Source organism: Arthrobacter sp. Soil_C_49 (assembly GCF_057656635.1).
In genome coordinates, this window is sequence record NZ_JBDGJZ010000010.1 from 56,269 (window position 1) to 113,018 (window position 56,750).

Sequence of the window (56,750 nt, forward strand, 5' to 3'; positions counted from 1 at the left end):
TCGGCGGCGCGGGAACCAAAGGTTCCGGTCTTGTGCAGCTCAGGCAGCGAGCCATCCTCGATCATGGTGCCGAAGGGCTGGTCGCAGGTGAAGAGCGGGACGTCCACGCCGGCGCGTTTTGCAACGTCCACCAGGTGCTGGAGGTACGCCTTGTCCTTGCCGTACGCGCCGTACTCGTTCTCGACCTGGAACAGGATGACTGGTCCGCCCCGGGTGATTTGGCGTTCGACGACGATGGGCAGCAGGCTGCCGAGGAAGGAGTCGACGGCGGCAAGGTAGGCAGGTTCGCTGCTGCGCACACCCACTGTGGGATCACTGAACAGCCATGCGGGTAATCCGCCGTTGTCCCACTCGGCGCAGATGTAGGGGCCCGGCCGGACGATGGCCCGCATTCCTTCGGCTGCCACCAGATCAAGGAATCGGCCGAGGTCAAGGTTGCCGTCAGTACGAAAAGCCCCTGGGGTGGGGGAGTGTTCGTTCCATGGAACGTACGTCTCGATGGTGTTCAGCCCCATAAGCCGGGCCTTGTGGATCCGGTCCGCCCACTGGTCCGGGTGGACCCGGAAGTAGTGGATGGCGCCGGAGAGAATACGGAAGGGCTCCCCGTCCAGCAGGAAGTCGTGGTCGCCAATGGCGAAGGTGTTCAAGGAGATTCCTCCGTGGTTGTGTGACGTCTGCCCAGCACCGTGTGGAAGGCGTAGGCGGCGTTGCTCCAAACCACAAACAGAAGGGGCGCCGGCGCCAGGGCAACGCCCAGGACCGGCTGGAGGAGCGCGGCCGAGGCGATAATGCCGAGCAGCACCAGCATGGCAAGGCTGAGGTACCAGCGCTGGACGCAGAGGTAAAGGGACGCCTTCACCAAACTCTTGAGCCGGGCGTTCGGGAGCAGCACGGCCCCGGCGACGGACAGCACCGCCACACTCACCACCACAGCCGCCGCCACCACAATGACGGGAACCAGCACCGCCCCGGCGGGCAGCGACTGGACAATTGCGAGGTCCACGCCGAGGAACAGCAGCGCCGCGACGGCGGCCAGGCCCATCGGTGCCGTCCGCCGGAAACCGCGCCGGTAGCCCCGCAGGAAGGAGGCAACCGGCTTAACCGCAGTGCCGTCGTCGTTCAATGCCTGGAAGGCGGCGAACAGGCCCGCGAGCGACGGCGGGACTGTCACCGAGAGTGCGAGGAAAAACGGCCAGGCAGCGATGGGGTCTGCCACCAGGGCAAGGCACAGCACCAGGGGAGCGTTGGCCAGTGCCGTCAGCACGTTCCCGGCCAGGAAGGTGTAGACGAAGCCGAAGATGCCGCCGAACGTTTCGAACCCCGGGCTGGGGATGCGCCCGGCAAGGCCGCGCCGCCGCGAAGGGTGCTGTGCCACGGAGCTCATCCTTTCATGCCGCTCGTGGCGATGCCCTGGATGAAGTAGCGCTGGCCCAGCAGGAAGATGACCAGGATGGGGATCACCGAGATGACTGAGCCGGTCATGATCATGGCGTACTCGGCGTCGAACTGGCCCACAAAGGAGCGCAGGCCCAGCTGGACGGTCCACAGGCGGTTGGACGTGAGGTAGATGAACGGGCCCATGTAATCGTTCCAGGTGTTAACGAACGTCAGCAGTGCCAGGCTGGCCAGGGCCGGCTTGGACAGCGGCAGAATGACCCGGGCCCAGATGCCGTACTCGCTCAGGCCGTCGATGCGGGCCGCCTCGCACAGTTCGTCCGGGATGGTCATGTAGTACTGGCGCATCAGGAACACGCCGAACGCGCCGAACGCCTGCAGCAGGATCAGGGCGTTGAAGCTGTTGGTCAGGCCCAGGTTCTGCATCATGATGTACTGCGGCACCATGTAGGCCTGCCACGGCACGGCGATGGTGCCGATATAGGCCAGAAAGAGGACGTCGCGGCCGGGGAAACGGACCTTTGCGAACCCGTAGGCGGCCAGCGAGCCGGTAAGCACCTGCAGGCAGGTGATGATGACGGCAAGGTAGAGCGAGTTCTGCAGGTACCCCATCATGGGAATGCGGGTCCAGATGTCCGTGTAGTTGCTCCACACAAACTCGGTGGGGATCCACTGGATGGGAACCGTGAGCACCTGGTTGTTCTCCTTCAGGGAGGAGGACACCATCCAGATGAACGGCACCATCAGCGCCACCACCAGCACGGCCAGCACGGCGTAGATCACGGTGTCAGTGGTGCGCGCCTTGCGTTCGCGTGTGGAGCGTTTGCGCTCTGAACGACGGCGGTCGTCCGGAGCGGATGCCAGGCTGGTTCCGGCAAAGGGTGCCTCAGCCTTAAGGTCTTCGGCCATGTTGGTCATCAGCGTTCCCTCCGCTGTTGGATCTTGAACTGCAGGACGGTGACCGTCAGTACGATAAGGAACAGCACCAGCGAGATGGCCGACGAGTAGCCGAACTTACCTTCGCCGATGCCCTCCTGGTAGATGAGCTGGGACAGCACCGTGGTGGAGCGGCCCGGGCCGCCGTTGGTCATCACCACGATGAGGTCGAAGACCTTGAAGCTTGAGACTGTCAGCATCACCACAACGAAGAAGGTGGTGGGCCGCAGTGACGGGATGGTCACGTTCCAGAAGCGCTGCCAGGCGCTGGCGCCGTCCACTTCGGCCGCTTCGTAGAGCTCGTTGGGGATGGCCTGCAGGCCGGCCAGGTAGAGGACCATGTAGTAGCCCATGTCCCGCCAGACGCTGGTAATGATGACGGCCGGCATGGCCCAGTCGGAACTGGACGTCCAGCCGGGAGCTTCGGCGATGCCGATGGAGTGCAGGAACTGGTTGATGGGGCCGCTGTCCGGGCTGAAGAGCATGTTCCAGACGACGGCGACAGCCACCAGTGAGGTGATGTAGGGGAAGAAGATGGCCACCCGGAAGAAGCCGATGCCCTTGAGCTTGCGGTTCAGCAGCATGGCCAGGAGCAGTGCCAGCGCCATGGTGAGGGGGACGTGCCCCAGGGCGTAGGCCATCGTGTTGCGCAGCGCCACCCAGAAGGTGTCGCTGGCCAGCATGCGCTGGAAGTTGGCCAGGCCCACCCACTTCGGTGCCGTGAACGAGGTCCACTCCATAAAGGAGAGGGCGAATGCGGCCAGGACGGGGATGAGCGTGAAGGCCAGGAAGCCCAGGAAGTTCGGCAGGATGAACGTCCAGCCAATCAGGGTGTTCCGCCGGGCCTGCTTCCGGTTGCCCCGGCTGGCAGCCGGGGCAACGGGAGGAAGGGTTTTTGTTGTCATGATGGCTGTTACTGTCCGAGGACTTCGCTCTTGACGCGCTTGCCCATCTCGGCGATACCGTCCGCGACGGAGCGCTCGCCCACCATGATCAGGTCGTGCTCCTGGTTCAGGACCTTGTCCGTTGCGGCGGACTTGTCGCTGACCGGCATTTCCAGGGCGGTGTCGTCCGGGGTAAAGGCCTTCTTGGACAGCTCGTCTGTGGGCATGCCGTCCAGCTTGAAGTACTCGGCGGTGATGGCATCGTTCTGCAGGGCCGGGACAACACCGATCTTGGAGATGGCCTTGGCGCCCTCCTCGCCGGCGGCCCATTCAATGAACTTCTTGGCTTCGTCGGAGTGGGATGCGTTCTTGTTCACGGCGAAGGCGGTGGGGGAGCCGAACGTGGTGACCTTACCGTTGGAGTCCTTCTGCGGCAGGGGAGCCAGGCCCCAGTTGACGTTGGTCTTGCCATCCTTTTTAGCCTGGAGGATGCCGGCGATGTACCAGGTGCCCATCGGCATCATGGCAGCCTGACCGGATTCGAACATGGTGCGGTAGCTGGTTTTCTGGCTCTTGGCAGTGCCGAAATCCAGCGTGGAGCCGCTCTTCTGCAGGTCCAGCGCGGTGTTGTACTGGTCCGCCATGAAGCTGTAGTCGCCGCTGTTCTGGTCCGCGTCATTCTGTGCGGCGGCGATGGCCTGGACCACCGAGCGCCAGATGTGGTGGTAGGTGCCGTAAACCTTCTTGCCCTCGGCTTCTGTGGTGAGCTTCCGGGCCAGGGCGGTGTATTCGTCCCAGGTCAGGTCCTTGGGGTCCTCGATTCCGGCGGCCTTGAACAGGTCCTTGTTGTAGTACAACAGCCAGAAGTCCTGCCGGTACGGGGCGGCGAAGTACTTGCCGTCCATGTCGAAGGCGTCGATGCCGGCGAGGTTGTCCTTGCCCACCGAATCCACCACGCTGTTGATCTCCTGCAGCTGGCCGTTGTTCGCATAACGTGCGTAGTCGATGACGTTCTTCATGGTGAGGACGTCCGTGGTGTCGCCGCCTGCCAGCATGGTGGTGACTTTCTGCGGGTAGTCATCGGCGAGGATGTCCACCGGCTCGATGTCGACCTTGGGGTTGGCGGCCTCATAGGCATCAAAGAGTGCCTTGAACTCCGGGGTGCCTTCGTAGTTCCAGACGGACACCGTCAGGCGGGTTTTGCCGTCCTGGCTTTGGGGTTCGGCGGGGCCTGCGGCACCTGCGCAACCGGTCAGGCCAAGCCCGGCGGTCACTGCCAGGGCGATGGCGGCGAGGGTTGTGCGCTTCATTGCGATCTCCTTTGTAGGGTTTCAATTTTGCCGTAGCGGCGGCGGTGTTCTTTGGTCAGGCGCTGAGGGAGAGGTCCTCGTGGAGGACCTGGGCGAGGAGGTCCCGGCCGGTGAGGTACCGTTCCAGGTCGTCCAGCGCGGCGTCGGACATCCTCCGGGTTTCGGTGCCCAGTGATCCCGCGATGTGGGGGGTGATGATGACGTTGGGAAGGTCGTAGAGCTTCGAGTCCGCGGGCAATGGCTCCGGTTCGGTGACGTCCAGCAGGGCCACGATGCGGCCGGTGGCGCATTCTGCTTCCAAAGCCCTGGTGTCCACGAGCGAACCCCGGGCGGTGTTGATCAAGGTGGCATGGTCCTTCATGGCCTGCAGTTCCCGTGCCCCGATCATGTGCCGGGTTTCGGGCAGGGCGGGCGCGTGGACCGTGACGATGTCCGAGGCCGGCAGCAGCTCCGCCAGCGGAACAAGGCGTCCGCCGGCCGCAGCTACCGTTCGTGGATCGGCATGCGGATCGCTGACCAGGCACGTCACGTCCTGCAGCTGTTGTACGAGCTGCACCACCCGGCGTCCAATGCGGGAGAACCCGATGACGCCCACCACCCGGCCGATGTTGCCCAGCTCGCCACGCTGGGTGGTGTAGCTCCAGTCCTCGCGGAAGATACGGGCATCGTTGGACAGTACGTGCGCCTTCTTCCCTGCCAGGACGATGGAGGCGAAAGTGAACTCGGCCACCGGGATGGCGTTCGCGTCCGCACCGTTGGTTACCAGGATGCCCCGTTCCCACAGCTCCTCGCTGACGAAGCTGCGGACGGTGCCCGCGCAGTGGAACACTGCCCGAAGCTTGGGCATCCGCTCCAGGCGGGCGGCGTCAAGGCGGGGTACGCCCCAGCTGGTCAGGAGGATTTCGACGTCGGAAAGCCGCTCCGCGAGCTCCGCGCCATCCAGCGCATCGGTCCAGGGGTCCGCACCGAGGTCAACGACTTTTCCCAGCCGTTCCAGCCGGGTGGAATCAAATTGATCGGCAAAGGTTCCACTGTTCATGACCAGCAGCGCCTTGGGCTTTTGTGACATCAGGGATCCTCCTTTCGCATTCTGTGGTGCAACCCGTCGGGGCTGAATCATGTCTTGCATCACATTGAACATTCAGTAGATACTCATAAACAAGGCGGTTCATTCAAGCTGTTCTTACTCGTTCTAAAACGTTCAAACACGAACAAATGGAAGAAGTCCATGGGCTCCAACATCCTCACCGCGGCCACCCTGGAAACGCCCTTGGCCTCTGCCTGGAGCAGCAGGGCCGCGGCGCCTGAACTGGCGGAATTGCTTCGTGGTGCCAGCGAGCGCATGCGCGTGCGCCCGGCAGGGGAGAGGGCATGGGAAGCAGTTCCCGCTGATGCGCTTTCGGCACTGCGCCGGCAGGCAGGCGAGGAACGGGGCACTCCCTGGCCGCAGCCCCTCGTCTCGCACTACGCCCGCTACTTCCGGGACGGGAACCGCACCGCTTACGAGGGACTGGTGGCGGCACGTCAGCAGCGGCTCACCCGGGCAGTAGTGATGTGTTTGCTCCCGGACACGGACCCCACCCCGGCGGCGGATGCGGACCGGGAGGCCCCCGACTGGCTCGACGAAGTGATCGACGGCGCGTACCTCCTGTGCGAGCAAAGTTCCTGGAGCTGGGGCGCGCATGATGACGTCTTTTCACGCTCGGGAGAGGTGGTGCCGCGCAAGTCCCGGCCGTACCTGGACTTGGGTGCCGGGGAGGTTGCAGCCCAGCTTGCCTGGCTGGACCACGTCCTGGGCGACCGCCTGGACAACAGGGCTCCCGGCCTGCGGCGCCGCATCCGCGAGGAAACGGCAGAACGGGTCATCCGCCCCTTCCTGGAACGCGTCGACTGGCACTGGCTGGGGCTGGACGGCAACGTCCACAACTGGAATCCCTGGATCCACTCCAACCTCCTCGCGGCCGCGATTTTCCTGCTCGACGATCCAAACGAACAGGCTCGAACAGTGACCCGCTGCATCGAGGGGCTGGACCGCTTCCTGGGCTCCCTGCCGGCGGACGGTGCCATCGACGAGGGCTTCGCCTACTGGTGGAACGGCGCGGGGAGAATGCTGGAAGGCCTTGCCCTGCTGGCGGAAGCCACCGGCGGTGCGCTCGACGCCGACCTTCCGGTGATCCGCGAACTGGTGGCCTTCCCGCACCGGATGCACATCGGCGGGGACTGGTTCCTGAACGTCGCCGACGGTCCGGCGCGCGCAACGAAGGCCCTGCCGTGGGACATGCTGCACCGCTGGGCAGTGCGCCTGGATGACCAGGACACCGAACGCCATGCCGCAGCTTGTGCGTCGGCCCGGCCGGACGCGTCGGCGGGGCTGGGCCGGGTCCTCCACGCGCTCCTGAACGCCGCCGATGCCCCGAAGCCCGCGCACCTGCCGCTGGTTCCCTTCACCTACCTGCCGTCCGTGCAGATCATGGCGGCGCGCGAGCAGGGCGGCACGGAACAGGGCCTGTTCCTGGCGGCCAAGGGCGGACACAACGGCGAACACCATAACCACCGCGATGTGGGCTCGGTGGTGGTTGCGGTTGACGGAGTTCCGCTGCTGGTTGACGCCGGCCAGCCGACGTACACGGCGAAGACTTTCGGCCCGGACCGTTACGACATCCGGGCCATGCAGAGTGCCTGGCACAGCGTTCCGGCACCTTTTGGCCTGGAGCAGGGCGCCGGCGCAGAGTTTGCGGCCGAGGTGCTGCAGGCGCCCGAGTCCACGTCCCCCACGCTGCAGCTTGCGCTCGGGGCCGCCTATGGTTTTCGTCCAGACCAGTGGGTCCGCACAGCATCACTCGACCGGAAAGCCCGTGCAGTAATTGTCGAGGACCGCTGGGACCTTGGCCGTCCGCCGGAAAGCGGGAGGTCCGACGTCGATATCACCTACCTTGCTGCCGGCACCGTCACCGTGGGGCATGGCACAGCCACGGTTCGGCCCGCTGGCATCCCGGCCGCCGGGACCACCCGCGGGGCCGTCCTGCGCTGGGAGCCGGCCGCCGCCGTCGTCCTCGTTGACGAGTGGCTGCTGGACGATCCCCTTCTCGCGGACAGCTGGGGTGCGAAGCTCACCCGGCTGCGCTTCCGCCTGCCCGCCGCGGACCTGCCCGCGCACTCGACAAACGCCGACCATCCAAGCGCCGCCGGCGCATTCACCCTCACCGTGGAGGCTACGCCATGAGTCCTGAACAACCGCACGAAACCGCCGGCAAGGCGCTCTTTTCGCTTCAGCGGAGGGAACGGCTGATGGAGGAACTGCGGGCCCACGGCGCCATCACGGTCCGGGAGATTGCCGCGAAACTGGGAGTCAGCGAGCTGACCATCCGGCGCGACGTCAACCTCCTGGCCGACGAAGGACTTGTCTCCCGAGTCCACGGCGGAGCGACCCTGCCCAGCCGGCTGGACCGCTCAGCGGCGGCGGGCCGGCCCCAGCCGCACAGCTATGCCATCGGCATGGTGGTGCCGTCGCTGGACTACTACTGGCCGCAGGTCATCAGCGGGGCGCGCGCCGAGGCGGAGGAACAGAACCTGCGGATCATGGTGCGCGGTTCCGCCTATGACGCCGCGGACAACCGCCGGCAGGTGCAGGCGCTGCTGGACAACCAGAATGTAGACGGGCTGATCGTGGCGCCGGACATGACCGGGGACCAGGGCCAGGAGTTGCTGCGCTGGCTCAACGCGCTGCCCATTCCCGTGGTGCTGGCAGAACGCCGGTCGCCGATCGAAATCCCCGCCCACCGGCTGGAATGGGTGGCCACGGACCATGCGTTCGGCGCCGGCATGGCCGTCAGGCACCTGTGGCAGGAGGGGCACCGGCGGATCGGCTGCCTCACCGACTCCGCCAGCCCTACCAGTCCGCATGTGGTGCGCGGCTGGCGGCAGGCGCTCGCTGCCCTGAAGATTCCGCTGGAGGGATCCGTGCACGAGGACTCTGCCAAACAGGAGAACGGGGAACGCGCCCAACACTTCGACCACGTCCTGGAGTTGTGCGAAAAAACCGGGACCACCGCCATGCTGGTCCATTCCGACACCCAGGCGGTGGCGTTTGTGCAGCACTGCGTGGACCGGGGACGCTCGGTGCCGGGGGACATGGCCATCGTGGGGTACGACGACGAGGTGGCCTACCTCGCCGAGCCCGCCATCTCCGCCGTGCGGCCGCCGAAACAGTACGTGGGGAAAGTGGCAGTGCAGCTGATGGCGGCCCGCCTGGCCGAGGGCAGGATGCGGCCGGTGCACCGGATCGAGCTGAACCCGGAGCTGATCCTGCGCGAATCTTCCGTTGGCGCGCCGCGCGTGCCCAACGCCGACGTACTGCAGGAATCCCCGTGACGGCGGGACAGGCGCCGGAATCCGCTTCACCCGGTGCTGCCCTGCAGCCCAAAGCGCTGCTGCTCAGCGGCGTCGGCCGCTATGCCGACCCCTGGCATCCCTTCGCTGAGACGTCCGCGGCTTTGGCGGGCCTGCTCACAGAGGCGGGTTACGACGTCGACATTCCCGCTGACGTGGACACCGCCCTGGCCGGCCTCGCTGCCGATGACCCCGCCCTGCCCGACCTCCTGGTGATCAACGTGGGCCTGCCCCGTGACGGGCAACCGTCCCCCGGTACTCCTGACGCCGCGGCCGGGCTGACCCGCTGGCTCAGCTCAACCCGTCCTTTGCTGGCCAGCCACGTCAGCTCCACCAGTTTTGTGGACCTGCCGGAGTGGGAATCCGGGTTGGGCGGCCGCTGGGTGCGCGGCCAGTCCATGCATCCCGAGTACGGACCGGCCGCCATCCACGTCCTGCCCGGTTCCGGACCGCTCGTTGCCGGGATCGGCGACTTCAAGCTGCCGGATGAGCGGTACAGCTGGCTGCGGACCGCTCCGGGCATCACCGTCCATGCGACCCACACCCATGAGGGCGTGGAGCACCCGGTGATGTGGTCGTTCGAGCGGGGCAGTCAGCGCGGTACGTCCGGCCAGGAGACAGCCGGCCGGACCTTCTACGATGCCCTGGGCCATGACGCCGCCTCCTACGGATCGGCCGAACACCTCGAACTGCTCCGCCGCGCCCTTGCCTGGCTCACAGCCTGAATCCGCAAAAGCCCCTCTGCCCCTGACTATTGAGGAATCCATGCCAACCACCGCTCCTCCCGTTTCCCTGGTGCTGCCACCGCTGGACCGCCGGCTCTCGCCCTACACCGGCCTGACCCGGGAGCACTGGTCCGCCTACGCCGACTACCTGTTGCGCTCGGCCCACCGCCATGCCACCGATGACCACGCCAACATCCACCTGCCCGGAGCCAACAGCGCCTACGGCCCGGCCAGCGACTCGCTGGAAGCATTCGCGCGGACCTTCCTGCTGGCCTCCTTCCGGATCAAGGGGGATCCGGAAGGCACCGGCTGGATCGCCGACTGGTATGCCCGGGGGCTGGACGCCGGAACCAACCCGGCCAACCCGGACCGCTGGCCCACTCCGGGAGAGCTCGGGCAGGCCAAGGTGGAGGCAGCGTCCTTGGCCGTTGGCCTGGCATTGACCCGGGAGGTCCTGTGGGACAAGCTCCCGCAACGGGTCCAGGAGCAGCTCATTGCCTGGTTCGAGACCGTGATCGGCGAGGAGTATCCGCCCATCAACTGGGTCTGGTTCCAGATTGCGGTGGAAACCTTCCTGGCCTCCGTCGGCGGCAGGTACTCCGATGAGGACATCGACGCCGGATTGGCCATCCATGACTCCCTCTACCGGGGCCACGGCTGGTTTGCCGACGGGCCAGAACGCGCTTACGACCATTACGTGGGCTGGGCCTTCCAGGTCTACCCGCAGCTTTTGCAGCTTATGGCGCCGGAGGATCCGCGGGTCAAGGCCAGGGCTAAGCTCGACGGCGACCGGCTGGCCGATTTCCTCGACGACGCCGTGTACTTGGTGGGAGCCAACGGCGCCCCGCTGATTCAAGGCCGCAGCCTCATCTACCGCTTCGCGGCCGCGGCCCCGTTCTGGTCCGGCCAGTTGTTGGGCAACACCAGGCTGAGCGCGGGCCTCAGCCGCCGGGCAGCCTCCGGGATCCTGGACTATTTCATCAGGCGCGGCTCCATCACGGATGACGGCGTGGTCTCCATCGGCTTCCACGATGAGTTCCCGGGGATGAAGCAGTCCTATTCGGGCGCCGGCTCACCCTACTGGGCGGCCAAGGGCATGATGGGCCTTGCCCTGCCAGCCAACCACCCCGCCTGGACCGCCGTGGAGGAACCGCTTCCGGTAGAAGTCAGTGACACTCGCCGATTGCTGGCGGCACCTGGTTGGCAGGTGGACGGCACTGTTGCCGACGGTGTGGTCCGGATCCGCAACCACGGCACGGACCACGCCAACGCGGGAGTGAAGGTGGCGGACTCGCCCCTCTACGCCCGGTTCGGATACTCCACGTCCACCTTCCCGGACCTGGAACCGGAGTCCCTGGACAACGCCGTCGTCCTGGTGGACGGCGACGGCAGGCTCACGCACCGGACGGGCTTTGAGTACCTCGGGCAGCAGGACCTGGACGGCGTCTTGGTGGGTGTGTCCCGCGGAACCGTGAACTGGATTGCCGTTGACCCCGACGCCGGGCCGGACCACGGCAGCGGCGCCAAAGGCACCGCCGCCCCGGGCCCCGAGGTGACAGTGGTATCGGCGACCCGCGGCGCGGTGGAACTGCGGCTGGTCCGGGTGCGGGGCGCCGCGGCGGCACCGGCAGCCAGGCTCCGGATGGGCGGCTGGCCGGTGGACGCGCGCTCCGGGATGGTCAGCGAAATCCGTCCCGTGGCCGGTTTCGGCTCGTTGTCGGACGACGCCGGAACCTGGGGCCGGGACGAGCCGCACCCCATGGGGGAGCAGCTGACCATTCCCTGGATTGGCACCTCGGGCACGGCGCGCGACGGCGACTATGCCGCCGTCGTGGTCCTTACCGGCGACGGAAGCGCGGACGCCCATATTCGTTTTGTCCCGGGTGAGCAGGACGCCGGCGCGGCCCGGTTCGAATTCCCCGACGGTGCCACCCTCACCCTCGCCGCAGCCTTGGAGTTGCTGTCCAGATAAGCCGACTTAAAGGCCTCGGAAGTCTGCATATGTGGACAAAAACTCCTAGGCTCCCGCGAACCAGTTGCGCGACGGGTTGGTGACTTCCGGCGCCGCCCGGTGCAGTCCCGGCTGGGCGGCCCACTTCACGCCGTTGGCCAGGACCCGCTGGATCTGGGGGTGGTGGTACACCGGGTACTCCTGGTCGCCGGGGCTGAAGTAGAAGATGCGGCCCTTGCCCCGGGTGAAGGTGACGCCGGAGCGGAACACCTCGCCGCCCGCGAAGGAGCTGATGAAGATGAGGTCGTCCGGGTCCGGGATGTCGAACAGCTCGCCGTACATCTCCTGCTCGGGGATCACGATGGGGCTGTCGACGCCTTCGGCGATGGGATGCGAGGGCTTGACTGTCCATACGAGCTCGCGCTCGCCCTCGTTCCGCCAGGCCAGCGAGCAACTGGTGCCCAGCAGCTTGGTGAACACCTTCGCGAAGTGCCCCGAGTGGAGCACGATGAGTCCCATGCCGCCGAGCACGTGCCGGTGGACGCGTTCGACGACGGCGTCACTCACCTCGTGGTGGGCGATGTGTCCCCACCACAGCAGGACGTCCGTCTCCGCGAGCACCTCCTCGTCAAGGCCGTGCTCATCATCGGTGGCGAGCACCGCCGTCGTAATTTCGGCCTCCGGGTAGTAGGAGCGAAGGCCCGCGGCGATGGCGCCGTGGATGCCGTCGGGGTAGATCTCGCCGATGTGGGACGGCTCGTTGTTGGCCTCGTGGACGCCTTCGTTCCAGACCCGGATCCTGAGTTTGTCATTCATTAGAGACGAACCTCCCGCTGCTCCAGCGCGGACTGGTAGCACGCGTCGATGATCTGTGCCCGGTAGAGCGCCAGGGAGCCGTCATGTTCTCCCCAGACTGCCTCACCGCCGCGCACTGCCGTGATGAAGTCTTCCACCACGGCGTCATGGGCGCGGCCCGGCAGTACCGGCGGCACGTAGTCGGCCGACTCGCCTTCCTTATCCGTGAATACCCGGAGCTGGCCTACGGCCGGGAAGGGTGCGCCCTGTACTTTGAGTTCGGCGCCACCGTCGGTGCCGTAGACCGTGAAGTCGAGGAGATCATCCGTTTCCCGGTACGTGGCCCAGCTCGCCTCGATCAACAGGGTCCCGCCGCCCTCAAGGCGAAGGAACGCCGACGCGAAATCTTCCACCTCGAAGGCGTGGCTGGAGGCGAGGGCCGAGTACTCTTTGCTGCCGCCGCGCCCCTGCGGGCCCAACTCGGAGTGGGTGGCGGCGGAGACCGCCACCACCTTGGGTTCGCCGAGCAGGTGCAGTGCGTAGTCCAGGGCGTGGACGCCGATGTCGGCCAGCGGTCCGCCGCCGGCGAGCTCCGGGTTGGTGAACCAGCTGCCCAGCGTGGGGATGCCGGAGCGGCGCAGCCAGGACGCCTTGGCGTAGTACGGGCGGCCCAGGCCGCCCTCGTCGATGACCCCCTTGAGGGCCCGGATATCGCCGCGACGGCGGTGGTTGAAGGCAACGTCCAGAACGCGACCAGCCTTGCGTGCCGCGTCCACCATTGCCTGGCCTTCGACGGCGTTGCGCGCGATGGGCTTCTCGCTCAGCACGTGGATCCCGCGTTCCAGGGCGGCGACAGCGATGGGTGCGTGGAGGAACGTGGGTACCGCCACGCTGATGGCGTCCAGGCCGCCGTGCTCCAGCATCTCTTCCCAGTCGGCGAACGCGTTGGGAATGGAGTACTCGGCCTGCAGGGAGTCGCGCAGTTCCTGCTCCATCCCTGCAAGCGAAACGATGCTCACGCCGTCCAGGGCTTCGTAGGCCTTCAGGTGCTGCTGGCCGGCCCAGCCGATGCCAACGACGCCCACCCGCAACTCCTGCGGCGGAGCTGGTTCCTGGTGGACGGGCTGCGCTGAGGGCTGTTGCTCGTTGTTCAAGAGATGGTTCCTTAAGGGTTGCTGACGACCTTGGCCCGTGGTTTTGTCAGGCCCAACCACCGGCCGTGGAATCGATTCCAAAAAGTCTGTCAGCCGCCCTCGCACACTGTCAACCCCCTGCGCTAGCCCTTTGTCGAGTCGCGGACCACGAGCTCATGCGGCAGGAAGGTCCGGCCGCGGCGGTGTTCGCCCGGCTCCGTCATCCTGGCGAACAGTGCCTCAAACGCCACCTTGCCCATCTCGTAGGCGGGCTGCCGGATGGTGGTCAGTTCCGGGACGCACATCTCCGCCTGGATGGAGTCGTCAAAACCGGCCACCGCGATGTCTTCGGGGACCCGCAACCCGGCGTCGGTGATCTCCCGGACGCAGCCGGCGGCCACAGTATCGCTGCCGCAGAACACGGCGTCCGGCAGCGGGTCCAGCTGGAGAAGATCCTTGGTGAGGCGGCGCCCGGCGTGGAAGTCGAACTCACCGTCCGCCAGGAGAAGATGCTCCGGCGACAAACCCGCGTCGGCGGCAGCCTCCCGGAAGCCTTCCTCGCGCAGCCGGCCGGAGCGCGCCAGCCTGTTGCCGATCATCGCCAGGCGCCGGCTGCCCGTATCGATGAGATGCCGCGTGATGTCGAAGGCGGCCTGCCGGTCGTCGATGGAAACGCCAAACGCCGCCTCGGAATCAACGATTTCACAGACCTGCACAACACTCAGCTGCTCCGCCAAGGCTTCAACATCGGAGTCCGGCATGGCGGGCGAAAACAGGATCAGGCCATCCACCGAGCCGTTGCGCAGCATGTCCACCAGCTGCTGTTCGCGTTCAAGGTCCCCGGACGTCGGGGCGATGAGGCTGACGTAGCCGGACAGCGCCGCCGCGTCACCAAATCCCCGGAAAGCCTCGCTGATCACGGGGGAGTTGAGGTTTTTGGCGAGGGCCAGGATGCGCATGGTCCGGTCGCGGCGCAGGTCGCGGGCGGAGGCGAGGGGCCGGTAATTAAGCTTGCGGATGGCGCCGGTGACCTTTTCCTTGCTCGCTGCGCTGACGGCCGGGCTGCCGTTGAGAACGCGGGAGACGGTTCCGACCGACACTCCTGCCGTTTTCGCGACGTCCTGGACTGTCGCTCGCGCCATTCCCTATCCTTCCGCGACCAGTGACGTAGGTCCTCGCTGCCCTCCCGTGCCGGTCGGCTGCGGCGGGTTTTCCCAGCATAGCCCGGAGGTCACAGACCAAAACGGCCGTTGCAGCGCCAGTTGCCTGGCAGCTCCAACGGCCGTTCGCGTGGTGGCCCCTCAGCGGGGAAGGACGCGATCCCGGCTATTTCGAGGCGAAGTAGCTCACGCACTCGCCTTCATTCGCAAAGCCTGGTTCCACGTTGGTGGTCCAGCCTCCACCGGCACAGGCTGTCTTGCCTGTCACAAAGGTCACCGTGTACTCGCGGGTGGTACCGTCCGGGGCCGTCACGGTGACTGTCGCCGTCGGTTGCTCAGCCGTGGCCTGGGAAACCGCTACTTTCGCGTTGGTGTCCAGGGGGTAGCCAGCCACGGTCGGCGCCGCCGTCGACGTCGTGAGAACTGTGTAGCCGCCCGTGCCGGACGCGAAGGCCACCACGGACTTCTGGTCCATCAGCAGCCGGCCGAGGCCGGCGAGGCCAGCTTCGCCCAGGCGTGTGCCGGCAATGGCCACTTCGGCCACCTTGGTATAGGAACCAGGGGTCGCCAGGACAACCCTGATGCCGCGGGTGGTGACAGGGTTGAACGCCACCTTCACAGGGGCGGTGATGCTCAGTCCCGTGATGGTTACTGCCGAGGTGTCCTGCCACACCCCGGTGGCGTCCTGGTACTGGACTTTGAGGTTTTGCGCGGCTTTCTCGGCCAGGGTCACAGTGACAGAGTCCACGGTGTAGTCGCGGCTGAAGCCGTATGTAAGGGTGTCTCCGCCACGTCCGCCGCTGACCCAGTTGGACCACCGGGTGGAGGCGTTGCCGTCACAGGTGTTTTTCGCGACGTATGAACCCTCGGTGTAGGTGGCCGAAACCGTGGTGGCGGGATCGTCCTTGCAGATGTTGCTGCTCGGGAAACGGTCCACCACGAGTACTGTCAGCAGGGCATCGAGCGGCTTGCCGCCATCCACGCCGGTGCCGGCCTTGCCGCGGATGGTGGCGCTTCCCGGCGTTTGCAGCGAGGCCGGGTCCAGGGTGCTCCAGTCCCAGGTGACAGCGAGATCGTTGCGGGCTGCTGCCGCTCCCACCTGGCCGGGAACAGTGGCAGGCGCGGCCGCCTTCACCTCGTCCAGCGCTGCACCCGTTCCCACCGTTACCGAGACGGGGTCCGTCGCCGTGTACTTGCCAACGGTGACGGTGACCTTGGCGTCGGTGAAGGACTGGCCGTAGACATCGGTGCCTGAGCCGGTGATGGTCACGGTGCCGTGTTTCTTCCAGACCGCAGGATCCACAGCGTCCCACCGGACTGCTACCGGGCGCCCTTCACCCTTGGCGTACAGCGGGGTGACGGTGGCTGGCAAGGATGGTGCTGTGCCAACGGGAGTGCCTAATTCCACAGGCCCGGTGCCGAGCAGCTTGAGGTCAGCGAGGTCTGTGAAACCCCAGGCCTGATGCGGGTTGGCGGTTGCCGTTGCCGTGGTGCCGGTGGAGGATCCGAGGGATACTCCCGTTCCCGCAGCCGTCTGGTTGCCGGAGACCTGCAGGGCAATGGCGGCACCGGCATTGACCAGCGACCACTGCTTTCCGTTCTCAGTGGTGACGATCCACTGCGACACCGGATCAGACTTGGCCTGCTCCAGGGACATGGTGGCAACGGAAGCGCTGCCGGTTTGGCTGGCGTTGAGCACTCCACCGTTGCCGGTCAGCACGCGGCCGTCCTTGTTGGTGACCACCCAGCGGCGGTCGTTCGCGAATTCCTTGCCGCCCGCTGCGGTGAACGTCCACAGTTGCGGGGTGACCTCCGCCGTGGTGCTGCCGAGGTCCTGGATGGCAGCGGAGCCGTCGGATTTGCCGGTCAGGTACTTTCCGCTTGCCTCGCCGGTCAGATGGTAGGTGTGGCCGTCCTGCACGGGGGCGGCGTCACCCATCACTCCGCTGACGCCGTCGACGACGAACGTCACCACGGACGCGGCGGGAACATCCAGCGTCGCGGACCTGGCCGCGGTGTCGACGGCGACCGGCGCACCCTTGACGAGGGCGTTCCGTTCGATGTCGTCCAGCGGGGACTTGGTGGTGACCACCGGGGTGACGGTGGCGCCGGGAGTGATGCTGCCGAACCGGCTGAGGTCGATGGTGACCTTTTCCGGCGTCGGGGTGTCATTGAAATGGACCAGGGTGGCTCCGTTGCCGTCAGCGTCCAGGGCGCTCGCCGTCTTGGCGTTGTCGTTCTGGATGAGGAAGTCGCCGGGGCGGATGTAGTGCGTGAAATTCCGGGTGGTGTTGTATTTCTGGTTGGTCAGGACCTTGCACTTGGCGGCGTCGGCGCTGGCGCCGTCGTTGAGCCGGCGGTTGGAGAGACCTTCGCGGCCCTCGTAGTTGCAGTCGAAGTCCACGTAGATAGAGCCCCAGCCCTTGTCCGCCTTTTCCTGCTTGTAGGTGTCCTCCACCGGCTGCCAGAACACCCAGGCGTCCGGTTCGAGTTCGCGCAGGTCGTTGACCATGCGGCCGGCGATGCCCAGGCCGTTGGTGATATTGGAGCGGTCCCAGCCGCTGGTGGAGTCGCCGAGAGCCGGGTTCCCCGTCCAGAAGCCGCCCACTTCGCTCATCCAGAGCGGCTTGTCTGTGGAGTTGGCCAGGTCGCGGACCCGGCGGCGGTCGTTGGTGCCATAGGTATGTACGTTCAGCTGGGAGACGGCGTCCTTGGCCTGCTGGCTGTAGCCGTTCCAGTTGGTCATGAACTTGCTGGGGTCGGTTTCGTCCATGGCCGAGATGACGGCCTCCGTGGTGGTGGCGTCCTTGGCCAGTTCGGCGGCGAGCAGTCTGGTGACGCGGTCCTGCGCCGCGGGGTAGATCAGCGCGCCTTCCTGCTTCTGCGTGTAGGTGGTGGGCGGCTTGCCTGTGACGGCGTTGATGTCCGTGCCCCAGTAGCCGGAATTGGGCTCGTTGAACGGATCGATGGTGTCCACCGTGATGCCGCTGCCGTCTTCGAGGAGTTCCACGGCGTGCTTCATGTAGGCGGCGAACTTGGCTTCCGCCTGGGGCAGCAGGTTTTCCCCCTTGCTGGTGTTGACCTGGCCGGAGACGTAACCGCTTTTAGTCATGAACCAGGGCGGGGAGTTACTGAAGGCTTCCCAATGGGTGATCTGCTGGTCTGCCGCCAGGCGTTCAACCCACCAGCGCTGGTTCCGGTCCGCGTCCGGGTTGTAGGACGCGGGGTCGTCCGGATTCCACTGATTGAGGAACGCGAGTTTGTTGGCCTGCGCGGGGTCCACCGAGCCGTCCGGGTTGTACAGGTTGGACGGGACTTCGCCCGCACCGGGTTCCGTGACGGGTTTCCACCAGCCCTCCACCGCGCTGCCGTCGTTGAGGTAGTTGGCGACGTCGGAGGCATTCCCGCCGCCCACGTTGTAGCGGGCGATGTTGAGGTTGAGCCCGTCCTCACCGAACACCTTCTGGTAGAGCTCCTCCCGCAGTTCCGGCGAGTAGCCCGCCGTCGCGTTCGCAAACCAGACCAGGCTGGTGCCCCAGCCTTCGAAGGCCTCGCCGCGGCTCGCCGGGTTGGGGGTGATCGTCACCGGGGTGGCATCGGTTGCAGCCACCGGCCCGGCCGGCAGCAGCACCAGGCCGGCTGCTGCCGTGACCGCGGCTGCGAGGGCGGCCACCGGCCTTCGCAGCCTTCGTGGTGATCGGGCGGAGAACGTCATTGTTGTACCTCACTGTTCAGGAAGCGTTGCTGGTGCCGGCGCCGCTCCTGAGTTCCGGGGGAGCGGGAAAGCTGCGGCACAGTGAGACTATGGGTGGGAGCAGGCCTCAACAAGGCACTCGAACAGGATCAGTCGTGCTCGAACAGAGCTGCTCGCAGATGATGCAGCTCGGAATCGGCGGGGGCGGTTGCTGCAACCCCTTCGCCGCTGGACCGCGCCACCTATGATGGCTGCTATGACGGAACATGCCCGGGAAGAGGTTGCCGGAAAGCTCGAACAGGTGATCGCGGCCCAGCTGCGGCACTACCGCACCTCCCAGGGCCTGTCCTCTGCCGAGCTTGCTGCACGCACCGGGATGTCCAAGGCGATGATCTCCAAGATAGAAACAGCCAGTACGTCGTGTTCCCTGACCACACTGCAGCGCCTTGCCGACGGGCTCAAAATCCCGGTGACGGCGCTGTTCCGCGGCGCGGACACGGACCGGGATGCCACCTTCACCAAGAGCGGCGAGGGCAGCCTCACCGTACGCAGCGGCACCCAGCACGGGCACGAGTACCGTGTGCTGGGCACCTTGAAGGGCCGCACGGATGCGCTGGAGCCCACCCTGGTGACGTTGACGGACGCGTCCGACGTTTTCCCGCTCTTCCAGCACCCCGGCACGGAGTTCATCTACATGCTCGCCGGCCGGATGGTCTACGGCCACGGCCAGTACGAATACACCATGGAGCCCGGTGACTCGCTCCTGCTCGACGGCGAGGGGCCCCACGGCCCGCTCGAACTCCAGGAACTTCCCATCCGGTTCCTCGCCGTCGCCGCCAAGTAGGAACACTGTGGATCTCCGGAGCGACCGGGGACCGACCACCGTATCCGCGCGGTAGACCGTGGGCCGCTGGGATGCGCCCCTTTCCGCGGCTCTTTGCTGCCTGAACACTCCTGTCTAAGTGCGGATCTGTCCTTTCCAGCCGCACTGCGCGACATCCAAAGTTAACAATTCCTGCGCTCGCTTGAAACATGCTTTTGACTACTGTGGTTCAACAAGGTTTCATAAGAAGCAACAGCAAACGAACAGGACAGTTCCGATGACTAGTCTCGCGACACCTGAAGTTCCAACAGAAGCACCAGCGCCCCAAAGCACCGGCCGTATTTCCCTTGCAGACATCGCCAAGGCGCACGACGTCCGCTTCCTCCTGGCCACCTTCGTGGACATGACGGGGAAGCCCTGCGCGAAACTGGTCCCGGTGGAAGCCGCCGATGAACTGGAAAACGGCGCGATGGGATTCGCCGGTTACGCCGCCGGGCTCATGGGCCAGAAGCCGCAGGACCCGGACCTGATCGCCATCCCGGACCTCGCCTCCTTCACCCCGGTTCCCTTCATCAAGGAGGGCCTGGCCATCATCCACTGCGACCCGCACGTTGACGGAAAGCCCTGGCCGTACGCCCCCCGCGTGGTCCTGAAGAACACGCTCGCCCGCCTCGCAAACGAGGGCATGCAGGCAAAGGTGGGTGCTGAGGTTGAATACTTCCTGGTGAAAAAGAACGACGACGGGACGCTGAGCACCGCCGACGACAAGGACGATTCGCCCCGCCCCTGCTACGACGCCCGCGGCGTCACCCGCATGTACGACCACCTCACGTCCATCTCCGACGCAATGAACAGCCTGGGCTGGGGCAACTACGCCAACGACCACGAGGATGCCGCCGGCCAGTTCGAGCAGAACTTCAACTACGCCGATGCCCTCACCACGGCGGACCGTGTGGTCTCCCTCCGCTACATCCTGAACATCCTGGCCGGGCAGCGCGGCATGACTGCCACGTTCATGCCCAAGCCCTTCACGGACCGCACCGGCACCGGCCTGCACTTCCACCTGTCGCTGTGGTCAGGCTCCGAGGCACTGTTCCCCACCGAGGGAGCGGACGACGGCGGCCGCGGCCTTGGGCTTTCCGGCCTCGCCTACTCATTCATCGCCGGCATCCTGGACCACGCTCCTGCGCTGCAGGCCTTCCTCGCGCCCACCGTGAACTCCTACAAGAGGACCGGTGCCACCACCAGCTCCTCCGGTGCCACCTGGTCGCCGCGGAAGGCATCCTTCGGCGGCAACGACCGGACCCACATGATCCGCGTGCCGGACAACAAGCGGATCGAGCTGCGCTCCGGTGACGGTTCCGCGAACCCGTACCTCGCCATCGCCACGGCCATAGCGGCCGGGCTGGACGGGGTGGAGAAGTCCCTGGACCCGGGGCTGCCGTCAGGGCCGGGGGAGTCCAGGCCCGACGCGCACCTCTTGCCAGCCACCCTGCTCCACGCCGTGGAAGCGCTGCGGAAGGATTCCGTGATCCTGGCAAGCCTCAGCGGCGATCCGGCCATCGGCAGCTACTACGCGGACGCCAAGGAAGAGGAATTCCTCAGCTGGCACAACCAGGTCAGCGACTGGGAAATCCGCACCTACCTCACCTCCATCTGACCCACTACCCACCCAGCAAAGGACCACCATGTGCGGAATCGCCGCGCTGCAGCTGCGCAACCCCTCGCTGCATCCCCAGATGGGCAGCCTGCTGTCCTCGATGCTATGCCAGATCGTTGACCGCGGACCGGACTCCGCCGGCCTCGCCGTCTACAACACCCCCGGCCTCGTTTCCCCCGGGACGTCCACGCTGAGCCTGCTGGGCAAGGACCAGGGAATGACGACGGCGGCCATCACCGCAGGCGTCGCCGCCCTCCTTTCCTCCGAAGCAGCAGCATCCGTCAAAGTGGTGGGCGATACCACCCTGGTGAGTGCCGCCGTCGGGACTGACCTGCTGGTGAAAGCAGTCAGCGAAACCCTGCCGGACGCCACCATCATCGGACGCGGCGAGCACGTCGCCGTGATGAAGAGCGTGGGCCATCCGATGGAGATCGCCGCAGAGCACGGACTGGAAGCCATGGCCGGAAGCCAGGGCCTGTCCCACACCCGGATGGCCACCGAATCCGCCGTCACCGCGGGCGGCTCCCATCCCTTCTCGGTGGCCGACGACCTCTGCCTGGTCCACAACGGCTCCTTCTCCAACCACGCCACCGTCCGACGCGAACTCAAGCGCGAGGGCGTGGTGTTCGATTCCGAGAACGACACCGAAGTGGGCGCCCGCTACGTCGCCTCCCGGCTGAAGCAGGGCGACACCCTCGAGGAAGCACTGGTGAACCTGGGCAAAGTCCTGGACGGTTTCTACACCCTGGTGGTCACCACCGCGGACAGCATGGCCGTGGTCCGGGACCCCATCGCCTGCAAGCCGGCCATCATCGCCGAAACGGACGACTATGTGGCCATGGCCTCCGAATACCGCGCACTGGCCGGCCTGCCCGGCATCAACAACGCCCGCATCTTTGAACCGGAACCCGGAAAGGTCTACACATGGTCACTCTGACAGCCCCCGAAGCCCCCACCGTTGACGCGCTGAACGAAACCACGGTTGACCTGGCAGCCACCACCGTCCGCGAACTCAACCAGGCCATCCACAATGCCGTTGACGGGCAGGCCTGGACCGTCACCAACCCCGGCGGCAAGCACAGCCTGGCCGTCGGTATCAACGCGGACATCAACGTGACCATTGAAGGCCACGCCGGCTACTACGCAGCCGGGATGCACCAAAAAGGCAACGTGTCCATCAACGGCAATGCCGGCGTCGGACTGGCCGAGAACATCATGTCCGGCAGGGTCCACGTCACGGGTGACGCGTCCCAGTCGGCGGCGGCCACCGGCCACGGCGGCCTGGTGGTCATCGACGGCAACGCCGGTGCCCGCTGCGGGATCTCCATGAAGGGCGTGGACATCGTGGTGGGCGGCAACATCGGCCACATGTCCGCGTTCATGGCCCAGGCCGGCCGGCTGGTGGTCTGCGGTGACGCCGGCGACGCCCTGGGCGACTCCATCTACGAGGCGCGCCTTTACGTCAAGGGCACGGTGGCTTCCCTTGGCGCCGACTGCATCGAAAAGCCGCTGCGCGAAGGGCACCTCGCCGAACTCGGGGAGCTGCTGGCCGCCGCCGGACGCACCGACAATCCCGCCGACTTCAAGCGCTACGGCTCAGCCCGGAACCTTTACCACTTCCGCGTCGACAACTCGACGTCGTACTAGGAGCCCCCATGACCATCACCTCAGTACCGCTCCCCGCTGAAGCACCAACGGCAGCACCCGCGCAGGACTTGGCCGAATTGGGCCTGCGCGAGTCCGCCACCTTCGACCGGGCCACCATCTCCGACATCCAGCGTGCCGCCGCCACCGGCGTCTACGACATCCGCGGCTGGGGCGCCAAGCGCAAGGTCCCGCACTTTGACGACCTGCTCTTCCTCGGCGCCTCCATGTCCCGCTACCCGCTGGAGGGCTACCGCGAAAAGTGCGATACCGACGTGGTCCTCGGCGACCGGCACGCCACGCGCCCGCTGCACCTGCAGACCCCGGTGACCATCGCCGGCATGAGCTTCGGCGCCCTGTCCGCCAACGCGAAGGAAGCACTGGGCCGCGGCGCCAGCGAGGTGGGGACCTCCACGACCACGGGAGACGGCGGCATGACGCCTGAGGAGCGCGGCCAGTCCAAGCACCTCGTGTACCAGTACCTGCCGTCCCGGTACGGCATGAACCCGGACGACCTGCGCAAGGCCGACGCCATCGAAATCGTGCTGGGCCAGGGCGCCAAGCCCGGTGGAGGAGGCATGCTCCTCGGCCAGAAGATCACCGAACGCGTGGCCGGCATGCGCACGCTTCCCGTGGGGATCGACCAACGGTCCGCCAGCCGCCACCCGGACTGGACCGGCCCCGACGACCTTGAAATCAAGATCGGTGAGCTGCGCGAAATCACCGACTGGAAGACCCCCATCTACGTCAAAATCGGTGCCTCCCGGCCCTACTACGACACCGCTCTCGCCGTGAAGTCCGGTGCCGACGTGGTGGTGGTGGACGGCATGCAGGGCGGTACCGCGGCCACGCAGCAGGTGTTCATCGAAAACGTCGGCATCCCCACCCTCGCCGCCATCCCGCAGGCCGTCCAGGCCCTGCAGGAACTCGGGGTCCACCGTAAGGTCCAACTCATCGTCTCCGGCGGCATCCGGACCGGGGCGGACGTGGCCAAGGCCATGGCCCTCGGGGCGGACGCCGTTGCAATCGGCACCGCGGCGCTGATCGCGCTCGGCGACAACGATCCCCGCTACGCCGCGGAATACTCCGCCCTGGGCTCCGCCGCCGGGTTCTATGACGACTTCCAGGACGGCCGTGACCCGGCGGGCATCACCACGCAGGACCCGGAGCTGTCTTCCCGGCTGGACCCGGTAGCCGCAGGCAAACGCCTGGCCAACTACCTCCGCGTCCTCACCATGGAAGCCCAGACCATTGCCCGGGCCTGCGGAAAGTCCCACCTGCACAACCTGGAACCCGAGGACCTGGTGGCACTGACCATCGAGGCCTCCGCTATGGCCCGCGTGCCGCTGGCCGGCACCTCGTGGATCCCCGGCCAGGGAAGCTTCTGATGCCTGACGCCCCCTCTGAATCCTCCGACTATGTAGTGGTGGGCGCTGGCCTCGCCGGCGCCGCCACCGCGTGGCAGCTCGCCTCCCGCGGCCACCAGGTCACCCTTTTGGAGCGCAGTACCCCGGCCGCGCACGATGGCAGTTCCCACGGCTCCGCCCGGATCTTCCGCTACGCCTACCCGGACCCCTTTTATACCCGGGCGGTGGTGGAGTCGAAGTCGCTGTGGGACGGGCTGGCTACGGCCTCCGGAAACTCCCTGATCACTCCGTTCGGCGCCGTGGACTACGGCCCGGAGCGCAATCCCCGGCTGCTGGCCGCGGTGCTGGCCGATGAAGGAATCGAGCACGAACTCCTGAGCGCTGCCGAAGCCCGTACGCGGTGGCCGCAGATCGCCTTCGATACCGAGGTCCTCTGGCACCCCGGGGCGGGGGTGATCGACGCGGAAACCGCCGTGAACGCCATGGTGGGACTCGCCGTCGGGCACGGCGCCCGGCTGCAGACCGGCTGGGAGCTGCGCAGCGTGGAGCGGACCGGCAGCGGTTACCGGCTCCGTTCCTCGGCGGGCGAAACGGTAGACGCCGGCAACGTGGTGATCAGCGCTGGCGGCTGGTTGCCGGGGCTGCTGGGACAGCTGTCCCTTCCCGCCGGTTTCCTGGCCGGGCTACCGGAGATCACCGTCCGGCAGGAGCAGGCCTTCCACTTCAAGTACAGGGATTCCGGCGCCGGCGCTGCCGCTTCGGGTGCTGCGGCCTGGCCGACTTTCATCCACAAGGCCGCGGACATCCAGGCCTACGGGCTTCCCGGCGGACGCGACGCCGGCTTTGCCGGCCAGAAAGTGGCGGAGTACAACGGCGGGAAGCTGATCCCGTCCGCGTTTGACCAGACCGGTGAAGTAGACCCGGCCAACCGGCGCCGCGTAGTGGACTACGTCAGCCGCTACCTTCCCGGTCTGGACCCGGAACCGTACGCCGAAACCACCTGCCTGTTCACCAACACCCCCAATGAGGACTTCATCATCGACCGCGCGGAGAACCTCACCGTCCTCTCGCCCTGCTCGGGGCACGGCGCCAAGTTCGCGCCGCTGATTGGCCAATGGGCCGCGGACCTGGCCACCGGCACCGGGACAGTTCCCGGCCGGTTCCGGAGCGCCACTTCAACAGCCTTGACCACCTAGAACGGATACCAGTGAGCGTTCCACAGACCATCCCCCCAGCAGATGCCTTGCCTTCTGCCAGAATCAGCGCAGCCACTGTTACCAGCCTGCTGCAGGACATCTCCACCATCGGCAGGGACGCATCACGGGGCGGCTACTCCCGACCGGTGTTCTCCAGCGCCGAAACGGACCTGCGGACCTGGTTCATCGAGCAGGCCGAACGGCGCGGACTCGACGTTCACACCGACCACAACGGCATCATCTGGGCCTGGTGGGACACCTCCGCCGGCGGGCGCAGGGACGCCGTAGTCACGGGCAGCCACCTCGACTCGGTCCCGGGCGGAGGCGCGTATGACGGTCCGTTGGGGGTTGCCTCGGCCCTGGTCGCCGTCGACATCCTGAAAGCCCGCATGCTCCGTCCCCGCAGGCCGCTGGCCATCGCCGTCTTCCCCGAGGAGGAGGGCTCGCGGTTCGGCGTGGCCTGCCTGGGTTCCCGGCTCCTCACCGGCGAACTGGACCCGGACAAGGCACGCCGCCTGAAGGACCCGGACGGCAACACCTATGCGGACGTCGCGGCCGCGAACGGGCAGGACCCCCGGCTGATCGGCGCCGATTACAAGGCCCTCCAGCAGCTGGGCCTGTTCGTGGAACTGCACGTGGAACAGGGCAGGGGACTGATCGACCTGAACCAGCCAGTGGCCATCGGCTCCTCGATCCTGGGCCACGGCCGCTGGAAGCTCAGCATCAGCGGACAGGGAAACCATGCCGGCACTACTCTGATGGCGGGCCGCAAGGACCCGATGATCGCTGCTGCCAAAATCATGGTCAGCATCCGCGACACCGCCAGGAAATACCGGGACGCCCGCGCCACCGTCGGCAGGATCCAACCTGTCCCGGGCGGAACCAACGTCATCGCCTCCCGGGTGGACCTCTGGATCGACGTCCGCCACCCGGAGGACTCCGTCACCGCGGCGCTGGTGGAAGCCATCCGGCTGAATGCCGAAATCTTCGCCGCCGAGGAAGACTGCCACGCCAGCCTGACAACGGAATCGCTGAGTCCCACAGTGCATTTCGACGGCGGCCTGCGGGACCGGCTGCAGGAACTGCTTCCCGCCGCGCCGGTCCTGGACACCGGGGCGGGGCACGACGCCGGCGTGCTGGGTGCACACATCCCCACCGCCATGCTGTTCGTACGGAACCCCACCGGCATCTCGCACTCCCCGGACGAACTGGTGGAGGACTGGGACGCGGAGGAAGGCGCCGTGGCGCTGGCGGACTCCCTCGTGGGGCTGCTCGGTGAGGCCCGCGCCATCGGCTAGGGCCGCCGTCGTCCGTCCCGCGTGGATTCCCGCCGCAGCTGTTCCCCCGGCGGCTTCCGGTCCCGCCCCGCATGCTGCTGATGCGGGTAGGACAGTTGCTCTTTGCGGGACTGCTGAAACTGGTGTGTGAACGACTGAAACCATCATTTAACACACCGGAAACCTAGCCCAAAATCGCCGCCATACAGTTGGAGCACGACGGCAATAGCCATCCTCTGCTGAACGCGGTACCTACCCCGCGTCCCTCCCGACGGAGCGGCTCTGACGGCAATTTACCGTTCTCTCTTCGCATCACGAAAGGGGTTTCCCATGGATTCGGGAAATGTCGCTTGGATTCTGGCCAGCTCCGCGCTGGTTTGTATGATGATCCCCGCCCTGGCCCTGTTTTACGGGGGCATGGTGGGGTCGCGCCGCATCCTCAACATGATGATGATGTGCTTCGGCGGCGCCAGCCTGGTGGCCGTCCTGTGGGCCCTCTTCGGCTACTCCATGGCCTTCGGAAACTCGGTAGCGGGCATGGGGCTCATCGGGGACGTCACCGAGTTCCCCGGCATGGCGCAGCTGCTGCCCGCGGATGAGGGGGCGTCTATCCCGGTGATTCTCTTCGCCGCCTTCCAGCTGTTCTTCGCCTGCGTCACCACAGCACTGGTTGCCGGAGCCGCAGCCGGCCGGATGAAGTTCGGCGCGTGGATGCTGTTTGCCGGCATCTGGGCCACCATCGTCTACTTCCCCATCGCGCACTGGGTGTTCGCCTTCTCCTCCGCTGACGGCAGCGTGACCGGTGGCTGGATCGCCAGCGGCATCAAGGCCATCGACTTCGCCGGCGGCACCGCGGTGCACATGAACGCCGGCGCTGCGGCCCTGGCCCTGGCCCTGGTCCTGGGCAAGAGCTCCGGCTGGCCCAAGGTGGAACATGCCAAGCCGCACAGCCGCCCGCTGGTGCTGGTGGGCGCAGGCCTGCTGTGGGTGGGCTGGTTCGGCTTCAACGCCGGCTCGGCACTCTCCGCCGGCCAGTCGGCGTCGGTGGTCTTCCTGAACACCGCTGTTGCTGCTTCCGCAGGCCTCCTCGCCTGGGCACTTGTTGAGCGGGTCCGCCACGGGGCTGCCACCAGCATGGGCGCGGCATCCGGCCTGATCTCGGCACTGGTTGCCATCACCCCGGCCTGTGGCGCCGTCAGCCCGCTCGGTGCGGTTGCCATCGGCGCGATCGCCGGGGCCGTGTGCTCCCTCGCCATTGAGCTCAAGTTCCGCCTCGGCTTCGACGATTCGCTCGACGTGGTGGGCGTCCACCTCGTGGGCGGCATCCTCGGAACCCTGCTGATCGGCCTGTTCGCCACCGATGCTGCACCCAACGGGGTCAGCGGCCTCTTCTACGGCGGCGGCGTCGAACTGCTGGGTGTCCAGGCGCTGGCAACCGTCTCCGTGCTGGTCTACTCGTTCGGTATCACCTGGGTCCTGGCCAAGATCCTGGACAAGACGATTGGCCTGCGCATCAAGCCGGAAGACGAGCTGCGCGGCATCGACCTCGCGGCCCACTCGGAGCTGGCCTACCTGACGGACGAGGATCCGGTGGAGCTTGGTTCACCGCAGCGGGCCTAGCCTGCAGTAAAGAATTCCGGGTGGGGGCGCCCGGGATACGAGTCAGGCAGAGGGCCAAGCCTTGGACCGGTGCCAGCAGCAGCTGGCTTATAGTTCCAAGGTTTGGCCCTTTGTCGTGCCTGCTGCCTTTACTCGTTACGGCTCACTGCTGGTTACGGCTCGCTGCAGACCAGGATGCCGTCGCGCACCTTGAGCACCGCCGCCCGTACGTGGCTGAGGCGGGTCTTCGGGCCAGGTGCCATGGTGTCGATGTCCTCGCCGCCCCAGTGCGGGTGGGTGAAATAAACCAGCAGCGCCCGTTCAGTGCCGTCCTCCTGCGGGGGAAGCGGGACCACATCAGCGTGGCGTCCGACGACGGGCCTCCCGTCCACCGACTCCGGCGCCGTGAGGATGAGCCCGCCCAGGTGGTCCTGCCGGACCCAGCCACCCGCGCCGTCTTCCGAACGGTACACGCCCTGGCCGCGCCACTCGTCCACAATCATCCAGAACGTCCCGTCCATCCGGAAGACCTTCGGCCCTTCGTGTGGACGACCCGGGATGGTGACTCCTTCAAGAACCCATGACGACGGATCCTCCGGGGTATCGCTGACCGCGCTGTAAGTGTTCGATCCGCGGGCTTCATCCTTGTACCAGAGCCGGTACCTGCCGTCCCCGCACCGGGCGACGGCGGCGTCGATGGCACGGGGCGAGTCCAGGCCGATGGCGCCCAGGTACTCCCAGTTGGCCAGGTCCCGGCTGGCGAACTGGACGATGGACGCGGTCCCGGTCCAGTCCGTCCGTACCCCGCCGAGCACCGTCAGGTACATGATCCACTGGCCGCCGATCCGTACGACGTCGGGAGCCCACAGGGTGGCGGGCAGTGCAGTGTGCGGCGGGACCAGTCCGTCCGCGGTGCCTTGGTAGGTCCAGTTGAGTCCGCCGTCGGAGGACCTTGCCATGCCGATCGCGGTGCCGTGCACCCACTTCACGCCCGTGAGGCCAAGAGCTGTGGCCCGGCGCTGGGTGTAGAACAGCACCCACTCGCCGGTCAGGTGGTCCGGCACCAGGACGGGATCGGTGGGGCCGTCCCACACTGGGTCACGGTACGGAGTGCTGAAGGCGTCCGGGCGCAGGGGAGGAAGGGCCGGGGGTGCGGAGGTCTGCTTGGCGGCCTGCTGGCACACGGTTTCTCCAACGTTGTAGTTTTGCCTTGGAGACCAGCATATGTCCATGTTCACGACGCGCAAACGCCTTCTCGCTGCGCAGATTCCCGGACGCTACCTGTATATGGGCCGCGCCAGGGAATATGCGCCTCGAAATTGAACGTGCGCCTCGAACATGCCGATCCCTGTCGAAATCACGCCGGCCGCAAGCGCTACTCCTGGAACAGCCCTGCCAGGTCTTCGGCGGTGATGGCGCCGCCGGCCAGGGCATCGCCCTCCATCACGTCGGCGAACAGCTGCGACTTCCGGGCCTTCAGCGCCATGACCTTTTCCTCGATGGTGTCCTTGGCCACGAGCCGGTAGACCATGACGTTCCGCGCCTGGCCGATCCGGTGTGTCCGGTCCACCGCCTGCGCCTCGGAGGCCGGGTTCCACCAGGGATCCAGCAGGAACACGTAGTCGGCTTCGGTGAGGTTGAGGCCGAAACCGCCGGCCTTCAGTGAGATCAGGAACACGGGGGCGCTGCCGTTTTTGAACTCGCTGACGACGTCGGCACGGTTCCGGGTGCCGCCGTCGAGGTAGCAGTACTCGATCTTCTCCTCGTCCAGCCGCTCGCGGACCTTGCCCAGGAACCCGGTGAACTGGCTGAAGATCAGGGCGCGGTGCCCCTCGGCCACCAGGTCCTCCAGCTGCTCGAACAAAACGTCCAGCTTGCTGGAACGGACCGACGTCAGTGCAGGGTCCACGAGGGAGGCGTCCAGGCTGAGCTGCCGCAGCAGGGTCAGCGACTGGAAGATCGTGAACCGGTTTTTGTTGACGTCCTCGATCAGGCCCAGGATCTTCTGCCGTTCCCGCTGCAGGTGCGTCTGGTACACCTTCTGGTGACGCGGGTTCAGCACCACTTCCAGGATTTGCTCCTGCTTGGGCGGCAGGTCCTTGATGACCTGATCCTTGGTGCGGCGCATCATCAGCGGACGGACCCGACGGCGGAGCTTGTCCAGCTGCCCCTTGTCGCCGTTTTTCTCCACCGGCTTCTGGTAATACTCCGCGAAGCGCTTGGGGCTGGAGAACAGGCCGGGCGCGACGATGGAGGTGAGGGCCCAGAACTCCATCAGGTTGTTTTCCAGCGGCGTGCCCGTGATAGCCAGCTTGAAGGCGGCCGGCAGTTTCCGGGCGCACTGGTACGCCTTGGACTGGTGGTTCTTTACGAACTGGGCCTCGTCCAGCACCAGGCCCGCCCAGGTATGGGACGCGTAGGCCTCGTAGTCGATCCGGAACAGGGCGTAGGACGTGATCACGATGTCGGCGCCGGCGAGGGCTTCGGCCGGGACCTGGCTGCTCTTGGCGAAGGTCTCGCTGATGGCGTGGACTTTCAGGCCGGGCGCGAAGCGCGCGGCTTCCAGGGCCCAGTTGCCCACGACGCTGGTGGGGGCCACCACCAAAAAGGGAGCGCCGGCGTCGGACGCTGTAGCGCCGGCACCCTCCGCAGCGGCACCAAGGGCCAGCTCCTTCGCCGCGCACATCAGTGCGAGCGCCTGCACGGTCTTGCCCAGGCCCATATCGTCGGCGAGGATGCCGCCCAGGCTGTGCTTGTACAGGAAGGTGAGCCAGTTGAAGCCTTCCAGCTGGTACGGACGGAGCTCCGCGTTGAGGGTGCCTGGAAGGGGCAGGCCGTCCACGCCGCCTTCCAGCAAACCGCCCACGGCCGACCGCCAGGCCGCCGCCTGCTCGTCCACGATCCCCAGCTGTGCCAGCTCATCCCACAGGCCGGCCTGGAAGCGGCTGATCTGCAGCGGCGCATCCTTGTTGTCCTGCAGCGAGCGCGCCTCCTCGATCAGCGCGCGGAGCTGGTGGAGCTCGGGCAGGTCCAGGGAGAAGTAGGCGCCGCTGGGCAGCAGCATCTTGGTCTGGCCCGCGGCGAGCGCCGAGAACACTGCGGCGAAGGACACCGGCTGGCCCTCGAGCGAAATCTGGATGCCGAGGTCGAACCAGTCGCGCTGCTCCGTTGCCTTGGTGGAGATGGAAACCACCGGCGCTTCCTCGGCCTCGCGGTAGTCGGCGATCTCGCCCACCGTATCCACGTCGACGTCGGAAGCCTCGCGCAGGCGGGGGAGGACCTCCTCGGTGAACGCCAGAGTGTCGAGGCCTTTCAGCTCCACGGATGCCGCAAGCCGGGGAGTTCCCCAGCCGCCGGTGGCGGATTCACCCAGGGCAGGAACCACTTCCCACGGCTGGCCGACGCCCTCAAGGATGCGTGCTTCGGCGGTGTCGTCACGGTAGCCATGGTCGCCGGGGTGCCGCCACAGCGGCTGGGCGGTGACCAGGTTCCCCGTTTTGTAGTGCCACTCCCAGTGCAGCCGGAGCCTGTGATCGGCCCCGTAGTTGGCGAGCAGCGACAACGTGGGGACGGCCAGTGCGGGCAGCGCAACGGACTCGTCGCGGGCCGTGACCCGGGCAGTCTGCTTGAGCTTGGGATAGAAGCCGGTGAGGAAGCGCGTCTCGTCCTTGGCGGGGATGTGCAGGGTGCTTCCGGCCGTGACGAACGCCAGCAGCTCCTCGCTCAGGCCGCCCTCGAGTGGTGCCAGCGTGATGAGGCCGTCCGGGTCCGGAATTCCCGGCAGGGCGGCCTCACCCGAGGTGAAAAAGATGCCGTGCGCAGGCCGGCCGATGGTTCCCACGGCGGCGGGATCAACGTCTTCGCCCTCGACGGTGATGGTGGGGGCGAGCTCCAGCCCGCCGTCGGGTGCTTGGTGCTTGGCTGGTGTGCCCTGGTCCTCTGCGCGTTCACCCGCCGGGCTTTCGTTCGCGGGGTTGTCATTCACCGGCGCGCCGTACCGGCCCAGGTTAAGGCCGACGGCGGCGGGGGACTCCGCGAGCCGCACCGGTTCACTGTTCTTGGAGTGGACCAGGGCAAGCCCGATCTTCCGGGCATCGGCGAGCAGGCTCCACAGGTTCTTTCCGGAGTAAGTGTTCAGGCCCAGCCACAGGCCGGTGGAGTTCTGCATCCGGCTGGCAGAGGCGGAATGGGCAGCCAGGAACTCCTGCATCCATTCCACGTGCGCTTCATTGCATTCGCGGCGGAAGTTCAGGTAGCTCAGGGTGTTCCAGGAGACGTCGCCGCGGATCCACTTGCCCTTGGTGCCCATGATGACGGGGCGTGCCTTGAGCTGGCGGACGCTGCGGAGGGGGTCCCGCCGTCCTGTGTAGGAAAAGTGCGGGGCCGGTTCCTCCACCTCGAACTGGAGTGCCAGCGGAACACCACCGGTGGAGGGTGCGGCCCCGGGCTGGGAGATCAGGGGGCTGAGCGCCTTCTCCCAATCCGAAACGGCCACGAACGGCTCACGCGAGACCTGGGTGGCGGTGGCCGGCGACAGGAGCTGGACACGGGTGGCCGGGTTGTCCTCGGCGGCAAAGAGCAAGGCTGCAACGTGCTTGCAGTCCTTCCGGACCGGGCAGCTGCACACGCCCACGGTGCAGCTCCAGCCGCCGGCCTTGCGGACCAGTTTGGCAGTGGTGGAATAGGGCACGTCCGCGCCGCCGCGGACCTTGCCCAGCATGAGGCCTGTGGCGGGGTCGAACGAGATGCCAGAGACACGGCTGCCCATGGCATACGCCAGTCCGGCCGCCAGGGAACGGTCGTTAATGGCGGGGGTCTGTATTGCCAGTGCCGTACTTTCGTCCGGGTGGGATGGAATGGTGCGCGCTACTTTCAACACGCCGCGGCGGGGCCGGGGCCGGTGGTTGGTTATCTGATCCATCTTAGTTCGCCGGCGGGGGAGGGCGTGCCGCGGTTCGCCGAGGGCGGGAGGCAGGTGAGGAGGGCAGGACGCGGAAAGGGCGGCTGGCTGTTCTTTCGTGGTACCTCTTGCTGCCTCCGGTCGCAGTCCCTAGGATTGAGACCGGACTCACATTCATAAGCACCGTAGGGCGGCGTACGCCCACAGGAAAGGCCGATATGAGCACTGACGCGTCACGGCGGCGCGACGTCACGGTGGCCGACGTCGCCAAGGCCGCCCAGGTATCCAAAGCCCAGGCAGCCCGGGCACTGGGAAATTACGGCGCGGTCAGCGACGACGTGCGTGAACGTGTGCTGGCTGCCGCAGAAGAGCTGAATTACCGGCCGAACGAGCTCGCGCGCAGCATGAACACGGGGAAGTCGAACACTATCGGCGTGGTGGTGGGCGACATCGAAAACCCGCACTTCGGCCTCGCCACCCGGGGGATCACGGATACCGCAAAAAAGAGCGGCTTCAATGTCATCCTGGTCAACACGGATGAGGACACTGCAGCGGAAGTGGACGCGGTCAAGGTGCTGCTGGACAAGCGTGTGGACGGGCTGATCATCGCTCCGGCGTCATCAGTGGATACTGCGCACCTGGAAGATGTCCACAAGTCCGGCCGCCCGTTGGTGCTCCTTGACCGCAAGGCCCCGGGGCTGGATGTGGAAACAGTGGCGGTGGAAATGGAGGGAATTTCTTACGAGTCCACCACCCATCTGATCCAGGAGGGGCACCACCGGATAGCCTTCATTTCCACCCTCCGGATGGACGAGCTGTACTTCGCAGGCCTGCCGCTGGATTCTTCACAGATCGCCGACCGGCGGGACGGCATGAAGCGTGCCTTTGAGGAAGCGGGACTTCCCCAGCCCGAGGACCTGGTCCGGCTCAACGCCGGAGGCCCGGAATCCATCAAAAAAATCACCCGCGAGCTGCTGCAGCAGCCTGATCCGGCAACGGCGATCATAGCCTCGGACGGGCTCATCGGACTCAGCGTGGTTGAGGCAATCCAGGACCTGGGCCTTTCGATCCCGGGCGATGTCTCGTTCCTGATGTACGACGACTTTGCCTGGACCCGCCTCACCACCCCTCCGCTGACGGTCATCGCCCAGCCCGTGTACGAGATGGGTGTTGCCGCAGCTGATGCCCTTATCCGCCAGATCCAGGGAAGGAAAGCGCCGGCCGCCACACCGAAATTTGCCGCGACACTGGTGAAGCGGGGATCAGTGGGGCCGGCACCTCACGGACGGCCCGGCCTGCCCGTCACGTAGCGGACATATCCAGGTTGCGCGCGGCGTCGACGAATGCGTCCAAGCACAGCACGCACGAGACGCCGAATTTCGAGGCCCACTCTTCCGCCGCCCGGAGGATGAGCTGCAGGCTGGCCTCCCTCAGCGGGTCCGCCCCTGACGCGATATTGACCGGATAGGCAACCTGCTCAGGGGTCAGGCACGCCACAGTCAGCCCGCGTTCCCGCAACAGCTTCCGCACCTTCATGACCTCGACGTTGCTTATCTTCGGGATGTACAGGTGTGGAGCTACGCCCCACAGCTCCACCTCCCTGCGTCCCAGTTCCACCATGTTGTCGAGGCAGCGCTCAAGCGTGTGGTGCTGGTACGCCAAGTTGGAGCCGTACACCTGGTCCAAGGCGGGGTGGCCCATCATTACTTCCCTACGCCATCGGCCAGGCCTCGTATGAAATATCGTTGCCCGGCGAAGAAGAGCACGATCACGGGAACGGCGGCGATGGCCATTCCGGCGAACACCACCGGGTAGTCCGTGCCGTGTTTGGCCATGAGGTTGGTGAGTCCCACAGGCAACGTCTGCAGTGCCCCGCCGCTGGTAAATATCATGGCGAAAAGGTACTCATTCCAGGTGAAGAGAACATTGAGCAGGATGGTGGAGATGATGATCGGCCGGCACATGGGCAGGATGACCTGCCAAAAGGCTCGTGCTTTGGACGCCCCGTCCACGGCTGCTGCCTCATCCACCTCGAGGGGCAAATCCAGCATGTAGGCCCGGATCAGGAAGGTGGTGAAGGGAACCCGGAAGGCCGTGTACAGAATCAGGAGGGCCCAAAAGCTGTTGTAAAGACCCAGCGCCTGGAACATCTTAACCAAAGGAATGAGGGCAACGGTGGGCGCCAGCATCAGCCCCGCCAGGATCAGAATAAGGATGGTCCGGTTGAAGGGAATGTTTACTCTGGTCAGACCGTAGGCGGCCCACGCACTGATCAGCACAGTGGCGATGGTGGATGCCACTGTGACGAGGACGCTCGTGGTGAGGTAATCACCTACTCCGCGGTTCCAGGCAGTCACATAGTTTTCCCATCGCCAGGTCTGCGGAAGAGCGAACGGATCGGCGAACAGTTCCGAGTTCGTTTTCACGCCGTTCAGCAGCATCCACAGCAGGGGATAGACAACAACGATGGCCAGGGCCACGAGGATGGCTTGGACAAATACCCGGCCCAGGAGCATCAGCACGGAAGAGCGTGTCACCATTCCACCCTCCTGCGCTTGGCCAGCCTGAGCTGAACCACCGCGAGAACCAGCGTTATAACGAAAACAGCCGTGGCAATGGCCGCAGCGTAGCCGAAGTCATTGCGGACAAAACCGCTGCGGTAGAGCCATGTGCCCAAAACCTGGCTGGAATTGTTCGGACCGCCAGTGGTCATTACCATCACCTCGTTGAATACCTGGAAGGCTCCAGAGACTGTCACGATCATCATCAAGCTGCTCATTTCACGCACCAGGGGCAGGGAGATAGAGAAGAACCGGCGGATGGGACCAACGCCGTCAATTGATGCTGCCTCAAACAATTCGGAGGGGATTCGTTGCAGCGCCACGGCAAAAAGCAGGGTGCAGTAGCCGAATCCCTGCCACTGGCTCATGGCGATGATGCCGAAGATCGCCGTGTTTTCCTGACCAAGCCAGGCTTGGGCAAAATTTCCCAGCCCCAAATTTTCGAGCGCGGCGTTCAGGATGCCCATCCGCGGCTCGTAGATGAAGTAGAACAGAAGCCCGGCCACCGTGAGGGATATTGCCGAGGGGATGAAGTAGATCGCCCGGAGAGTACCCCGCCAGCGCGGACCGGGCAGTCCCTCTACCAGTGCGGCTAGAACCAGCGCTCCGAACACCTGGAAGACGATGGAGATTCCGGCGTAAAGGGTGTTGTTCAGGAGTGATTTCCAGAAGATGGGGTCATGGAACATCTTGAGGTAGTTGTCGGCACCAACAAATGTCTGCCGTCCGCTGTAAATGTCCCACTTGAGGAGGCTGAAGCCCAGGTTCTGTACCAGCGGCAGGTAACAAAAGGCGCAAAGCAGCAAAACTGCCGGCAGGACCCAAACAACATTTCGCCATCGGGCACCCTTCCTCCTGCTGGACCCCTTCCGGCCATCAGAAACGTCCATGCTGTCATCTCCGGAGGCCGCGGGTGCCGGCCTCCGGATCGCGTTCGAAACGGTCATGGCAGGATCCACTACTACTTGGCTGCGTTGGAAGCGGAACGCACCGTGTCCAGGACTTGTTGCGGGGACTGGGTCCCGGCAACAAGGGCTTCGCCCCCTGCCAGCCAAGCGTCGGCCACATCCGGAACGGTGACGGAGTCCAACCAGATAATGGCTTCCGACGCGTCGTTCACCTGCTTAATCCCTTCCACCACCGGGCCGCTTGAGTTCTGTTCGGAGACCACGCCTTTGACCGCGCTGGGCTGGCCGTAGGGGGACGATGAAAGCTTCGTGGCGTTAACGGTGTTCGTGGCAAACTTCATGAAGTCAACCGCCAGTGCCGCGTTCTCTGACCGGGGGTTGATCAGATACCCCTCGGGAGAACCTTCTATGGCTTTCGGGTCGCCCTTCGCCGCAGCCGAGGCGGGAAGTTTGAAAATGCCCAGGCCGTCGGTCTTTAGCTGGGAGCCCTCCGCCGCAGTGGTATCGAATTCGAGGACCTCCTGGTAGTACATGCCGGCGGTACCCGTAGCCAGCGCCTGCTGCGCAGTGGTGTAGAGGACGCCGTTCGAGTCCGTGGCGCTCCCGGTGCACTTATTGATCAGCTCGGTGAACATTTCCATGGCCCGGACGTACCCCGGGTCGTCCAGTTTCGCCGTCTGGGGATCGAAGTCAGCTTTTAGCGACTCAGCCGGGACTTCATAGGCGAATAGTTGCTGCAGGTAGTGCAGCCCCGGCCAGCCGTCCTTGTTGCCAAAGGCAATGGGCTCGTACCCGGCCGCCCTGAGTACCGAGCACGAGGAGATCAGCTCCTCGAAGCTGGACGGCGGGGTGAGGCCCAGGTCCTTAAAGATCCTTTGGTTGTAGCCCATGAATTTGCCGTTGTTGTACAGGGGGACAGCAAAGTACTTTCCGTCCTTTTCGAAGGCCTTGAGCGACGATTCGCCGAAAGTGCTTCCCCACTCCGTGCCGGGGGCTATGACGGGCGTCAGATCTGCAGCCAGGCCGCCGTCGATGAAGTTATTTGCCCAGTTTCCCGCCCAGGTGAAGTAGATGTCCGGCAAGGCCTGGGAAGCAGTCAGGGTTTTGGTTTTGTCCTTGATGCTTTGGTCGGTCTCCTGGATGAGTTCAAAGGAGACCCCCGGATGGAGTTTGGTGTACTCCGCGGCAAGGTCCTTAAAGTAGGGCTCAAGAGGATCTCCACCGAATTTCGTGAGAATACTAAGCGTTCCTGAATACTCCGGTTCTTTCTCCAGGTCCAGGGGAGCAGCGGACTGGCTTCCACCGGCGCAACCCGCCAATGCAAGGGCCGTACCCACCAGTAGGGCTGTCATCATGTGCGTGCTTTTTCGCATTGTCTTCTACTTTCGCTCGGTTGGCTGGATAGCCGAGTCTCCGCGGGCGGGGTGCCGGCCCTTCGTTGGGCCACACCGGACGCAGGGAGCAGTTTGAGAATGGCTGATACCGGTACCACAGTGAATCATGATTAGCCTTCCGCGGGGAAGGGGTTTTGGCGGAAATACTTTCCGGGGCGGCTAAAGTGTTGCGCGCGAAGGAACGGGTCCGTCGGAAGAGCGGGTTATAAGGGTGGACGGCAGAACGTGCTTCTTGGGTTCCGATGTATCGCCACTGATGCGCGCCAGGAGCTGCTGTGCAGCAGTGGCACCGAGTTGGCGCATGGGCTGCTCGATCATGGTCAGGGGAGGTTCCATGACGGCAGCCCACGGGCTGTCGTCGAAGCCGATCAGGGACACGTCCTTGAGGATCTGAAGGTTGTGCGTCTGCAATGCGCGCAGGGCTCCCACGGTGGCCTCGGTTTCCGTGGTGAATATGGCAGTTGGCGGGTCGGCCAAAGACAACATCCCACCAATGGCCCTGGTTGCCTGTTTTTCATTTTTCAGGACATGAGTCACCAGGGCAGTGTCGAACGGTATCCCTGCTTCTTCCAGGGCATCGAGATAACCGCGAAGGCGTTCACCGTCGCTCCAGAGCGCTTCGTCAAGAATGCTGTGCATCTGCTGGAGGTCAGTTGCGGGACTGAGAGTCACCGGACCCCAGGCAAAGGCTATTCGGCGGTGTCCATTCTGGATCATTGATGAGACCGCGGCGCGCGAGGCCTCACGGTTGTCAATGACCACCGAGTCGATGTCCAGGCCATCAACAAGGCGGTCAATGAGGACCACCGGTATCCCCCTTTCGATGGCGTTGGAAAGATGGGAGACGTCATCGCTCCTGCCCGCCGCCGACGCGACAACAAGGCCATCAACCTGTTTGGCCAGCAGGACCCTGATGGCGTCGCGCTCCAGTTCCAGTTTCTCGTCCGTGCTCAGGATGATGGCATCGTAACCGGCCTGCCTGGCCGCCTCGGAGATGCCCCTGAGAACCCCCGAAAAGAAGGGGTTGGCCACGTCTGCCAGGACAATTCCCAGGGTTTTGGTGATGCCCGTGCTCATGCTCCGTGCCAAGGTGTTGGCCTGATACCCCAAACGCTCCGCCGCCCGCAACACTTTGGCACGGGTGGCGTCGCTGACGGAACCGTAGTTGCCCAGAGTACGTGCCACAGTCGCCCTGCCAACTCCAGCGGCAGCGGCCACCTCGGAAATGGTCGGAGCACCCGTGTGCTGATGATCCGGCGACATCCGGTCCCCTTCTGGTCTTGGAATCGCGCTGGCGCGGCTCCGATGCATGGACAACCCCAGCTTCAGATCCTAGTTGCTGCAGCGACCGGGCGGCCGTGACCAAAGGCAGCTTCCACATAGCACTGCTCAGCGGCCGTTTCTGCGGCGAAAGCGAGGGCTGAGCGCAGGGACCCCGGGTTGGGAAGGAAGTCCCGCGACCATCCGGACCGCAGCAGACTTACTGCCAGACCGGTGACGAACGCATCTCCGCAGCCCATGGTATCCGCGAATTTATGCCCAACCGTTGGTGCCGCGGGTTGGGTGAAGAACCGCCCGCCGTCGTACATTACTGCCCCGACGGCCCCTCTCGTGGCAACGGCGAGCGACGCGCCTGCAGCTGTTACCCGGGTGAGCTCATCCTCTACGGCCTCCAAAGGTGCGTCCCCCGCGGACAGGAGGGCCAGATCGACGAAGGGCGCGGTGCGCCGCAAATAGGAGTCAGTCCTGCGCTCCGGCTCCCAGGAATAATCGAAGCTCACCAGGGGTCCCGCCGCCCGCAGTGACGGGAGTTGGTCTTCAGAGGCGGAGTAGACGCTTGAATGGACAATGGCAGCGGCAGCGAGATACTCCCGGTGTTCCGGCCCCAGCACAAAGGGTTGACTGATGGTAACGCCTCCTTCGTTCCAGCCCAGGAAGATTCGATCCCCGTCGATAACCTTGATCTCCGTGACGCCATTCGGTCCTGGACGGGTCTGGCACCTGCTGATGTCCACGCCTTCCGCTTCAATCGCCGAACGGACAAAGGCACCCAGCTCATCAGAACCGAAGACACCCATGTAGGCGGACTCCAGGCCAAGGCGGCGTGCCAGGACCGCAAAGTTAACACAGTTTCCCCCCGGGTACATGACTTCCCGGTCCAGGAACCGGTCCACGATGTTGTCCCCGAACCCAATTACTTTCATGCTCATCCTGTCTCAACGGCGGTGTCTCCGGCAGGCAGCCGGGTGAAGCTGCCGCGCCCCCGGGAAGGGGCGCGGCAGAGGTCTGTCAGTATTCAACGACCCGGTAGTACCGGCGCAGGTCCAGCGAGTGGTTGCGGACCCGCTCCAAGTGCTTGCTGATCCGGTCCGCCACAGTGTCCAGAACCAGTGGTGCCAGCAGCCCCCGGAACCGTGCACTGATTCCCGCCAGCTCGTAGTCCTTGGTGTCCAGGATGGTGGTGTTTCTGTTGTAGTTCTCAGCGAACTTGACCACCCGTTCCATCAGTGGCCTGCTTTCATCTTCGCCCAGGAAGAGCACGAGGCTGGTGTCTTCCTCGATCAGCTCCAGTGACCCGTGGAAAAATTCAGCACCATGCACTCGCGTGGTGCGCAACCACTGCATTTCCTCGAGAATGCACATCGAGTACAGATAGGTGAAGCCCCAGAGATTGCCGGCACCGACCAGGAAGTGGTAGCCGGCCTCCTTGTTTCGTTCCGCGAAGGCTGCCGCCACGGGTTCCGCTTGTCGTGCAACTTCCATGAGGACTTCGGGGATGCTCTGGAGTTCACCCGCAAATTCCTCGTAGCCCTCAAACTCTCCCCGCGCGGCCAGAAGACGCGTGGCCAGAAGCAGCAGCGGGATGTCAAACGGCCAGGTCTTGGGTTCGGTGATCAGGGCGACGTCCAAAGACCTGGCAAAAGGACTGTCGCCGAAGCCGGTGAAACCTACCGTGTAGGCACCTTTGGCTTTCGCGAATTCGATCGCTTCGAGGATGTCTTCCGTAGTCCCGGACACGGAAGCAAAAACTGCGATAGAGCCGGGCCCGAAGGCGGGGTCGCCCGTCAGCATCAGCTCTTTGCCGATTGCGGCCCGTACGGGAAGGGTGGAACGTGAGCGGATCAGGTGTTCGTAGGGCAGCATCGCGGCGTAGGTGCCGCCCGCGCCGATGAGGAAAAGGTTGTCGAAATCCCGTTCCTGAACGGCATCCACGAACTGTTCGATCTGTCCTTGCAGCGCGAGTGCACTGCGGGTCTGGGCGAGGAATTCCTCTTCTTTGAAGCCGAGCACGAGCGGTCCTTTCGTTTATGGATTAGTTGCATTGGTATATATTTGATACCGGTATCACAACTGCTCATTATGGTTTCATGCAGGCCGGACCTGGTCAATAGGTCGCTCGAAGAAATCGGGAAGAACCCGGATTCCGGCGGGCAGGGACGAAACTGGGGAAAGCCGCGTCATAAACTTCGCCTGACGTTCATTTCGCCCTCAACGCCGGAGGTACCTTGCGCACGTAGCGTGAAAAGCGTTCGAGCACCACCCGCGAAAGCAGTGAGGATTGCCATGATCGCCAGCCAGCAGCCCGTCGTCCTGACCAGCAGCAGCATCGCGTCACATGATGAGGACGTGGTGGAAGCCAATGTCACCATCGTGGATGCCATGCATACCGCCCTGCTCCACACGGAGGAGATGTCACCTGTCGCGGTGCGCAGCTACTACGTGGACTTCTACCTCAGCCAGGCACTCGAGGGCGGCTTTGCGCAGTACGTGTTCACCGCCGTCGACCGGTCCGAAACGGACACCCTGATCCGCGAAGGAATGGCGGGAATGGGCGCAACGGCGCACCTCAGCCTCTTCAACCGCGCCGTTGAAGCCTTCGATGACCTGTCCGAGGAAGACGAGGAGCACTACCTCGACGGCGGCCTTGAAGAAACCGGTGAAACGCCCGACGGCGTCCTCCGGATGGAGGAGCTCGACGGCGAGTTCGAGGAGCTGCTGGAGAGCGAAAACATCACGGCCCTTAACGGGGCATGGCTCCGTGGCCAGGCCGACCTGCTGGTGCTGGACGACGAGGAGATCGGCGCCTACATCGAGCGTCTCGCCAGCCAGATCCCGGACCTGCCGGAACGCCAGGCGCAGGCCGACGCCGAGGCCCTGGAAGATGCCCCGGACTTCGAGATCATCATCCGCGAACTCTGCAGCATCGCCGGATACGAGCTCATCAAAATCACCATGGGCGATCCCAACTACGTGCACGACGGCGACAAGACCATCGCTTGGTACTTCTCCACCAGCCACGGCGACTTCCTCATGGTCGAGGACGACGACGAGGCCTTTATGATCAACCCCGAAACCCAGGAGATCGTGGCGGCGGTGGAGTTCGAGGAAGCCGACGCAGCAATGATCGACGCGTAGCCGGGCCAGGCGGGGCGCCGGCAGCGCCCCGCCTGCTTGCCCGGCAGTGCCTGCTGGCAACGCCTGTCTGAAGGGCCCCGAAAAAAAGATTCTGCGTTCCGTAACCTTTCCGCCGTCCTCGGCGATGTAGGAGGTGATGGGCCTGCCCGCCGGGCCCGAATCGAACGTGTTGTCTAGGTTTTGGAGTTCTTATGTCGTTGTTCACCGTTCTCGCCACCAGCAAAGTCGCTGCCGGAGTACTGGCAGCCGGCACCATCGCCGTCGGCGGCACCGGAGCCGCTGCTGTAACCGGCGTTCTGCCCACCGAAGCGCAGCAGAGCGCCCACGACCTCTTCGGCGCCCCGGCCCCGAAGCTTGCCGCAGAAGCAGCCGAGGGCCAGGCAGCCGCCGACGCCGCTGCAGACGCTGCAGCCAACGCCTCCACCGACGCTGATGCCGAAGCCGCCGGCGACGCCGCTGTTTCGGACGAGAACGTTGCTGCCCGCGCCTCTGTTTCCGCTGCGGCCGGCACCGCTGTTGACGCAGCCGGCGCCGCATCCCTCGGCCTTTGCACCGCCTTCGCCAACGGCGGCCTGAACGCTTCCTCCGAAGGCTTCTCTTCGCTGGCCATTGCCGCGCAGGGCGAAGCGAACATCGGAAGCTTCTGCGACGACGTCGTGGCCCAGGCTGACGCCGCCGCAACGGCAGGCGCTGAAGCAGCCGGCTCCGCCGCTGTTGAAGTAGAGCGTCCCGAGCTGCCCGCCGTTCCGGCAATCCCCGCCGTTCCTGGTGTCGACGGCGAGCCCGCGGTTCCTGCCGTGCCTGCAGTTCCCGGCGACGCCGGCGACGTGGTGGACGCACCCTCCGTTTCCATCCGCTAAGCGGGCTTGGCTAGTGTGTACTGCGGGAAACGGGACAGACTCCGTTTCCCGCAGTACGCCAGTCCCGCAGACCGCAGCCTAAACCGGGACGCGCATGGCCCCGCCCCGGGACGGAGGAGCCGCTGGTGCCAGACACTTTGGCCCAAGAAGAGACCGACATATTCGATGACGCCGCCGGAACCGACCCGGCAGCGCTCTTCGGCGTGGCCTACCGGACCTTCGCCGGTCCGGTGCTGGGCTATCTCAAGGCACGGGGTGTGGACGATCCCGAAGCGGTCACCCAGGACGTGTTCCTGGCCTTTTTCCCAAAAATCAGCGGCCTCGCCGGCGGACTGCAGGGCGCAAAGTCACTGCTGTTCTCGATTGCGCATGCACGGATGGTTGACCACTACCGGCGGCTGGAACGCCGGCCCCAGCTGAGCCCCTATGACCCGCAGGAGGACAGCCGCAGCACACCCTCCGCGGAAGATCACGCGGTAGGGCTGAACGGCGGTGCCGAAGCAATGCTGCAAGGCCTCAGCGACGAACACCAGGAAGTGCTGGCCCTGCGCGTGGTGGCGGACCTTTCGATTGAACAGGTGGCCGGCATCATGGGCAAAAGCGAAGGGGCCATCAAGCAGCTTCAACGCAGGGCCCTTCACAACCTCAAGGCACAGACGCTCAAAAGAAACCAGGCAAACCATGAGTGACACCGCAGGATTCCGCCGTGACGGGACAGTGGACCAGCTGCTGTTGGAAGCAGACCTGGGAGGCGACAGCCAGCTCCGTCCTGTCCTTCTGGAGCTCCAGGCACTGGGCACCGTTGCCCCGCAGCCTTCCGCCGAACTGCTGGCGCTTATGGCCGGCGCGCCTGGCGCTGAAGCACCAGCGGTCCCCACCGTGGAAGCATCGGCAGTCCCAGCTGCCGAAGCCCCTGCGGCTCCCGTTGACGAGCTCGCGGCCCGCCGCCGGGCCAAGCGCCGGATCGCCCTCGCCACCTTGTCGGTGGCCGTATCACTCGGTGCCGGCGGGGCCGTTGCCGCGGCTTCGGACCAGGGCGTCCGCCACTCGTTCACGCAGCTCAACCAGGCCGTGACCGCCTTTATCACCGGTTCCGCCGGAGCCGCCGGGGATCAGGCGGGCAAGCCCGCCACCCCTGCGCCCACGGCTCCCGCTGCAGTGCCCGACGGCACTCCAGCCGTGGACCCGGCTTCGATCCCGGCGGACCCCGCCGCAGCGCACCCGACGGCCACGCCGCCGTCGGGCGGTCCTGCGGCGGCGGAGACCGCCAATGGCCAGCGAACTTCCCCGGGAGCGCCCGGGGAAGTTCCCGCTTCAGAAACCCTGCCCGGAGCAATTCCCGGGCAGATCGCCAACGGCCTGGGCAAGCAACCGGAGGTGCCGGTCCCCTCGCAGGTTCCCCTGCCGGGGACGCTGCCGGCTGTCCCGCTTCCCTGACATGATTCGGCCCGGTGCCTCCGGTCAGTACCCGGAAGCGCCCATCTTGATCATTTCGCCGGACGGATCCGCCAGGTACCAGACGTCGTTGACGCCCTGTCCCACGATGTCGCCGGCCTTGGTGTCTTTGGCGTAGTAGTACAGCGGCATGCCGTTCAGGGTGACCTGCTTTGCGCCTTCCGGCGTGGTGATGGTGCCTACGGTCCCGGTGACCCCTTCGACCTTGGGTGTATCAGAGGTGGTGAGGAGGGGCGGCCAGGCCGTCAGGCATGCGCCGGTGCAGGCACTGGTGCCCGAGTCCTTCACGTCCTTGGTGAAGAAATAGAGGCTCATACCTTTGGCGTCCACCACGATGGTGCCCGCGCTGGAGGATGCAGTCTTCAGGTCAACGCCGGCACTCGCCGCTGAGGATGACGTTGCGGAGGGCGGGGACACGGAGGCAGCCGGGGCGGTCGCCGAGGCCGGGGGTGAGCCTGCAGTGACAGCCGGACTGGTGGCCGCAGGAGTGGTTCCGCTGCCGCCGGCACACCCGGTCAGGGCCGCCGTCAGGGCCAGGATTGCGAGGCCTGCCCCCAGCACATGCTGTTTCATGGATTGCTCCTTTGGTGGTGCCCGGCGCCGGTCGCCGGACGCTAACCTGTACGACGCACCTGGGTGAAGAATGGTTCACGTTGAACCAGATCCCGCCCGGGGACGTTGTACCAGCCGGGGAGCGCGGAAGGGCCGTGCCGGAGGCCGGGACAGGAGGTCCGCCGAATGCCGCTAGACGACGACGTCGTGGAGTCCATTTACCGCGAACACGGCCCGGCCCTCCGCCGCTTTGTGCTCAGCGCCTCCCGCGACCCCCAGCTTGCCGAGGACGTGGTCCAGGAAACCGTGCTCCGGGTCTGGCAGCACGCCCCTGAGGTCACCGGCAGCCTCCGCAGCTATCTGTTCCGGACCGCGAGGAATATCATGATCGACAATTACCGCCGTGCCCAACGCCGCCCGGCGGAAGCGCTGGACGACGGGCTCAGCGGTCACGCCGAAGCCGTGGAGCGGGTGGACGAACTCTTGAACCGGGTGCTGATCGAAGAGGCGCTGCTCCGCCTCAGCAGTGAACACCGGGATGTCCTGGTGGCCCTGCACTACAGGCGCTTCACCGTCAACGAGGCAGCCGTGCAGCTGAACATCCCCAGTGGAACGGTGAAATCCCGCGCCTATTACGCCGTGCGGGCCCTGCGGACCATCCTGGATGAAATGGGGGTGGAACGGTGAACGCCTCCGGGCTCCACCAACTGCTGGGCGCCTACCTGCTGGGCGGGCTGGATCGCGCTGACCTGAAGAGCTTTGAAGACCACCTCCAGGAGTGTGCGCAATGCCGGGAGGAACTGTCCCGGCTGGAGAAGGTGCCCGTCCTGCTGGACGCCGTTCCCGTGCCGGACGCCGTGGCGCTGACCGCTGTTCCGTCCGCTGCGGCTCCGGCCTCCGCCTCAGTCCCGGTGACCCTCCTCGCCAAACTTGCCAGCCGCCGTCGTAAAGTACGACGGCGGTGGGCAGCGCTGGCGGCCGCCGTCGCCGCCGCCTGCCTCGCCGTGGGACTGGCCGTAGGTCCGCTTCTGGGCCGGGCACCCCAGCCCGATGCCACCTACTCCGTGCAGTCCAGCGGCGGACTGCAGTTCAGCATCGATTTGGCCCGCAAGACCTGGGGAACGGAGCTGGCGGTGAACGGCAGCAGCCTCCCGGCCGACGGCACGTTGTCGCTGTGGGTCCGGGACCGCGCCGGCGGGGAGGACCGCGCCTGCGCCTGGACGGCCACCCCCAGCGGCCGGGTCAAGGTCACCGGGGCAACGCCCATCCAGCTGGGCAGCATCTCCAGTGTGGAACTGCGGGACGGCACACAGCACGCGGTTGCGGTGATCACCGTACCGTGAGTGCTTCGCCGGGAGCTAGTGCTGCTGCCCGTTCGTGGTTCTTGGTTCCAGCGCGCGGAACTCCGCCAACAGGGCCGGGTTTTCGCAGGCCCGCGCAAAGGCTTCGATCCGTTTCTCGATTTCCCGACCCAGCAGCCAGGTGCCGATCCGCTCCATCACCGGCCGCAGCAGGGCCGGGCGGCAGGAAAAGGTGTACTTCCAGACTGCCCGCGTGCCGCTGCCGTCCGCGGTGAACCGCCAGCCGCCGCCGAAGTTTTCGAAGAACCAGGGGCGGACACCATGGTCATGCCAACGTTTTTGGGCGGGGCGTAGGAGATATACTCGCTCACCATTCCCAGGCCGAGGCGCGAGCGGGTGCGGGTGCGAACACCCTTGCCTGCGGTGACGGCTCCGCCCAGGAAGTGTTGTCCGGCGATGAACGGATCCCACTTGAGCCGGAAGGCGCCGGTGGTCTGGGAGAAGGCGAAAGCGGTGTCCGGGTCAATGCGGATGAAGCGTTCGGCGCGTACCTGGGGCATGGTCCAACCCTATGCGCACCTGTTGGCCCGACCCGGACCGGGGCGCGGCGGGTTACCGGTATTGCCTGCTTCAGGCGACCCTACTGGACCATCTTCGCCAAGCGCGCCCGGACCACCATGTAGACGCCGTAACAGATCAGTCCCGCGCCCACGGCCGCCAGGACATATAAGCCGAAGGGCTGGTCCCGCAGTGCCCTCAGGGCGCCATCCAATCCCGTGGATTCTTCGGGATGTGCCTCGAGGGTGGCAATGGCAATCAGCAGGCCGGTCAGCAGCAACACCGTCCCTTTGGCTACATACCCAGTCACGCCCAGCACGGTGACGGCCTTCCTTGCCGTGGGGTTTGCGGGCATGGCCAGCTGCTTCTGGAACGATTTCCGCGCGCCGCGGATGCCGTAAGCCACCCCGGTCACGGCGATGCCGGCGCCCAGCAGGACCAGCAGGGCCACCCCGCCGGGAGCCTTCATCAGTGAGGCAGTCAAGTCGCTTGCTGTCTGCTGGTTGTCCCCGCTCGAACCCGTGCCGCGCGCGAAGGACATCAGCGTCAGCGCAAGGCCTGCGTACACGAGGGCCTGCGCTGCTGCCTTGGCCTTCTTCCCTGCCTTTTCCTTGGTTGGGAGACGGTTGTAGTCGAATATGGCGTCGCTGGCCTGCCACAGCGCCAGGGCCGCGCAGGCGGCGAAGCTGGCCCACAGCAGGAAGGGCCCCGCGGGTTGGGTGGCCAGCTCGGCCACGGCGCCGCTGAAATCGGCATTTCCTGTGCCGCCCATGGCGAGCCGGATGGAGATGGCTCCCACCAGCAGGTGCAGGATGCCGCTGGCCGCAAAGCCGGCCCTCGCCAGCAGCTCCAGGGTGCGGGAGTTGGTGACGTTCTCGGCCGCGTCCGCGGCCTGCTTCAGTTCTCTTTTGATGGCTGTTCCTTTGTGCCGGCGCCGAAGCGCGAACGGTGCATGCACCTCACACCGCCATCGTGCCACGCGGACGTGGTCCCGGCCCAGTCAGCGGGAGAAACTATGTGGAAGAGCGTCGCCGGCATGTGGATTCCGTGGCACGCCCCGTTCCGTGGCACGCTTCGGCACTGAGGCCGGGCTGAACCTTCCCGGCAAAGCCGAGGCCTGGGCGTTGGGTTACCGCCGGCGGTAGCAGAGGTCGAAGATCAGCCGCCCGGCTTCGTGCGCCTTGGCCTCGAAGCTGGTCCGGATCCGGCCCTCGAACCGCGGCGCCCAGCCGCCCGTCTCATCCACGCCCTCGTTGGGCCCGGTGTGTTCGGTACTGACCGGTGCGCGGCCCTCCCGGACCGGCGCTCCTCCCACCACTGACTCCACACCCGACTGCCACACCTGCGTCAGCGGGCTTGCGGGTCCGCCGCGCTCGCCGGTGTGCAGGTTCTCGAAATCCTTGGAATCTGCCAGCACGTCGCGGACGTGGACTGCATAGTTGGACCAGTCAGTGGCGATCCGCCAAAGCCCGCCCTTTTTGAGCGCCCGCGCGGCCAGGTCCGCGAACTCGGGCTGGATAAGGCGCCGCTTATGGTGCCGCGACTTGTGCCAGGGGTCGGGGAAAAAGACCCAGAGTTCGCTGACCGATCCTTCCGGAAGCATGGTGGCAAGTACTTCCGGAGCGTTGGCTTCCACCACGCGCACGTTGCTCAGGCCGCGGCTGTTGATCTTGATGAGGGTGTTTGCGAGTCCCGGGGTATAGACCTCCACGGCGAGGAAGTCGGTGTCCGGATTCTGCTCGGCGGCGTGGCAAATGGCGTCACCCAGGCCGGAACCGATTTCGACGATGAGGGGCGCCTTCCGGCCGAATTCCGACTCGGCATCGAACGTGTAGTCCGGATGGACGGAGGTGTTGGCCACATGGCGGGGGACGTTCACGGCCCACCGCTCGGCGTGCAGTTCCCAGGCCGCCTGCCGGCGCCCCTGAAGGCGGGTTCCGCGGCGGACGAAGCTGACCGGCCGGCCGCCGTACGTGCCATAGGAAGCCTGCGTGCCGGGGGTCACCGGCCTCGGGACATGCTGCGGCTGGGGGGATTCTGGGGATTCGCTCATCCCTTCCAGAATACCGGCGGCCGGAGGGCGGAATCATATGTTCCCCAGTTGGTCCAGTGCAGGCCCCAAAGCCAGCGCAAAGACCAGCCCCGAGATGCATAAGGCAAATGCTGCCGATGACCGCGCGGGCGAAGTGTCCGGGGAGTTCCTAATGACCGAAATTGCCAGCGCCAGGGAGGGTAATGCAAACAGGAGGGGCAGGCTGAAGAACACCAACGGCGTTACCCAAGGCGTCGGTGACGGGCCGTCGGATGGATAGGTGCCGAGCATCGCAAACATGGCCAGCGGAGCAGTGATGATCATGCTGAAAATGGCAAGGACCCCCAACAGCACGCCCGCTGATGCCTGGCGCTCGTAATGGATACGCCGGGCATTCCGGCTTTCCACTACAGGGGATGCTTCGGCCGGCGCCGTGGCATCTTTTGGCAGGGCCTCTTCTGGCGGCGGGACACCCATGTTTCTCCTCTGATCGGGCCGGTCGTTACGGTTCCAACCTATGGAGGCGGCCGGATGCCCGGCAGGCGCCACTTGCCCTATGTGGATAACCTGGTCCCCCGGCCGTCCTGCAAGAATGGGCAGGTGACGGAAGCTACAGACGCGGCGGCCAAAAAGCGGCGGTCCGGGGACCATGTGCCGGGGCCCCGGGCACACCAGCCCCGGCCGGACAACCTGGTGGACGCCGAGTTTGATGAACTGCCGGCGCCGGAACCAACCCGGACAGGAAGCAAAAGGGCCCTCGTGTATCTCGGCCTGTGCCTGGTCCTGATCGGGCTGAACCTGCGCACTGTCTTCTCCAGTTTCTCGGCGGTGCTGCCCGAAATCACGTCGCAGGCAGCCTTGCCCGGCTGGGCCGTGGTAGTCCTGACCACCGTCCCGGTGACACTGCTGGGCCTGTTTGCGCCCCTCGCCCCGGTGCTGGCACGACGCTTCGGCGCCGAACGCGTCCTCCTCGGCGCCATGGCGGTCCTCACGGCAGGGCTCCTGCTCCGTCCTGCCGGACCGCCGCACCTGCCGGCGCTGCTGGGCGGAACCGCTGCCTGCGGTGCCGCCATCGCCCTGTGCAACGTGCTCCTGCCCGGGCTCGTCAAACGCGACTTCCCCCACCGGCTGGGCCTGATGGGTGGGCTCTACACCACAGCTATCTGTGCCTCCGCCGCCCTCGGAGCCGGCTGCACCTACCCCGTCTACGCGGCGACGGGGGAGTGGACGCAGGCGCTGTGGTTCTGGGCGCTGCCCGCCGCCGTCGTCCTTTTCCTGTTCCTCCCCGTGGCTGTCCGGCAACGCGCCGTGCGGCACCAGGCAGTGAAGGACGGCGTGAACGTGTGGCGCTCGCCGGTAGCCTGGCAGGTCACCATTTTTATGGTGCTGCAGGCCATGATGTCCTTCAGCGGGTTCGCCTGGCTGGCGCCCATCCTGCGCGAACGGGGCGTGGACGGGGCCACGGCGGGGCTGATCGTGGCGGTGAGCATCGTGCTGCAGATGCTCGGCTCGCTCTTTGCACCAGCCCTGGCTGCGCGGTTCCGGGACCAGCGGGCCATCAACACGGTGGTGGCGCTGATGACCGGCGGCGGCTTCGCGCTGAGCATCTTCGGGCCGCTGGAGCTGGTCTGGGTCTGGGCAGGACTTTTGGGACTGGGCCAAGGCAGCCTGACGGCGGTGGCGCTGACCATGATCATGCTGCGGACCCGGGACGGGCACACGGCAGCCCACCTTTCGGGCATGATGCAGGGCGTCGGCTACGGCCTGGGTTCCACAGGGACCCTGATGGTGGGGCAGCTGCACCAGGCCACCGGATCATTCACCCCCGCCGGCGTCCTCTTCCTTGCCGTGGGGCTGCTCGCGGCCGTGTTCGGCTACCGCGCCGGACGGAACCGCTTCGTCGGTGACAAAAACGGGTAGCAGTAAGCGTCGCGGTCACAACGGCGCTTACTGCTACCCGGGTGAAGGAATCAGTGGGCGAGGTCCTTGCCCTTCGTCTCCGGGATGGTGAAGACGAACGCTGCGCTGACCACCAGCAGCAGGACGGCATAAACGTTGAACAGGTCCGGCATGTGCAGGGTGGTGCCGAGCCACTGCTGCAGGTACGGGGCAGTGCCGCCGAACAGCGCCACGCAGATGGAGTACGGGACGCCCACGCCCACGGTGCGGATGCTGGTGGGGAAGAGTTCGGCGTACACGGCCGGGACAATCGCGGCGCTCGCGGCGATGAAGATGAGCATCACCGACATGCTGACGGCCAGCTGCCATGCCGAATCCTTGAGCAGCCAGGTCATCGGGAAGTGCATCAGGGCGGAGCCGACGGCGCCGGACCACAGCACCTTCTTGCGGCCGATCCTGTCGGACAGCCTGCCCCACACCGGCAGTGCTGCGATGAACACGATGTTCCCCACGACGCCGGCCCACAAGGCTTCGCCGCGGTCGATCTTCAGCGCGGTGGTGGCGTAACTGGGGGCCACAACGCCCCAGATGTAGTAGATCACCGTGAGCCCGACGGTCAGGCCGATGACCTGCAGGGCCTGCTTCCGGTGGCGGACAATCTGCGGCCAGATCGGGGCACGCTTTGCCTGGCCGGACTCGCTCTCGAAAGCCTCGGTTTCGTGTAGCCGGGACCGCATGATCAGGGCGTACAGGCCCAGTGCGGCGCCGATCAGGAACGGGATGCGCCAGCCCCAGGCGTTCATGGCCTCAGTGCTCAGTGCCATGTTCAGGACGGCACCGAGCAGCGTGCCGAAGAGGATGCCCACAGTTCCGGAGGTGTAGATCAGGGTGGCCCAGAAGCCGCGTTTCTCCTTCGGTGCCATCTCGGAGAGGTACGTCTGCGACGACGGCAGCTCGCCGCCGTGCGCCAGGCCCTGCACCAGCCGGGCCACCAGCAGCATCAGTGACGCCCAGGCGCCGATGCTGGCGAACGTGGGCGCGATGCCGATCATGAGGCTGCCGAGCGATGCCAGCCCCACCGCGAGGGTCATGGAGGTCTTGCGGCCCACGCGGTCGCCGATCCAGCCGAACAGGAAGCCGCCGAAGGGCCGGGCGACGAAGCCGACGGCGAAGATCGCCAGGGTGGACAGAACGGCCGACGCCGGGTCGGCCTTGCTGAACAACTGGCTGGCTATGAAGGGGGTGAAGGTTGCGTAAATTGCCCAGTCGTACCACTCGACGGCGTTGCCGATCCCGGTGCCAACGATGGTTTTCCGCATTGCTGTGCGCGCGCTGCGCTGCGGGTTGACGGTAGTGGTCATCTTCGTTCTCTTCCTGGAAGGGTGGATCAGGAGCTGGTGCGGGCCGCGGACAGTGCGGCCAGGCGCTGGATGGCCAGTTCCGCGTAGAGGGCGGCGCCGTCAGCCAGCACGCCGTCGTCAAACGTTGCGTACGGTGAGTGGTTGAAAGGGGACACGGCATGGTCGGCCCCGCGGGGTACGGCGCTCAGGCCGATGAAGGTCCCGGGCACCTCGGCCAGCACCCGGGAGAAGTCCTCCGAGCCGCTCAGGGGAGTGGCCCAGCGGGAAAGCCGGGAATCGCCGAACATTTCGGTGATGACGTTCTCCGCAGTTCGGGTCTCATCCTCGTCGGTGATGGTGAGGGGATATTCCTGCTGGTAGTCGACGTCCACCTCCAGGCCATGGGCGGACGCGATGCCCTGCAGGAGGCGGGGAATCGAGTCCATCAGCTTCTCGCGGGAGGCTTCGGAGAACGTCCGGATGGTGGCTTCGATCCGTGCCGTTTCCGGGATGACATTCCGCTTGGTGCCGGCATGGAGGACACCGACGGACAGGACCACGGGATCGAACATGTTGAACTGGCGGGTGATCATCACCTGCAGAGCGGTGACCATCTCGGCAGCTGCCGTCACGGGATCTTTGGCCGCGTGCGGGGCAGAGCCGTGGCCGCCGGCGCCAAGCACGGTGACTACGAGGCCGTCGGAGGCGCTGAGCATCACGCCGGGCTTGGTGGCGAAGGTGCCGTGCGGTTCGAGCGAGGAGAACACGTGCATGCCGTAGGCGGCGTCCACGCGCCGGCCGGGCGCGTCCAGGACACCTTCGCGGATCATGTAGCTGGCGCCGTCGAAGCCTTCCTCGCCGGGCTGGAACATCAGGACCACATCGCCGGCCAGGCGGTGCCGGTTCTCGGCCAACAGGGTGGCGGCGCCCGTGAGCATGGCGGTGTGGAGGTCGTGGCCGCAGGCGTGCATGGCGCCGTCCAGCCGGGAGGTGTAGTCGACGCCGGTTTTCTCCTGCACGGGCAGCCCGTCCATGTCGGCACGCAAAAGGACCGACGGCGTCACGCGCCGCCCCCGCCCGGCTTCCCCGGATGCGTCGCCGCTGCCTGCGGTGCCGCGAAGGACTGCAGTGACGGACGTCGTCTCCTTGCCCAGGGTGATTTGGTAGGGCAGGCCGTCCAATGCCTGGAGGACTTTTTCCTGCGTCCGTGGCAGGTCAAGGCCGATTTCCGGCTCCTGGTGCATGGCGTGGCGGAACCGGATCAGTTCGGGCTGGAGCTCCCTGGCCGCGGATGTGATGGTCATGCTTCTCCTCCAAGGAATGGGCTGAGTCCAGTGTGTGGTGACTTGGTTCACATTCTTTGAAAGTCCTCGAAACATGCACTTCTTCTCGTGATATTCCATGTTTTGTGCACCAGCGCGGACAATGAGGAGTATGGAACTGAGCGAGGAGGACCTGGCCCTGATCAATGCGCTGGAGATCGCGCCCCGGATCAGCTGGGCCGACGCCGGCGAAATCCTTGGCGTTCACGCCACCACACTGGCGGCCAGGTGGGAACGGATCCGGGGGGCAGGTGCCGCGTGGGTGACGGCGCACCTGATGGGGGACCCCAAACAGATGTGCCTGGCGCTGGTGGACGTTGACTGCGACATGCACCGCCGCGTCGAGGTGACAGAAGCGCTGGCCGCCGTCCCGGAGATCGTCACCATCGAGGAGGCCGCCAGCAACCGCGATTTGATGCTGACGGTCCTCACCCAGTCCCTTGAGGAGTTCACCACGGCCGTGGCTTCCCGGCTCCAGGACATCGGGGGGCTGCTGAAGTACCAGACCGCCCTGTGCACCAGGCTGCACTCCGGCGGCTACGCCTGGCGCCTGAACGTGCTGGACCGCTCCCAGATCGCGGCGCTGCAGGCCAAGGCCGGCCCGGAGGCGGCAGGCTCCGCACCCCCGGAAGCCGTCGTCGAGCCCCTGCCCGAAAGCCACCTGGCCCTTCTTCCCTTCCTGGCGAGGGACGGGCGGGCGACGGCGGCCGATATCGCCCGGGCGCTCGGCCGACACCCCGCAACCGTGCAGCGGCAGCTGAACCGGGTCCTCGCCAGCCGGCTCCTGTCCTTCCGCTGCGAAGTGGCGCAGAAGTTTTCCGGCTACCCCGTCACCTGCCAGTGGTTCGCGAACGTCCCGCCAGGTCAGCATGAAGCGGCTGCGGCCGAGCTCCGCGGCCTCCGCAACGTCCGGCTCAGCGCCTCCACCACGGGCCGCACCAACTTTGTGATCATCATGTGGCTGCAGTCGCTGGCCGACGTGATGAACGCCGAGCTGGCGCTGCAGCAGCGGATCCCGGGTATCGACCTCGTGGAGAGTGTGGTGATGCTGAGTACCGTGAAACGGGTGGGCTGGATGCTGAACCGGGATTCCACCACCACGGGGCGGGTGATCGTCCCGGCGGCGGTGGCAGGCGCCGGATAGGCCTGCGGACCCGGCCGCTAAGCTGGCACGAAAGACAAACAACCGATCGGCCCAACAGCGTGCGCGACACCACCCTTTCACCGGCAGACACCCATTCCGCCATCCTGCGGCGGCCATACCTGTGGGTGACCATCGGCACCTGCGCGCTCGTGTTCCTGGCCGCGTTCGAGTCCCTGGCGGTGACCACCATCATGCCGGTGGTGAGCCGGGAACTGCAGGGCGCGGACCTCTACGCCCTGGCCTTCGCCGGGCCGCTGGCCACCGGGGTGATCGGCATGGTGGCAGCCGGGAACTGGTCCGACCGCCGCGGTCCAGCCATTCCGCTCTACGCCTCCGTGGCGCTGTTCGTGGCGGGCCTGCTGATCGCGGGCACCGCCGTCTCCATGCCGCTGCTCGTGGCCGGCCGGTTGGTGCAGGGCCTGGGCGGCGGCGCCCTGACCGTGGCCCTGTACGTGCTGGTGGCCCGCATCTACCCGGGAAACCTGCACCCCAAGATCTTCGCGGCGTTCTCCGCGGCCTGGGTGATCCCCTCCCTGGTGGGACCCTTTGCCGCCGGGGTGGTGGCGCAGGTATTCAGCTGGCACTGGGTTTTCCTGGGCGTGGTGGGACTGGTCATCCCTGCCCTGGTGATGATCGTGCCCGTGCTGCGGAACATGGCGCCCGGCCCATCATCGCGGGGCCAGGAGCAGGGCCACGAGCAGGGCGGTGTTTTGGAACAGGCACCCCCGCCGTGGGCCGTGGGCCGGCTCGCCTGGGCCACCTTGGCCGCGCTCGCGGTACTGGGGCTCAACCTCTCGCGGGAAGTCCGCCTCCCAGGCTTCGTTGCAGCGCCGGCACTCCTGGCGGTGGCCGCCGTCGTCATTGCGCTGGTGGCCGTCCGGCCTTTGGTGCCGCGGGGCACGCTCGCCGCCCGCCGCGGCCTTCCCAGTGTGATCCTGGTGCGGGGCCTGGCGTCAGCCGGCTTCTTCGGCGCAGAGGTCTACCTGCCATACCTGCTGATTGAGCAGTACGCGTTTTCACCCACCTTTGCGGGCCTTACCCTGACCTTCGGTGCCGTTGCGTGGGCGGGCGCTGCGGCAGTCCAGGGGCGGCTTGGTGCCCGGTTGCCCCACCGGAGTGCCGTCCGGATCGGCTCCTGTATGGTCCTCGCGGCTGTACTCCTCGCGTTGGCGACCGCCGCGCTGAACTGGCCGCCCGCCGTCGTCATTGCCGGGTGGATCCTCGCGGGCGGCGGCATGGGCCTGCTCTATCCGCGGCTGAGCGTGATGACGCTGGCGCTGTCGAGCAAGGACAACGAGGGCTTCAACAGCTCGGCCATGTCCATCTCCGACTCACTGGGCGGCGCGCTGGCGCTGGCCACCACGGGCATCGTCTTCGCGGCCTTTACGACGACGGCCGGGTCCTTCGCCGGGGTCTTTGCACTGTGCGCCGTGCTCGCCGCAGCCGCGGTGGCAGTTGCGCCGCGGGTCACCACCACCCCCTGAGTTTGTCCACATATGCAGACTTAAAGGCCCTCAAAGTCTGCATATGTGGACAAAAACTCCCAAGGGGGGAGTCAGGCGAGTCTGCTAGCCCGGACCACCACGTCCGCGATGGTGGCCTGCTGGCCCTCCGGCCCGGTCACCGGCCGCTCCCGGCTGGTCTGCACTTCCAGCTGCCACCCGGGGCTGTCCAGTTCCAGCTCCCGGACCAGCTCGTCAGCCGTGTAGAACATGTTGTGGTGGGTGTGGGCCCCTCCCCACGGCGGCAACCGGTCCGGATGGTGGCCCACCACCAGCAGGGTCCCGCCGGGTTTCACGGCCGACGCCGCAGCGCGCAGCGGCCCCTGCCAGGCCAGCTCCTGCGAATGGAGGAACTGCGAGGTCACCAGGTCATACAAGTCCGCCGGTTGCCACTGTTCGAGGTCGGCCTGCTGCCAATGGATCCGGCTGGCGATGGCGCCCTCGGCCGCGTGCACGCTTTCGCGCGCCAGGGCCGCCTTCTCATGTCCCTGCGCCCGTTCCAGGGCGACGGCGGAAACGTCGACGGCGGTGACGGTCCAGCCGTGCTGGGCCAGCCAGATGGCGTCCGCACCTTCGCCGCAGCCCAGGTCCAGCGCATGCCCCGGCCGGAGCCCGCCGGCCTCCCGCACGAGCTGTGGGTTCGGCTTTCCGCTCCAGATCTGGGGTTT

The 56,750-nt window shown here is 66.0% G+C and carries 49 protein-coding genes (2 of these 49 only partly in view); 22 read left to right on the plus strand and 27 right to left on the minus strand.

The window, feature by feature from the left end:
- The 6 genes in view from AC3A4Z_RS15945 to AC3A4Z_RS15970 are tightly spaced (at most 55 nt apart) and all read right to left on the minus strand, a layout consistent with a single transcriptional unit that may run on beyond the window.
- Positions 1-647: the 5' end (the start) of a glycoside hydrolase family 35 protein gene (locus AC3A4Z_RS15945; protein ID WP_498712646.1), read on the minus strand. 1,105 nt of this gene lie to the left of the window's left edge; 647 of the gene's 1,752 nt are visible here — the first part of the coding sequence; the start codon lies at positions 645-647; its stop codon lies off the left edge, out of view.
- Positions 644-1,384: a YesL family protein gene (locus AC3A4Z_RS15950; RefSeq protein ID WP_498712647.1), complete on the minus strand. Its 741-nt coding sequence runs from the start codon at positions 1,382-1,384 to the stop codon at positions 644-646. The genes AC3A4Z_RS15945 and AC3A4Z_RS15950 overlap by 4 nt, the downstream gene beginning before the upstream one ends.
- The gene (locus AC3A4Z_RS15955) at positions 1,381-2,313 is read right to left on the minus strand and encodes a carbohydrate ABC transporter permease (protein WP_498712648.1); all 933 of its coding nucleotides are present in this window, start codon (positions 2,311-2,313) and stop codon (positions 1,381-1,383) included. The genes AC3A4Z_RS15950 and AC3A4Z_RS15955 overlap by 4 nt, the downstream gene beginning before the upstream one ends.
- On the minus strand, positions 2,313-3,236 hold the full coding sequence (locus tag AC3A4Z_RS15960) for an ABC transporter permease subunit (RefSeq protein WP_493971840.1): 924 nt from the start codon (positions 3,234-3,236) through the stop codon (positions 2,313-2,315). The genes AC3A4Z_RS15955 and AC3A4Z_RS15960 overlap by 1 nt, the downstream gene beginning before the upstream one ends.
- Before the next feature lie 8 nt (positions 3,237-3,244).
- Positions 3,245-4,525 (minus strand): ABC transporter substrate-binding protein, encoded by a 1,281-nt coding sequence (locus AC3A4Z_RS15965; RefSeq protein ID WP_498712649.1) that lies wholly within the window; start codon positions 4,523-4,525, stop codon positions 3,245-3,247.
- Between the two features lie 55 nt (positions 4,526-4,580).
- Positions 4,581-5,594 (minus strand): hydroxyacid dehydrogenase, encoded by a 1,014-nt coding sequence (locus AC3A4Z_RS15970; RefSeq protein WP_498712650.1) that lies wholly within the window; start codon positions 5,592-5,594, stop codon positions 4,581-4,583.
- 159 nt (positions 5,595-5,753) lie between these two features.
- Between AC3A4Z_RS15970 and AC3A4Z_RS15975 the strand changes: the two genes are divergently transcribed.
- Genes AC3A4Z_RS15975 through AC3A4Z_RS15990 form a run of 4 tightly spaced genes read left to right on the plus strand, consistent with a single transcriptional unit; the run spans position 5,754 to position 11,611 of the window.
- Positions 5,754-7,748 carry a heparinase II/III family protein gene (locus AC3A4Z_RS15975; protein WP_498712651.1) on the plus strand — a complete coding sequence of 665 codons (1,995 nt, stop codon included), beginning with the start codon at positions 5,754-5,756 and terminating at the stop codon, positions 7,746-7,748.
- Positions 7,745-8,896 carry a LacI family DNA-binding transcriptional regulator gene (locus AC3A4Z_RS15980; protein WP_498712652.1) on the plus strand — a complete coding sequence of 384 codons (1,152 nt, stop codon included), beginning with the start codon at positions 7,745-7,747 and terminating at the stop codon, positions 8,894-8,896. The genes AC3A4Z_RS15975 and AC3A4Z_RS15980 overlap by 4 nt, the downstream gene beginning before the upstream one ends.
- The gene (locus AC3A4Z_RS15985) at positions 8,893-9,639 is read left to right on the plus strand and encodes a ThuA domain-containing protein (RefSeq protein ID WP_498712653.1); all 747 of its coding nucleotides are present in this window, start codon (positions 8,893-8,895) and stop codon (positions 9,637-9,639) included. The genes AC3A4Z_RS15980 and AC3A4Z_RS15985 overlap by 4 nt, the downstream gene beginning before the upstream one ends.
- Positions 9,640-9,679: 40 nt before the next feature.
- Positions 9,680-11,611 (plus strand): DUF2264 domain-containing protein, encoded by a 1,932-nt coding sequence (locus tag AC3A4Z_RS15990; RefSeq protein WP_498712654.1) that lies wholly within the window; start codon positions 9,680-9,682, stop codon positions 11,609-11,611.
- A 45-nt stretch (positions 11,612-11,656) separates the two neighbouring features.
- On the opposite strand, the gene AC3A4Z_RS15995 is transcribed toward AC3A4Z_RS15990, so the two are convergent.
- From AC3A4Z_RS15995 to AC3A4Z_RS16010, 4 genes are all read right to left on the minus strand, one after another.
- Positions 11,657-12,406: a ThuA domain-containing protein gene (locus tag AC3A4Z_RS15995; protein ID WP_498712655.1), complete on the minus strand. Its 750-nt coding sequence runs from the start codon at positions 12,404-12,406 to the stop codon at positions 11,657-11,659.
- The gene (locus AC3A4Z_RS16000; RefSeq protein ID WP_498712656.1) at positions 12,406-13,539 is read right to left on the minus strand and encodes a Gfo/Idh/MocA family protein; all 1,134 of its coding nucleotides are present in this window, start codon (positions 13,537-13,539) and stop codon (positions 12,406-12,408) included. The genes AC3A4Z_RS15995 and AC3A4Z_RS16000 overlap by 1 nt, the downstream gene beginning before the upstream one ends.
- Positions 13,540-13,661: 122 nt before the next feature.
- Positions 13,662-14,660 carry a substrate-binding domain-containing protein gene (locus tag AC3A4Z_RS16005; protein WP_493971849.1) on the minus strand — a complete coding sequence of 333 codons (999 nt, stop codon included), beginning with the start codon at positions 14,658-14,660 and terminating at the stop codon, positions 13,662-13,664.
- 184 nt (positions 14,661-14,844) lie between these two features.
- Complete coding sequence (locus AC3A4Z_RS16010; RefSeq protein WP_498712657.1) at positions 14,845-18,351, minus strand: discoidin domain-containing protein; 3,507 nt, start codon at positions 18,349-18,351, stop codon at positions 14,845-14,847.
- A gap of 277 nt (positions 18,352-18,628) precedes the next feature.
- On the opposite strand from AC3A4Z_RS16010, the gene AC3A4Z_RS16015 reads away from it, so the two are divergent.
- The 8 genes from AC3A4Z_RS16015 to AC3A4Z_RS16050 all read left to right on the plus strand — a co-directional run bounded on the left by AC3A4Z_RS16015 (position 18,629) and on the right by AC3A4Z_RS16050 (position 27,959).
- Complete coding sequence (locus AC3A4Z_RS16015; RefSeq protein ID WP_493971851.1) at positions 18,629-19,216, plus strand: helix-turn-helix domain-containing protein; 588 nt, start codon at positions 18,629-18,631, stop codon at positions 19,214-19,216.
- Between the two features lie 256 nt (positions 19,217-19,472).
- Positions 19,473-20,855 (plus strand): type III glutamate--ammonia ligase, encoded by a 1,383-nt coding sequence (gene glnT / locus AC3A4Z_RS16020; protein WP_498712658.1) that lies wholly within the window; start codon positions 19,473-19,475, stop codon positions 20,853-20,855.
- Positions 20,856-20,883: 28 nt separating this feature from the next.
- Positions 20,884-21,792 (plus strand): class II glutamine amidotransferase domain-containing protein, encoded by a 909-nt coding sequence (locus AC3A4Z_RS16025; protein WP_498712659.1) that lies wholly within the window; start codon positions 20,884-20,886, stop codon positions 21,790-21,792.
- On the plus strand, positions 21,780-22,502 hold the full coding sequence (locus tag AC3A4Z_RS16030) for a protein glxC (protein ID WP_498712660.1): 723 nt from the start codon (positions 21,780-21,782) through the stop codon (positions 22,500-22,502). Before AC3A4Z_RS16025 ends, AC3A4Z_RS16030 begins: the two co-directional genes overlap by 13 nt.
- Before the next feature lie 8 nt (positions 22,503-22,510).
- Entirely contained in the window at positions 22,511-23,887 is a 1,377-nt protein-coding gene (locus AC3A4Z_RS16035; protein WP_498712661.1) for an FMN-binding glutamate synthase family protein, read from the plus strand.
- The gene (locus AC3A4Z_RS16040) at positions 23,887-25,062 is read left to right on the plus strand and encodes an FAD-dependent oxidoreductase (RefSeq protein ID WP_498712662.1); all 1,176 of its coding nucleotides are present in this window, start codon (positions 23,887-23,889) and stop codon (positions 25,060-25,062) included. Before AC3A4Z_RS16035 ends, AC3A4Z_RS16040 begins: the two co-directional genes overlap by 1 nt.
- 47 nt (positions 25,063-25,109) lie before the next feature.
- Positions 25,110-26,360 (plus strand): allantoate amidohydrolase, encoded by a 1,251-nt coding sequence (locus AC3A4Z_RS16045; protein WP_498712663.1) that lies wholly within the window; start codon positions 25,110-25,112, stop codon positions 26,358-26,360.
- A 309-nt stretch (positions 26,361-26,669) separates the two neighbouring features.
- Positions 26,670-27,959, plus strand: a complete 1,290-nt coding sequence (locus tag AC3A4Z_RS16050) for an ammonium transporter (RefSeq protein ID WP_498712664.1) — start codon at positions 26,670-26,672, stop codon at positions 27,957-27,959.
- A 152-nt stretch (positions 27,960-28,111) separates the two neighbouring features.
- Here the strand turns inward: AC3A4Z_RS16050 and AC3A4Z_RS16055 are convergent, their stop codons facing one another.
- Complete coding sequence (locus AC3A4Z_RS16055; protein WP_498712665.1) at positions 28,112-29,122, minus strand: family 43 glycosylhydrolase; 1,011 nt, start codon at positions 29,120-29,122, stop codon at positions 28,112-28,114.
- A 191-nt stretch (positions 29,123-29,313) separates the two neighbouring features.
- Complete coding sequence (locus AC3A4Z_RS16060) at positions 29,314-32,796, minus strand: DEAD/DEAH box helicase (protein WP_498712723.1); 3,483 nt, start codon at positions 32,794-32,796, stop codon at positions 29,314-29,316.
- A gap of 260 nt (positions 32,797-33,056) precedes the next feature.
- Here AC3A4Z_RS16060 and AC3A4Z_RS16065 point away from each other — a divergent pair, with 260 nt between their 5' ends.
- Positions 33,057-34,148: a LacI family DNA-binding transcriptional regulator gene (locus AC3A4Z_RS16065; RefSeq protein ID WP_498712666.1), complete on the plus strand. Its 1,092-nt coding sequence runs from the start codon at positions 33,057-33,059 to the stop codon at positions 34,146-34,148.
- On the opposite strand, the gene AC3A4Z_RS16070 is transcribed toward AC3A4Z_RS16065, so the two are convergent.
- The 7 genes from AC3A4Z_RS16070 to AC3A4Z_RS16100 all read right to left on the minus strand — a co-directional run bounded on the left by AC3A4Z_RS16070 (position 34,141) and on the right by AC3A4Z_RS16100 (position 40,992).
- Positions 34,141-34,539 (minus strand): hypothetical protein, encoded by a 399-nt coding sequence (locus AC3A4Z_RS16070; protein ID WP_498712667.1) that lies wholly within the window; start codon positions 34,537-34,539, stop codon positions 34,141-34,143. The two genes, AC3A4Z_RS16065 and AC3A4Z_RS16070, sit on opposite strands and share 8 nt — an antisense overlap.
- Before the next feature lie 2 nt (positions 34,540-34,541).
- Entirely contained in the window at positions 34,542-35,378 is an 837-nt protein-coding gene (locus tag AC3A4Z_RS16075) for a carbohydrate ABC transporter permease (protein WP_498712668.1), read from the minus strand.
- Positions 35,372-36,346, minus strand: coding sequence for a carbohydrate ABC transporter permease (locus AC3A4Z_RS16080; RefSeq protein WP_498712669.1), 975 nt, complete (start codon positions 36,344-36,346; stop codon positions 35,372-35,374). Before AC3A4Z_RS16080 ends, AC3A4Z_RS16075 begins: the two co-directional genes overlap by 7 nt.
- Before the next feature lie 14 nt (positions 36,347-36,360).
- A complete protein-coding gene (locus AC3A4Z_RS16085; protein WP_498712670.1) occupies positions 36,361-37,662 on the minus strand; it encodes an ABC transporter substrate-binding protein in 1,302 nt (433 codons plus the stop codon).
- A gap of 198 nt (positions 37,663-37,860) precedes the next feature.
- Positions 37,861-38,964 (minus strand): LacI family DNA-binding transcriptional regulator, encoded by a 1,104-nt coding sequence (locus AC3A4Z_RS16090; protein WP_498712671.1) that lies wholly within the window; start codon positions 38,962-38,964, stop codon positions 37,861-37,863.
- 62 nt (positions 38,965-39,026) lie between these two features.
- Positions 39,027-39,905, minus strand: a complete 879-nt coding sequence (locus tag AC3A4Z_RS16095; protein ID WP_498712672.1) for a PfkB family carbohydrate kinase — start codon at positions 39,903-39,905, stop codon at positions 39,027-39,029.
- Positions 39,906-39,990: 85 nt separating this feature from the next.
- A complete protein-coding gene (locus AC3A4Z_RS16100) occupies positions 39,991-40,992 on the minus strand; it encodes an SIS domain-containing protein (RefSeq protein ID WP_498712673.1) in 1,002 nt (333 codons plus the stop codon).
- 273 nt (positions 40,993-41,265) lie between these two features.
- Between AC3A4Z_RS16100 and AC3A4Z_RS16105 the strand changes: the two genes are divergently transcribed.
- The 4 genes from AC3A4Z_RS16105 (at position 41,266) to AC3A4Z_RS16120 (ending at position 44,414) form a co-directional block, all read left to right on the plus strand.
- Positions 41,266-42,117, plus strand: a complete 852-nt coding sequence (locus tag AC3A4Z_RS16105; RefSeq protein ID WP_498712674.1) for a DMP19 family protein — start codon at positions 41,266-41,268, stop codon at positions 42,115-42,117.
- A 191-nt stretch (positions 42,118-42,308) separates the two neighbouring features.
- A complete protein-coding gene (locus tag AC3A4Z_RS16110; protein WP_498712675.1) occupies positions 42,309-42,977 on the plus strand; it encodes a protein tyrosine phosphatase in 669 nt (222 codons plus the stop codon).
- 125 nt (positions 42,978-43,102) lie between these two features.
- Positions 43,103-43,666: an RNA polymerase sigma factor gene (locus AC3A4Z_RS16115; protein WP_498712676.1), complete on the plus strand. Its 564-nt coding sequence runs from the start codon at positions 43,103-43,105 to the stop codon at positions 43,664-43,666.
- Positions 43,659-44,414, plus strand: coding sequence for a hypothetical protein (locus tag AC3A4Z_RS16120; protein WP_498712677.1), 756 nt, complete (start codon positions 43,659-43,661; stop codon positions 44,412-44,414). Before AC3A4Z_RS16115 ends, AC3A4Z_RS16120 begins: the two co-directional genes overlap by 8 nt.
- A 24-nt stretch (positions 44,415-44,438) precedes the next feature.
- On the opposite strand, the gene AC3A4Z_RS16125 is transcribed toward AC3A4Z_RS16120, so the two are convergent.
- A complete protein-coding gene (locus AC3A4Z_RS16125) occupies positions 44,439-45,005 on the minus strand; it encodes a COG4315 family predicted lipoprotein (RefSeq protein ID WP_498712678.1) in 567 nt (188 codons plus the stop codon).
- A 165-nt stretch (positions 45,006-45,170) separates the two neighbouring features.
- Between AC3A4Z_RS16125 and AC3A4Z_RS16130 the strand changes: the two genes are divergently transcribed.
- Entirely contained in the window at positions 45,171-45,671 is a 501-nt protein-coding gene (locus AC3A4Z_RS16130) for a sigma-70 family RNA polymerase sigma factor (RefSeq protein ID WP_050053334.1), read from the plus strand.
- Entirely contained in the window at positions 45,668-46,327 is a 660-nt protein-coding gene (locus AC3A4Z_RS16135) for a zf-HC2 domain-containing protein (RefSeq protein ID WP_498712679.1), read from the plus strand. The genes AC3A4Z_RS16130 and AC3A4Z_RS16135 overlap by 4 nt, the downstream gene beginning before the upstream one ends.
- A gap of 15 nt (positions 46,328-46,342) precedes the next feature.
- Here AC3A4Z_RS16135 and AC3A4Z_RS16140 read toward each other — a convergent pair whose 3' ends face one another.
- The 4 genes from AC3A4Z_RS16140 to AC3A4Z_RS16155 form a co-directional block, all read right to left on the minus strand.
- Positions 46,343-46,756, minus strand: coding sequence for an SRPBCC family protein (locus AC3A4Z_RS16140; protein WP_498712680.1), 414 nt, complete (start codon positions 46,754-46,756; stop codon positions 46,343-46,345).
- Between the two features lie 169 nt (positions 46,757-46,925).
- Positions 46,926-47,801: a DUF1206 domain-containing protein gene (locus AC3A4Z_RS16145; RefSeq protein ID WP_498712681.1), complete on the minus strand. Its 876-nt coding sequence runs from the start codon at positions 47,799-47,801 to the stop codon at positions 46,926-46,928.
- 171 nt (positions 47,802-47,972) lie between these two features.
- Positions 47,973-48,896, minus strand: coding sequence for a tRNA (guanosine(46)-N7)-methyltransferase TrmB (gene trmB / locus AC3A4Z_RS16150; RefSeq protein WP_498712682.1), 924 nt, complete (start codon positions 48,894-48,896; stop codon positions 47,973-47,975).
- A gap of 33 nt (positions 48,897-48,929) precedes the next feature.
- The gene (locus AC3A4Z_RS16155) at positions 48,930-49,352 is read right to left on the minus strand and encodes a hypothetical protein (RefSeq protein ID WP_498712683.1); all 423 of its coding nucleotides are present in this window, start codon (positions 49,350-49,352) and stop codon (positions 48,930-48,932) included.
- A 123-nt stretch (positions 49,353-49,475) separates the two neighbouring features.
- Between AC3A4Z_RS16155 and AC3A4Z_RS16160 the strand changes: the two genes are divergently transcribed.
- Complete coding sequence (locus AC3A4Z_RS16160) at positions 49,476-50,795, plus strand: CynX/NimT family MFS transporter (RefSeq protein WP_498712684.1); 1,320 nt, start codon at positions 49,476-49,478, stop codon at positions 50,793-50,795.
- Positions 50,796-50,845: 50 nt separating this feature from the next.
- Here AC3A4Z_RS16160 and AC3A4Z_RS16165 read toward each other — a convergent pair whose 3' ends face one another.
- Entirely contained in the window at positions 50,846-52,135 is a 1,290-nt protein-coding gene (locus tag AC3A4Z_RS16165) for an MFS transporter (RefSeq protein WP_498712685.1), read from the minus strand.
- A 26-nt stretch (positions 52,136-52,161) separates the two neighbouring features.
- On the minus strand, positions 52,162-53,418 hold the full coding sequence (locus AC3A4Z_RS16170) for a M20 metallopeptidase family protein (protein ID WP_498712686.1): 1,257 nt from the start codon (positions 53,416-53,418) through the stop codon (positions 52,162-52,164).
- A 130-nt stretch (positions 53,419-53,548) separates the two neighbouring features.
- Here AC3A4Z_RS16170 and AC3A4Z_RS16175 point away from each other — a divergent pair, with 130 nt between their 5' ends.
- Together AC3A4Z_RS16175 and AC3A4Z_RS16180 are read left to right on the plus strand one after the other, a co-directional pair.
- Complete coding sequence (locus AC3A4Z_RS16175; RefSeq protein WP_498712687.1) at positions 53,549-54,580, plus strand: Lrp/AsnC family transcriptional regulator; 1,032 nt, start codon at positions 53,549-53,551, stop codon at positions 54,578-54,580.
- Positions 54,581-54,639: 59 nt separating this feature from the next.
- Positions 54,640-56,064, plus strand: a complete 1,425-nt coding sequence (locus AC3A4Z_RS16180) for an MFS transporter (protein ID WP_498712688.1) — start codon at positions 54,640-54,642, stop codon at positions 56,062-56,064.
- 71 nt (positions 56,065-56,135) lie between these two features.
- Here the strand turns inward: AC3A4Z_RS16180 and AC3A4Z_RS16185 are convergent, their stop codons facing one another.
- Positions 56,136-56,750, minus strand: the 3' portion of a protein-coding gene (locus tag AC3A4Z_RS16185; RefSeq protein WP_498712689.1) for a class I SAM-dependent methyltransferase. It continues 147 nt past the right edge of the window; 615 of the gene's 762 nt are visible here — the last part of the coding sequence; its start codon lies beyond the right edge, outside the window; the stop codon is at positions 56,136-56,138.

What these genes read in the sequence shown, in the direction of transcription:
- AC3A4Z_RS15950 (WP_498712647.1), bottom strand. Translation starts at nt 1,384, where the DNA reads ATGAGCTCCGTGGCACAGCACCCTTCGCGGCGGCGCGGCCTTGCCGGG.
- AC3A4Z_RS15955 (WP_498712648.1), bottom strand. Translation starts at nt 2,313, where the DNA reads ATGACCAACATGGCCGAAGACCTTAAGGCTGAGGCACCCTTTGCCGGA.
- AC3A4Z_RS15960 (WP_493971840.1), bottom strand. Translation starts at nt 3,236, where the DNA reads ATGACAACAAAAACCCTTCCTCCCGTTGCCCCGGCTGCCAGCCGGGGC.
- AC3A4Z_RS15965 (WP_498712649.1), bottom strand. Translation starts at nt 4,525, where the DNA reads ATGAAGCGCACAACCCTCGCCGCCATCGCCCTGGCAGTGACCGCCGGG.
- AC3A4Z_RS15970 (WP_498712650.1), bottom strand. Translation starts at nt 5,594, where the DNA reads ATGTCACAAAAGCCCAAGGCGCTGCTGGTCATGAACAGTGGAACCTTT.
- AC3A4Z_RS15975 (WP_498712651.1), top strand. Translation starts at nt 5,754, where the DNA reads ATGGGCTCCAACATCCTCACCGCGGCCACCCTGGAAACGCCCTTGGCC.
- AC3A4Z_RS15980 (WP_498712652.1), top strand. Translation starts at nt 7,745, where the DNA reads ATGAGTCCTGAACAACCGCACGAAACCGCCGGCAAGGCGCTCTTTTCG.
- AC3A4Z_RS15990 (WP_498712654.1), top strand. Translation starts at nt 9,680, where the DNA reads ATGCCAACCACCGCTCCTCCCGTTTCCCTGGTGCTGCCACCGCTGGAC.
- AC3A4Z_RS15995 (WP_498712655.1), bottom strand. Translation starts at nt 12,406, where the DNA reads ATGAATGACAAACTCAGGATCCGGGTCTGGAACGAAGGCGTCCACGAG.
- AC3A4Z_RS16005 (WP_493971849.1), bottom strand. Translation starts at nt 14,660, where the DNA reads ATGGCGCGAGCGACAGTCCAGGACGTCGCGAAAACGGCAGGAGTGTCG.
- AC3A4Z_RS16015 (WP_493971851.1), top strand. Translation starts at nt 18,629, where the DNA reads ATGACGGAACATGCCCGGGAAGAGGTTGCCGGAAAGCTCGAACAGGTG.
- glnT (WP_498712658.1), top strand. Translation starts at nt 19,473, where the DNA reads ATGACTAGTCTCGCGACACCTGAAGTTCCAACAGAAGCACCAGCGCCC.
- AC3A4Z_RS16025 (WP_498712659.1), top strand. Translation starts at nt 20,884, where the DNA reads ATGTGCGGAATCGCCGCGCTGCAGCTGCGCAACCCCTCGCTGCATCCC.
- AC3A4Z_RS16030 (WP_498712660.1), top strand. Translation starts at nt 21,780, where the DNA reads ATGGTCACTCTGACAGCCCCCGAAGCCCCCACCGTTGACGCGCTGAAC.
- AC3A4Z_RS16035 (WP_498712661.1), top strand. Translation starts at nt 22,511, where the DNA reads ATGACCATCACCTCAGTACCGCTCCCCGCTGAAGCACCAACGGCAGCA.
- AC3A4Z_RS16040 (WP_498712662.1), top strand. Translation starts at nt 23,887, where the DNA reads ATGCCTGACGCCCCCTCTGAATCCTCCGACTATGTAGTGGTGGGCGCT.
- AC3A4Z_RS16050 (WP_498712664.1), top strand. Translation starts at nt 26,670, where the DNA reads ATGGATTCGGGAAATGTCGCTTGGATTCTGGCCAGCTCCGCGCTGGTT.
- AC3A4Z_RS16065 (WP_498712666.1), top strand. Translation starts at nt 33,057, where the DNA reads ATGAGCACTGACGCGTCACGGCGGCGCGACGTCACGGTGGCCGACGTC.
- AC3A4Z_RS16070 (WP_498712667.1), bottom strand. Translation starts at nt 34,539, where the DNA reads ATGGGCCACCCCGCCTTGGACCAGGTGTACGGCTCCAACTTGGCGTAC.
- AC3A4Z_RS16075 (WP_498712668.1), bottom strand. Translation starts at nt 35,378, where the DNA reads ATGGTGACACGCTCTTCCGTGCTGATGCTCCTGGGCCGGGTATTTGTC.
- AC3A4Z_RS16080 (WP_498712669.1), bottom strand. Translation starts at nt 36,346, where the DNA reads ATGACCGTTTCGAACGCGATCCGGAGGCCGGCACCCGCGGCCTCCGGA.
- AC3A4Z_RS16085 (WP_498712670.1), bottom strand. Translation starts at nt 37,662, where the DNA reads ATGATGACAGCCCTACTGGTGGGTACGGCCCTTGCATTGGCGGGTTGC.
- AC3A4Z_RS16090 (WP_498712671.1), bottom strand. Translation starts at nt 38,964, where the DNA reads ATGTCGCCGGATCATCAGCACACGGGTGCTCCGACCATTTCCGAGGTG.
- AC3A4Z_RS16095 (WP_498712672.1), bottom strand. Translation starts at nt 39,905, where the DNA reads ATGAAAGTAATTGGGTTCGGGGACAACATCGTGGACCGGTTCCTGGAC.
- AC3A4Z_RS16105 (WP_498712674.1), top strand. Translation starts at nt 41,266, where the DNA reads ATGATCGCCAGCCAGCAGCCCGTCGTCCTGACCAGCAGCAGCATCGCG.
- AC3A4Z_RS16110 (WP_498712675.1), top strand. Translation starts at nt 42,309, where the DNA reads ATGTCGTTGTTCACCGTTCTCGCCACCAGCAAAGTCGCTGCCGGAGTA.
- AC3A4Z_RS16120 (WP_498712677.1), top strand. Translation starts at nt 43,659, where the DNA reads ATGAGTGACACCGCAGGATTCCGCCGTGACGGGACAGTGGACCAGCTG.
- AC3A4Z_RS16125 (WP_498712678.1), bottom strand. Translation starts at nt 45,005, where the DNA reads ATGAAACAGCATGTGCTGGGGGCAGGCCTCGCAATCCTGGCCCTGACG.
- AC3A4Z_RS16130 (WP_050053334.1), top strand. Translation starts at nt 45,171, where the DNA reads ATGCCGCTAGACGACGACGTCGTGGAGTCCATTTACCGCGAACACGGC.
- trmB (WP_498712682.1), bottom strand. Translation starts at nt 48,896, where the DNA reads ATGAGCGAATCCCCAGAATCCCCCCAGCCGCAGCATGTCCCGAGGCCG.
- AC3A4Z_RS16155 (WP_498712683.1), bottom strand. Translation starts at nt 49,352, where the DNA reads ATGGGTGTCCCGCCGCCAGAAGAGGCCCTGCCAAAAGATGCCACGGCG.
- AC3A4Z_RS16165 (WP_498712685.1), bottom strand. Translation starts at nt 52,135, where the DNA reads ATGACCACTACCGTCAACCCGCAGCGCAGCGCGCGCACAGCAATGCGG.
- AC3A4Z_RS16170 (WP_498712686.1), bottom strand. Translation starts at nt 53,418, where the DNA reads ATGACCATCACATCCGCGGCCAGGGAGCTCCAGCCCGAACTGATCCGG.
- AC3A4Z_RS16175 (WP_498712687.1), top strand. Translation starts at nt 53,549, where the DNA reads ATGGAACTGAGCGAGGAGGACCTGGCCCTGATCAATGCGCTGGAGATC.